The following is a 56,338-nucleotide window of genomic DNA, read 5'->3' as shown; positions in this document are numbered from 1 at the left end:
TGCACTTCGCCGCGGAGTCGCACGTGGACCGGTCGCTGGGGGACGCGGCCGCCTTCTTCCGCAGCAACGTCGTGGGCACCCAGACCGTGCTGGAGGCGGCCCTGGTGTCCGGGGTGAGCCGGGTGGTGCACGTCTCCACCGACGAGGTGTACGGCTCCATCGAGCGGGGGGCCTGGACGGAGGAGTGGCCGCTGGCGCCCAACTCGCCCTACGCGGCGTCCAAGGCGGGTTCGGACCTGGCGGCCCGTTCGTACTGGCGGACGCACGGGCTCGATGTGCGCATCACCCGCTGTTCGAACAACTTCGGCCCCTACCAGCACGTGGAGAAGCTGATCCCGTTGTTCACCACCCGGCTGCTCGCGGGCCTGCCCGTGCCGCTGTACGGGGACGGCTCGAACGTACGGGAGTGGCTGCACGTCGACGATCACTGCAGGGCGATCCAGCTCGTCCTGGAGCGCGGGCGCGCGGGCGAGATCTACAACATCGGCAGCGGCGACGCCCACACCAACCTGGAGCTGGCCGAGCGCCTGGCCGAGCTGTGCGGCGCCGATGTCTCGCTGATCCGGCGGGTGGCCGACCGCAAGGGCCATGACCTGCGGTACGCGCTGGACGACAGCAAGATCCGGCGGGAGCTGGGGTACGCCCCGCGGGTGTCGTTCGAGCGCGGTCTGGCCGACACCGTCGACTGGTACCGGCGGCACACCGAGCGGTGGCCGCACGCCGCGCCCGTCCGGGCCGCGCTCGACTGAGCCGGCCCAGCCCGGCTCAAGCGCCGTTCGAGGTGGGGTTGGCAGGCTGTGTCCGGTGACCGGTTCGCCGGACCCTGTGCGCGCACGACGCGCGGCATCCCCATCCACAGCACGTCACATCCGATCTACCCGGCAGGGAAGCGAGGGATTCACGGTGGTGGACATCACGCCATGGGGCACGGTGGACCAGCTGGTCGTGGCGGCCGGCGACCGGTACGACCGACTGCGGCAGGCGATCGTCGAGGCGGGCCCGGACCGCGTGGCGGACCTGCTGGCCGCCGAGATCCGGATCAGGGCCGCGGCCCCCGACGACGTCACCGACGTACATCTCAATCTCACCATGGAGTTCCGCGGCGAGCTGTTCCGCTACCTGGTCTCCTTCAAGGAGGGCCGGATGTCCGTGGAGCCCGGCAGCTCCGACGGCATCCTGGCCGACATCCGCTACGAACTCTCCGATCTCGTCCAGCTGTTGTACGCGCCGCGCGAGGGCATCCTGTCGCACAGCCGCGACGTGCACGTGGTCACCTGGCCCTGGACGGGGCAGAACAACCAGTTCAGCCCCCTGTGGCCGGACAAGGTCGTCGACCGTGCCGCCCTCTCCCAGGAGCAGCGGGCGGCGCTCGGCATGTCGCGGATGACCATCCTGTTCCGGGCGGTGCAGGCGGTGATCGCGGCCACGTCCAGCGCGCCGGTGAGCCTCGACGAACTGGCGGCGCGCTACGGCTCGGACAAGTGGGGCGCCCTGCACTTCTACACCCCTCACTACGCGAACCACTTCGGCCCGCTGCGCCACGAGGCGGTCCGCATCCTGGAGATCGGCATCGGCGGATACGACTCGGAGACGCTGGGCGGCGAGTCGCTCTACATGTGGCAGCGGTACTTCCCGCGGGGACTGGTCTACGGTCTCGACATCTTCGCCAAGCCCGGTGTGACGGGTCCCCGTGTCCGGACCGTGGTCGGCGACCAGAACGACCCGGCGTTCCTGCGCGAACTCGCCGAGCAGGAGGGTCCGTTCGATATCGTGGTGGACGACGGCAGCCACGTGAACGAACACGTGCGAACCAGCTACGAGACCTTGTTCCCCTATGTGCGGCCCGGCGGCTTCTACGTCATCGAGGACCTGCACACGGCGTACTGGCCGGAGTTCGGTGGCGAGCTGCCGCCGGGCTCGTCGGCCACCACGACCGGTCTGCTCAAGGATCTGATCGACGACCTGCACCGCTGCGAGCTGGCCGAGGACGACGAACTGCCCGCCGGAAACCACCCGTCCGACATCTCGATCTACCACAATCTGGCAGTCCTCAGAAAGGGGATCGCCCACGAGCGCGGCATTCCCGCCTGGGTCCAGCAGCGCGCGGACCAATGGATTCACCCCGGCCGGAAGTGATCGGTCGAACCACCAGGAAGCGTGGCAACCGTGGTACACCGCACCGATGTTGACGCCCCCCTTCCCTGACATGAAAGACGCACGTGCAGATGAGTGAGCCCAAACGAGTGAGCTTCGGCCTCAAGACCACCCCCATGCATGTCGACTACGACGACATTCTGCGGGTGTGGCTCGAGGCGGACGAGATTTCCGAGATCGAGCACGCCTGGCTGTGGGACCACATGCTTCCCCTGGCCGGCCCGAAGGACGGGAAGATCTACGAGGGCTGGACGCTCCTGGCCGCGCTGGCCGCGCAGACGCGGCGCCTGCGGCTCGGACTTCTGGTCACCAGCAACCGCATCCGTCAGCCGGCGGTGCTCGGCAAGATCGCCACCACTGTCGACGTGGTGTCCCGGGGCCGCCTGGTGATGGGCCTCGGCGTCGGTGGCACGCACCAGCCCGCGGGTGCCGGCGGCATCGCCGGTGACAACCCGGCCATCGCCGAGTACGAGGCGTACGGGCTCACCCTGGTGCCGCCGCGCGAGGGCATCGAGCGGCTGGAGGAGACCGTCACGATCCTCAAGCGGATGTGGACCGAGAAGGAGTTCGACTTCGAGGGCCGCTACTACACACTGAAGGGCAACCGCAACGAGCCCAAGCCCGTCCAGCCCTCGGGTCCGCCGCTGCTCATCGGCGGCTGGGGCAACAAGACGCTGCGGCTGGTGGCGGAGCACGCCGACATCTGGAACATCCCCGGCCCTCCGCACAACCAGATCGACTACATCACCGATCGCTCCCGCGTCCTGGACCAACACTGCGCGGCCATCGGGCGGGACCCGTCCCAGATCAGCAGGTCCGTCCAGGTCGTCATCTCCTACGACGACGTCGAGGCCTCCCGCCGGCAGGTGCTCGAACTCGTCCACGCCGGTCTCGACCACATCGTCCTGAGCCTGCCACGCGGCTACCCGCAGGGCGTGGCCCAGTGGCTGACGGACGAGATCATCAAGCCGGTGCGGGCGGAACTCCCGGACGCATAGCGCCACTTCGTCACTCCGGGCCCGGTCTGCCGAAACGCAGGCCGGGCCCTTCTTCCGTAACGGACCGTGTGAAGGGCCAGGCAACCATGACGCGCGTACTGTTCACGACCGCCGCGATGGCCGCCCATGTCCGGCCGACCGTGCCCCTGGTGAAGGAACTGGTGAGCGGGGGCCACGAAGTGGTTTGGTACACCGAGCCGGAATTCGAGGACATGGTCAAGGCCACCGGCGCCCGCTTCGTCCCGGCCCGGGCCGGAGTGGACACCAAGGACCTGCTGCGGCGCACGGGGGGACGGGGCCGCGGTTTCTCCGGGCTCAACAGGCTGGTGCTGGAGCTGTTCCTGAAGCCCATTCCGGCCCATGTGAAGGACCTCGCGCCCGTCTTCGACACCTTCCGCCCCGACGTGGTGGTCTCGGACCACAGCTTCCGCGCCGGGCTGCTGGTGGCAGAGCAGCGGGGCATCCCCCGGGTGGCGTTCTCGGCGGGCCCGCTGAACCTGTCGAGCGTGGACACCGCCCCCTTCGGGCTCGGCCGGCAGCCGTCGTCGTCCGCTGCGGGCCGGCTGCGCAACCGTTTCCTGGCCTGGCTGATGTACGGCGTCGCCTACCGGGAGCGCCAGCGGGTGCTGGGACGGGTGCGGGCCGACATGGGCCTGCCGTCCCTCAGCGGGTACAGCATCGACTGGGTCGCGCGCTCCTGCGACCGCTACCTCCAGACGGGTGTTCCCGAGTTCGAGTACCCGCGCAGCGACCTGCCGGCCTCGGTCGAGTTCATCGGCCCGACGCAGCCCGAGGAGGACGGCGCCGCCCCGCGTCCGGACTGGTGGCCGCAGGTCCTGCGGGCCCGGGCGGCGGGCCGGCCGGTGGTCTTCGTCACCCAGGGCACGATCGCGACCGGCCTGTCCCGGCTCGTGCTGCCCACCATCGAGGCGCTGGCCGACGAGGACGTCCTGGTGGTGGCCACGACCAGCGGCCAGGATCCCGACACGGTGCTGTCCGCGGAGCGACGGCCCGCCCATGTGCTCCTCGCGCCCTTCGTCCCGTACGGCGCCATGCTGCCGCTGACCGACGTCCTGGTCACCAACGGCGGCTACGGGGGTGTCCAGCACGCCCTGACGCACGGTGTGCCGCTCGTCGTGTCCGGGACGAGCGAGGACCGTATGGAGACCAACGCCCGCGTGGTGTGGGCCGGGGTGGGCATCTCCCTCAGGACGGACACCCCGTCGTCGGCGCGGCTGCGGCGCGCGGTGCGCACGGTGCTGCGCGACCCGTCGTACCGGTCCCGGGCCCGGGCCCTGCGGAGCGCCTACGCGTCGATGACCGGGACCGGCCGGGCGGCGGCCGCCATCCTGGAGGCGGCCGCCGCGCGCACCGTCACCGGTGGCGCCTGACGGCGGGGGGACCGAGCGGCGGAGGCCGGCACCGGACGACCCGGTGCCGGCCTCCGCCCGAGCCGGGGGTGCGGGGCGTACGTCAGGAAGCGGAACACAGACCGCTGGGCGACGACGTGCCGCACGCGTTGTACGTGAAGGTGATGCCGCTGCCGGCGCCGTCCCACACGAGGTCGGCCGGTCCGTTGCCGTGCAGCACGTTCGACGTGACGCTGATGTCCCCTTCCTCGGTGGGGTCGGCCGGGTCGAAGGTGTGGCTGGTGACGACGACGATGCCGCCGGACATCGGGTCGGGGCCGATGTTGCCCGAGACGGCGTTCTGCTGGACGGTGGCGTGGGTCGCGCCGACCAGGATGACGCCGGATCCCTGCACGGCCTGCGGGAAGCCGTACTGGCCGGGGCAGTTGGCGTTGTTGGAGGTGAACGCGTTGTTCGCGACGTTGAGCAGTTCGCCGCCGGGGACGCGATAGCTGTCGGAGAAGGAGAAGAAGCCCGAGCAGCTTCCGCTCACCGCGTTGCGGGTCACGTCGACACCGGAGCTGTCGTAGGAGGAGATGCCGTAGGCGGAGCGGATCACCTTGTTGCCGGTGACGACGGTGTGCGAGGCCGGGATGTTGTAGTTGCCGACGTAGATGGCCGCGCGCGCCGCGTCGCTGATCACGTTCGCGCCGATCGTGCTGTTCTTCGAGACGGTGTCCGTCACGCCGTACGAACCGCTGTTGAGGACGGTGTTGCCGTCGGCCCTGGTGCCATCGGTCGCGGAGAGCGAGATGCCGACCCGGAAGCCGTCGATCCGCACGCCGGTCACCCGGCCGCCGGTGACGAAGCTCGTGGCGTGCGAGGTGGGCCCGTCGGTGCCGTCCACGGTGCCGCGGAAGCAGATGCCGGCCTGGTGCGAGCCGCAGTGGTTGTCGGGGAAGGCGGCCGGGGGCGTCAGTACCGTGCCGTCGGTGCCCGAACCGGCGCCCTTGATCGTGATGTTGTCCTTCACGACCTGCACGCTCTCCTGGTAGGTGCCGGCGGCCAGCTGGATCGTGTCGCCCGGCTGGGCGGCGTCCACGGCCGCCTGGATGCTCTGTCCGGGGCTGACGGTCCATACGGTCGCCGCGTGCGCCGTGCCCGCGGTCGCCACCGTCGTGGCGGCGACCGCCATGGCCGCGGCCACGGACAACAACGTCTTTTTCATGGATGCTCCTCGGAGAAGATGACGTCGACTCGGCGCACTCGCCTCCGGGCGGGAGGGGGCTCGGTCGGATCCAGCCACCACGGGTGGCGGTCGGCCACCGACGATACGGCGACCGACGCCGGACAACATCAGCACAAAGGCGTACCCGAACTCCTTCTGACCGCCCGGCAGTTCGATCCGCGCGCACTCCAACGCGGGTCCACCCCCGCGCGAGCGCGTACCCCTTGAATCCGTGCTGCTCCGGGCGCCCGAGGCCCGGCCGTGCGAACAGAATGGGGTGAGGATGTGCGAGTCGTGGTGATCGGCGCCGGCGGACTGCTCGGCACCGCGTTCCGCCGGGTCGCGGGCGAACTCCCGGACGTCGAGGTCCTGTTGCCCGGCAGACGGGAACTCGACGTGACCGACCCGCTCTCGGTCGAGAAGTACCTGATCAGCAATGGCCCGGACGGCGTCGTGAACGCCGCGGCGCTGCTGCCGGCGGACCTGTGCGAGACCCATCCGCGCGCCGCCTACGAGATCCACGCGCTCGGCGCCCGCTGGGTGAGCCGGGCCTGCGACCGGATCGGGGCGGTCTCGGCCTACATCAGCACGGACTTCGTCTTCGACGGGACGAGCGGGGACGGCTACGCGCCCGACTCCCCGACCCGCCCGCTGCTGACGTACGGCGTCACGAAGCGGGCGGGCGAGGCGGAGGCCTGTCTGGGCACCCCACGCCATCTCGTGCTGCGTACGGCGGGCCTGTTCGGGCCGCCGCCGTCCGGCTCCCGGGCCCGCCCGTGCTTCGTGGACCGGATCCTCGCCAGGGCCGTCGCGGGCGAGCCGGTGGGGGTCGTCGACTCGGTGGTGATGTCCCCCACCTACACCGTCGACCTGGCCCGCATGACGTTCGCGATGCTGCTCGACGAGGCCGCGCCGGGCATCTACCACGCCGTCAACCGGGGTGCCGCCTCCTGGTACGAGGTGGCGGCGACGGCGGTGCGGCTGTCGGGCCGGCAGGCCACCGTGACGCGTCAGCGGGAGCAGACGCACGTGACGGCCGGCCGCCCGGCCCGCACCCCGCTGACCGGGACCCTCCCGGGCCGGGCCGCCGCACACCAGCGCCCGTGGCAGGAGGCCCTCGCCGAGTATCTGCGGGAGCGGTGGCCCGCACCCGGTGGCCGGCCACCGCACCCCGCCGCGTTGCCGTCGGCGAGCCTGCCCCACGCGCGGACGTAGGGCCTGGCCGGCGCGAGGGCAGCCGTACGGTCCGCTCGTCCTCGAGGCGGGGCCGAGCGCGTTCTCAACGGTGCACCAGTGGCGTTCGAGACACGTTCGAGGGGAGGGGCGAAGACTCCAGTGGTTTCCCGAATCCGAGCGAAGGGGACTGGAGTGGCCGACTACCGTAGCTTCGCCGAACTCATGTGGGAGCGCGTCGACCTGCTCGGCGACCGGACCGCCTACCTCAATCTGCCGGTGGACGGCGGCACGGCGGATCCGGAGCCGGTGACCTATCGGATGCTCGACCGCGCCGCCCGCTCTGTCGCGGCCACCCTGCAGGGCCTGCCGGGACGCCCCGCCCGCGTCCTTGTGGCACAGAGCCGTGCCCGGCACGTCGCCGAGAGCCTCCTGGCGTGCTGGTACGCCGGGGCGGTGGCGATCCCGGTGCCGCCCGGCGGTGGGCGGCACCACGCGGAACGGCTGCGGAAGATCCTCAAGGACGCCCGCGTCGAGGCCGTCCTGTCCGACCGGTCCGGGGCCTCGGAGCTCTCGCGGCACCTGGCCTGGGCGGGCCAGGAGCGTGTCCCGTGCCTGGCGGTGGACGGCGCCGCGCCGGCGGACCCGGACGACTGGCGGCGCCCCGCCCCGGCCGCCGAGGCGGCGCTGATCGAGTACACCTCGGGCACCTCGGGGGAGCCGAAGGGAGTGCTGGTCTCCCACCGGAACCTGCTGGCCAACCAGCGGGCGATCAGAGAGGCGTTCGGCACCCACGAGGGGACGGTGGTCGGCGGCTGGCTTCCCCTCCACCACGACATGGGGCTCATCGGGCAGTTGCTGCATCCGCTGTGGCTCGGCGCACGCGGTGTCGTGATGGCGCCCTGGGTCTTCGCCCAGGAGCCGTTGCGCTGGCTGCGCATGATCGGCGAGCACGGGGTGACGGCCACCGCCGCACCGGGGTTCGCCTACGAGTCGTGTGTACGGCGGGTGCCGCCGGAGCGGATCGGCGAGCTGGACCTCTCCGGCCTGGAGACGGCCGTCGTCGGCGCCGAACCGGTACGGGCCGGGACCCTGCGGGCCTTCACCGAGCGGTTCGCACCGGCTGGCCTGCGCCGCGGCACCCTGCGCCCCGCCTACGGGCTCGCAGAGGCGACCTTGCTGGTCACCGCGGCCGGTCGCGCGCCCGAGGTCCGGGAGCGCGTCGTGGACGCCGCGGCGATCGAGGAGGGGCGGCTCGAACCCGCGGACCACGGCGGACGGCAGCGCACCCTGGTGAGCTGCGGACGTCCGGTCGGCGCGGAGCTGCGGATCGTGGACCCGGAGAGCCGCGCCGTCCTGCCGGAGGGGCGGATCGGCGAGATCTGGGTCCGCGGCGACGGCGTGGCCACCGGCTACTGGGGGCGGCCGCTGGACACCCGAGGTGCCTTCGACGCGCGAACCGCCGACGGCGGGACCGGCTTCCTGCGGACCGGGGATCTCGGCCTGCTGGACGGGGGCGAACTCTTCGTCACCGGGCGGCTCAAGGACGTGATGTTCCTGGAGGGGCGGCACCTGCACCCGCACGACCTCGAACAGTCCGCGCAGAGCGCGAGCCCCCTGTGCGGCGCCGCCACGGTGTTCAGCGTGGCGGCGGACCACGAGCACATCGTCGTGATCCAGGAGGTGGCCCTGGGACACGGCGCCGACCAGGACCTCGGCCGGCTCGGCGAGGCCCTGCGGGACCGGCTCGCCGGCGACTTCTCGGTGACGTCCTCCAGCATCGTGCTGGTACGAGCGGGCACCATCCGCCGGACCACCAGCGGCAAGGTGCGGCGCTCGCGGATGCGGCAGCTGTTCCTGAACGGCGCACTGGATCCCCTGCACACGGACCTGGCCCCGGAGGTACGGGAGCTGCTCTGCGTCTCCCGCCCCTGAGCTGCGCGGACGGTACATGTTGAACACGTGAATATCTCACTGTCCGGTTCGATCACCCGCTGCGAGACTGTGCGCGTCGCTTCGCACCTGCCAAGCACATATCGTCGAGGGAGACGCCACCGTGGACATGGAGATCGGTTTGCTCGGTCCGATGTCGGCCACCGTTGACGGACGATCCATGGTGCCCACCGCCAGCAAGCCACGTCAGGTCCTCGCCCTGCTGTCCCTGCACCCGCGCCGCGTGGTGCAGACGGAGGCCCTGATCGAGGAGCTGTGGGGAGCCGCGCCCCCGCGCAGCGTGCTGACGACGCTCCAGACCTATGTGCTGCAGCTGCGCCGCAAACTGTCGGAGGTCCTGCCGCTGGACGGCCCGCCGGCCAAGGACGTGCTGGTGACCTCGCGCGGCGGATACCTGCTGACGGTCGACCGGGCGGACACGGAAGTGGGCCGGTTCGACGACTTCTTCGCCCGTGGCCAGCGGGCCTTCCGGGCGGGCGACCTCGCCGCCGCGTCCCGGCTGCTGCGCCAGGCACTGGACCTGTGGCGCGGTCCCGTCGTGGCCGACGCCCGGCACGGCCGCACCCTCGAGATCGAGTCGGCGCGCCTCGAAGCGGACCGCCTCAGCGCCCGGGAACTGCGGATCTCCGCCGAGTTGCGGCTCGGCGGCCACCTCGCGTTGCTGGGCGAGCTGACGGCGCTGGCCGGGACCTATCCCCTGCACGAACGCCTGCACGGTCAGCTGATGCTGGCGCTGCACCGCGCGGGCCGTAACGCGGACGCCCTGGAGACGTTCCACCGGCTGCGCCGCACCCTCATCGAGGAGCTGGGCCTGGAGCCGACCCGGCCCATCCGGCAGCTGCACCAGGCGCTGCTCTCCCCGGACCCGGCGCCCATCGCCCAGGGCGGGGTGCTGGAGGAGGCCGTGCTCATCGGCTGACGGGCGGCGTCCGCACCGGACCCCGTGGGCTCCAGCAGCCGTCGAGTCCCCGTCCAGCCCCTGCGGTGACCGTTTGACCCCACGCCCGATCCGTACCGGACACACGGACGGAGCGGGCACCGGATCATCGGATTCTCGGCCGGGGGCCTGCCATGATTCCCACTGTCCTCGCCCCATCCCCTCCCGCTTCCCCGGTCCGCGTACTGTGCTTCCACCACGCGGGCGGCGGGGCTTCCGCCTTCGCCTCCTGGCCGCGGGCCCTGGGCCCTCGCTGGGAGCCGCTGGGTGTACGGCTGCCGGGCCGGGAGACCCGGCTGCACGAGGCCCGCGTCACCCGGCACGAGGTGCTGCTGGACCAGTTGGACGACGACCTCGGGCCGCTGCTCGACGCGCCGTACCTGCTTTACGGGCACAGCCTCGGCGGACTGGTGGCGTACGCGTTCGCGGGGCGGCAGACCCGGCTGGGGCGCCCCCCGCTGGCCCTGCTCGTCGGCGCCTGTCCTCCCCCGCACGTGGCGCCGGCGCTCACGCTGACCGGGGACACGGACGACACCCGGCTGCTGGCCGCCCTGAGCCGGCTGGGCGGCATCCCCGCGGAGGTGCTGAGCCGCGCCGGGCTGCTGCGCCGGACGCTGGACCTGATCCGCGACGACCTGCGGCTGGCCAAGAGCCTGCGCACGGCGTGCCACGGCCGGCTGGCCGTACCCCTGTACACCTTCGCCGGTGACCGGGACCCCGTGGCCGACCCACGCACCATGCTCGGCTGGTCCCGGTACACCACCGGCCCGTTCCACGGCCACGAGGTGCCGGCGGGTCACTTCTTCCACTCCGACCCGGACTTCCTCGCTCTCCTCCGCACTCACCTCGCGCGGCTGCTCACCGGCACCCCGCGCGCGTTCCCGGAACCATCCACGGACCACACGGAGGCGCAATGCCCGACATCAGTGTGCTCGGATCGCTGACAGTCACCCACGCGGGCCGCTCGATCGTGCCCACGGCGGCCAAGCCCCGCAAAGTGCTCGCTCTCCTCGCACTCCGCCCGGACCAGACGGTGTCGGTGTCGGCGTTTCTCGAGGAACTGTGGGAGCAGCGCCCGCCCCGCAGCGCCCTGACGACCCTGCAGACGTACATCCTGCGGCTGCGGCACCTCATCGACGAGGCGGAGCAGCACCGGCCGGGCGCCGGCGCCACCTCGCGTCCGCCGTCCAGAGAGGTACTGGCCACCTGGGGCAACGGCTACCTCCTGGGCACACACGGTGGCCGTATCGACATCCACGAGTTCGAGCAGTTCGCGTCGGCCGGGCACCGGTCGATGGCCGCGGCCGACTACCGGGCGGCCAGCGGCCACTTCCGGCGTGCCCTGCAGCTGTGGCGGGACGAGGCGCTGGTGGACGTGCAGGCGGGCCCGCTGCTCAGCACGGCGGTACGTCACCTGGAGGAGCAGCGGCTGAGTGTGCTGAGCCGGCGGGTCGAGGCGGATCTCAAACTGGGCCGGCATCACGAGTTGCTGAGCGACCTGGCGAGCCTGTGCGCCCAGTACCCGCTGCACGAGGGGTTCCAGGCCCAGTACATGCTGGCCCTGTGCCGGGCGGGCCGCCGCAGCGACGCCCTGCAGACCTTCCAGCGGCTGCGCAGCCGTATCCGCGAGGAGCTCGCGATGGATCCGTCGCCGGCCCTGCACCGGCTGCAGCAGGCGATTCTCAACGGCGACGCCGGGCTCGACCTCCCCGAACACCCCGTGCGGGAGTCCGCCCTGCGCATCGCGGGCTGACCGGCCCGGTCAGTCGGTATTCGAGCACCCGTCGAGACCCGGTTGTCACCTTCGGTCCGCAAGGACGCGCCGTACCGGAGACCGGACGACGCAGGCGCTGGCAGAGAGAGCTGACACAGAGAGAGAAGGTCATGGCAGAAATGAGGCGGCGGGTCGTCGTCACGGGCATCGGAGTGGTCGCGCCCGGCGGAGTCGGAACCAAGAACTTCTGGTCGCTGATCACCGAGGGCCGTACCGCCACGCGCACGGTGACCCTGTTCGACGCATCGGCCTTCCGATCCCGGGTGGCCGCCGAGGTGGACTTCGACCCGGTCGTGCACGGCCTGACCCCGCAGGAAGTCAGGCGCCTGGACCGGGCCGCGCAGTTCGCTCTCGTCAGCGCCCGTGAGGCGGTCGCCGACAGCGGGCTCGCCGGCGCCCTCGACCCCACCCGCACCGGCGTCTCCATCGGCAGTGCCGTCGGCTGCACGATGAGTCTGGACGCGGAGTACGGCGTGGTCAGCGACGGCGGCCGGGACTGGCTGGTCGACCACACCTACGCGGTCCCGCACTTGTACGAGTACCTGGTGCCCAGCTCGCTCGCGGCCGAGGTCGCCAAGGACTTCGGGACCCGGGGCCCGGCCGCGGTCATCTCCACCGGCTGCACCTCGGGGCTGGACTCGCTGGGGCACGCCGTGGAGCTGATCCGGGAGGGCGCGGCGGACGTGATGATCGCGGGCGCGGCGGAGGCCCCCATCTCCCCGATCACGCTGGCGTGCTTCGACGCGATCAAGGCGACGACCCCACGCAACGACGACCCCGAGCACGCGTCACGGCCGTTCGACCGCACGCGCAACGGCTTCGTCCTGGGCGAGGGCGCCGCGGTCCTCGTCCTGGAGGAGCTGGAGCACGCCAGGCGCCGCGGTGCCACGGCGTACGCGGAGATCTCCGGGTACGCCTCCCGCTGCAACGCGTACCACATGACGGGGTTGCGCCCCGACGGCAAGGAGATGGCCGAGGCGATCCGGGTGGCCCTGGACGAGGCGCGGCTTCCGGGCAGGGCGGTGGACTACATCAACGCGCACGGCTCGGGCACCAAGCAGAACGACCGGCACGAGACGGCGGCCTTCAAGCGCAGTCTCGGCGACCACGCCCGCCGGACCCCGATCAGTTCGATCAAGTCGATGATCGGTCACTCCCTCGGCGCCATCGGCTCCCTGGAGGTGGCCGCCAGCGCGCTGGCCGTGGCCGGCGACGTCATCCCGCCCACCGCCAACCTCCACGAGCCGGACCCGGAGTGCGACCTGGACTACACGCCGCTGACGGCGCGGGAGGGGCGGTACGACACCGTGCTCAGCGTCGGCAGCGGCTTCGGCGGGTTCCAGAGCGCCATGGTGCTCACCCGTCCGCAGCTCAAGGCGGCCGCCTGATGCGGACGTCCGGTCATTGCCCCGAGGGTTTCCCGGAGAGAGGCGGAGCGACATGACGAGGCCGACCAGTACGGCGGAGCGGGAGCCCGCCGCCCCGGTCCCCACGGGCGCCGCCGTGGTCACCGGAATCGGTGTGGCCGCGCCGAACGGGTTCGGGCGCGAGACCTGGTGGGCGGCCACGCTCCGGGGCAGCAACGGCATCGCGCGCCTCACCCGCTTCGACCCGTCCCGGTATCCCGTGCAACTGGCGGGCGAGGTGCCGGAGTTCGAAGCCGGGGAGCACATTCCCAGCCGGCTGCTGCCCCAGACCGACCACATGACACGGCTCGCCCTGGCCGCCGCCGCGGAGGCGGCCGACGAGTCCGGTCTCGACCCCGGGACACTGCCCGAGTACGCGGTCGGGGTGGTCACGGCCGCCTCCGCCGGGGGATTCGAGTTCGGGCAGCGGGAACTGCAGGCCCTGTGGAGCAAGGGGGGTGCGCACGTCAGCGCGTACCAGTCCTTCGCCTGGTTCTACGCGGTGAACACCGGCCAGATCTCGATCCGCCATGGGCTGCGGGGGCCCAGCGGCGTGGTCGTCACCGACCAGGCCGGTGGGCTGGACGCCGTCGCCCAGGCCCGCCGGCACCTGCGCAAGGGTGTCCAGGCGGTCGTCACCGGCGGCGTGGACGGCTCGCTGTGTCCGTGGGGCTGGGCCGCCCATCTGGCAGGTGGCCGCATGAGCCCGGTGGCGGACCCGGAGCGGGCCTACCGGCCGTTCCACCCCGACGCGAGCGGCGAGATCGTCGGTGAGGGGGGCGCCATTCTCGTGCTCGAGGACGAGGCGTCGGCCCGCGCCCGGGGCGCCCGCGTCTACGGTGAAGTGGCGGGCTGCGCGGCCACGTTCGATCCGGACGCCGGTGGGCCGGGGCTGTTCCGCGCGGCTCGGACGGCCCTGCGGCAGGCGGGCCTCGAGCCCTCCGACGTGGACGTCGTATTCGCCGACGCCGCTGGAGTGCCCGACGCCGACCGCGCGGAGACGGAGGCCATCATCGAGCTGTTCGGGCCGCGCGGGGTGGCCGTGACCGCGCCGAAGACCATGACCGGCCGGCTGCAGGCCGGCGGTGCGGCGCTCGATCTCGCCGCCGCCCTGATGTCCCTGCGGCACTCCGTCGTCCCGCCCACCGTCCATGTGGGCGCCGGGTCCCACGATCCGCGGCTCGACCTCGTCTGTGACACGCCCCGACCCGGCCGGATCCGTGCCGCGCTGGTCCTCGCCCGGGGTCACGGCGGGTTCAACGCGGCCACGGTCGTCCGCGCACGGCACTGACCCGCACCCACCTCACCGACCGCACACCCTTCTGATCCGTCAGCCGAAGAAAGGAAACCGTATGTCCGCCTCGTCCTCCTTCTCCCGTTCCGACCTCACCCGGCTCCTGCGCGAGAGCGCAGGGGAGGAAGAGCCGGGGCTTCTGGACGGCGACGTCCTCGACGTCTCCTTCTCCGACCTCGGTTACGACTCGGTCGCCGTGCTCCAGCTGATCGGTCTGATCGAGCGTGAGCGCGGCATCCAGCTCGCCGACGAGACGGTCTCCGAGGCACAGACGCCCCGCGCGCTCCTGGAAGTCGTCAACACGGTGCGGGGGCAGGCCGCTGCCTGACCCGACCGTGCCGAAGGCCCACCCTCCGTCGGGAGGGTGGGCCTTCGGCCGTGTCCGGCGGGCGTCGTCAGACGAGGTCGTCCCGCGTGACCCCGCGATGGTGGACCAGCCAGCCCTGCGGCCCCCGCTCGAGCTCGTCCTCGCACAGCGTGCTCAGGCGCAGGACCGCCTGGCCGCCCTTCGGGATCTCGAAGACCAGCGCGTAGCAGCGCGCCCGTACCTTCGTACCGTCCTGGCTGTCCACCGCGACCATGCCGAGCCAGTGGCGGCGCCGGACGCCGGCGGCGGCGAGCTGCTCGTGCGCCGCGCGGGCGGCCGCCGCGATGGCCTCGCGGCCCTTGGTGGGCTCGGGGTGCGCGTTGGCGGCGAAGACCCCCTGGGGAGCGAAGGTGGCGGCCCACTCGTCGACCCGGCCGTCGTCGAGCAGTTGCATCTGCCGGGCGTAGAACTGCTGGATCTCGTGGTAGGTGTCGGCGCCGACACGGGTCGCGGGCTGTTCCGTCACTGTCATGGGGCATCCCTTCGCTCGGATCCACGGAGCCGCGGTCGGCACGGCACCGCCCGCCACGCTCGGCGACCCGGCTCGCGACGGTGTCCAGGGACGGTGGGGCAGCGCGCCCGGGATCGATCCCCTCTCCAGGTGTTTGCGAGCCGGTTCGGTGAACCTCCCCGACGACGCTCAACCGCGCCCGGGACCCCGGGCGTCATCCGGACCGACAAGCGGAGGACAGCGTGAGCGAGCAGCGAAAAGTGGCTCTGGTGACCGGCGGCACCAGGGGGATCGGACTCGCCGTGGCCCGGCACCTCGGCGGGGCCGGCTACCGGGTGTTCCTGTGTGCGCGCAGCGCCGACGACGTGGCACGCACCGTCAAGACACTGACCGACGAGGGCCTCGAGGTGGACGGCACCACCGCCGACGTGCGCCGCCCGGACGAGGTGCGGGCCCTGGTGTCGGCCGCCACCGCCCGCTTCGGTCCGGTGGACGTCCTCGTCAACAACGCCGGACGCAGTGGCGGCGGCGTCACCGCGGACATCAGCGACGAACTCTGGTACGACGTGATCGACACCAATCTCCACAGCGTCTTCCTGATGACGCGGGAGACGCTGCGGCAGGGCGACCTCACCGGGCGCGGGTGGGGACGGATCGTCAACATCGCCTCCACCGGGGGCAAGCAGGGCGTCGTGCTGGGTGCCCCCTACTCGGCCTCCAAGCACGCCGTGGTCGGCTTCACCAAGGCGCTCGGCCTGGAGCTGGCGAAGACGGGCGTCACCGTGAACGCGGTCTGCCCCGGCTACGTCGAGACGCCGATGGCCCAGCGGGTGCGGGAGGGCTACGCGGCCGCCTACGACACCACGACGGACGAGATCCTCGAGCGCTTCCAGGCCAAGATCCCGCTCGGCCGCTACTCCACTCCGGAGGAGGTGGCCGGCATGGTCCGCTACCTGGTCTCCGACTGCGCGGCCTCGATCACCGCGCAGGCCATCAACGTCTGCGGCGGCCTGGGCAACTACTGATCCCGCGTCCCACGCACCCGTACCGCACCGCACCGACCTTCCGGAGGACCCAGATGGCCCAGACCGACCAGCGGCAGCTCGCGGCCACGGCCGAGCCCGCCGTCCACCACACCTCGCACACCGTCGATGTGCAGGCACCGCCCGAGGCGGTCTACGCGATCATCTCGGACGTCGCGCAGTGGCCGCTGCGCTTCGCCCCCAACGTGCATGTCGAGCACCTGGAGCGGACCGCCACGACCGAGCGCATCCAGATCTGGGCCACCGCCAACGGCGAGGTCCGCACCTGGATCTCACGCCGGGAACTCGACCCAGGCCGAAAGCGAGTGACGTTTCGTCAGGAGGTGTCCTCGCCTCCGGTCGCCTTCATGGGGGGCGAGTGGATCATCACGTCGGCCGCGGACGGCACCTCGCACCTGGAGCTGACCCATGACTTCGAAGCCGTGGACGACGACCCCGCCGGCGTCGAGTGGATCACCCAGGCCACCGACCGCAACAGCGCCGCCGAGCTGGACGCCGTCCGCGCGCTGGCCGAGCAGTACGCCCGGCTCGGCGAGCTGGAGCTGACGTTCGAGGACGCGGTGCGCGTCGACGGCTCGGCCGACGACGTCTTCGACTTCCTCTACCAGGCGCGGGAATGGCCCTCCCGCCTGCCGCACGTGGACCGTCTGGAACTCCAGGAGGACATCCCCGGCATCCAGGTGATGAGCATGGACACCCGGACCGCGGACGGCTCGGTGCACACCACGCGCTCCATCCGCGTCGCGCTCGGCCGGGAGCGGATCCTGTACAAGCAGACGGAGACCCCCGCCCTGATGACCGCCCACACCGGCGAGTGGTCGCTGGCGGCAGCCGGCGACGGAGTCCTGGTGACCTCGCGGCACAGCGTGACGATCAGGGCCGAGGCCGTCGCCGGGGTCCTCGGTGAGAGCGCGACAGTGGCGGATGCCCGGGCGTTCGTGCAGAAGGCCCTGAGCACGAACAGCACGACCACGCTGCGCCATGCCAAGGCCTACGCCGAGGCACGCCGTGGCTGAGCCTTCTCCGGAGCTGCCCGGAACCGCCGGGTTCGTGCCCCTGGACACCTCCCGGCTCCCGGGAACCCTGGACCGTCTGCTGACCCGGGCCGCCGCCGCGCGGCCCGGGCACCCGGCCGTCATCGCCCCGGACCGGGTCGCGACCTTCGCCGAGCTGGACGAGTCGGCGAGCGCGCTCGCCGGGGTGCTGCGCACGGTGCTCTCCGGGCACGGCCAGGTGGTGGCGGTCTCGGCCCTCCTCGACCCGGACTTCACCGTGGCGTACTTCGGGGTGGCGCGCAGCGGGCATGTGGCCGCCGTGGTCAACCCGCTGCTGCGCGAGGATGACCTGGTCCATGTACTCGGCCTCTCGGGGGCGCGGGCGGCCTTCGTCGACAGCGGCCTGTACCCATGCCTGGCCGCGGTCCGGGACCGTCTCCCCGGACTGGAGCACGTCTTCCTGCTCGGACCGGCCGGAGACCCCGCCCCGGCCCGGCATCTGACGGAGCTCCTCGCCACGGCGCCGGCGGCTCCGGCAGCGCCGCCGGCCGCCCCGAGCCCCGACGACGTGGTCTGCCTCCACTTCACCAGCGGTACGACCGGACGCCCGAAGGCGGTCCGGCTGACCCACCGAAACCTCTTGGTGAACGCCCATCAGATCGCGGTCGCGCACGCGCTGGACGGCGACTCGGTGGCAGTCAACCACCTGCCCACCTACCACCCCATGCACCAGAACTCGGCCCTCCACGCGCTGGCGACCCAGGTGTTGTGCACCGAGCCCGACCCTGCGGCGCCGGTGCGCACCGCCAACCGGCACCGCGCCACGCACCTGTACAGCCTGCCGTTCCGGCTGGCCCTCCTGGCACAGCACGAGCGGCTGCCGGATCTGAAGCTCGACACGGTCGCCCACATCGCGTCCGGCGGCTCCGCGCTGCCCCCGGCCGCCGCGTCCCGGTTGTCCGCGCACTTCGGTGTCCCGGTCTTCCAGGGGTACGGGCTGGCCGAGACGTCCCCGCTCACCCACTCCGACGATCCGCACAGCCCGGTGCCCGGCTCCGTCGGCCGCCCCGTCCACGGGACGGAGTGCCGGGTGGTGGACGTCGAGACCCGGCAGGTCCTGCCGGGCGGCGAGTCCGGTGAGGTCCAGGTGCGGGGACCGCAGGTGATGCGCGGCTATCTCGGCGCCCCGGCGGCGAGCGGGGTCGAGCCGGACGGCTGGTTCTCCACCGGGGACGTGGGCCGGATCGGGCCAGACGGCCGGCTGTTCCTCGTCGACCGGCTCAAGGACGTGTTCAAGTACCACAACTGGCTCGTCTCGCCGTCGGAGACGGAACGCGCGCTGCGCCGGCACGCACTGGTCGCCGACTGTGTCGTCTTCGACCATCCGGAGGGTGCCGCCGGCGCGGTGGCGCACGCCCTGGTGGTGCTCCGTACCGGTGAGGGCACGGACGAGTCGGGCGCGCTGGCCGAGGTGTGCCGGCTGGCGAACTCCGGGCTCCCGTACTTCCAGCAGGTGCGGTATGCCGAGGCGGTGCCGTCGATTCCCCGCTCGCCGGGCGGCAAGGTGCGGCGGCGGGAGCTGCGCGACCGGCACCTCGCCGCGCCGGGCGCGGTTCTGGTTGTTGCGGAGCGCGGCGTCCCGGAGTGAGCCGTCCTGACACGACTGTGGGCTTCGGCCTCCCGGAGTGGGAGGCCGAAGCCCACAGTCGTGTCGGGGACGGGAGGAGGCTCCTGGACGATGTCCTGTCAGTCGGGCAGCAACGCGACCGCCCGCGCCCAGCCCGCGCCCGCGCCCTTGATCTTCACCGGCAGGGCGCTGACCGTGAAGCCGTACGGCCGCGGCAGCGCCCCCAGGCCGGACAGCCGCTCTATCTGGCAGAACTCCCTACGGCGGCCCGCCATGTGGGCGGGCCAGAGCACATCGCGGTCGCCGGTGCCGCGGTAGGCGTCGACGATGTGCGTGAAGGGGGCGTCCAGGCTGAAGGCGTCCGTACCGATCACGCGCACGCCGAGGTCGAGCAGATAGTCGGTGGCCGATCCGTCCAGGCCCACGAAGTCGGTGAAGTACTCCATCGTGCCGGCCCATCGGTCGGCTCCGGTGTGCAGCAGGACGATGTCCAGCGGCCGCGGCCGGTAGTCGATCCGCGCGAGTTCCCTGGCGATGACGTCGGCGTCCACGGTGCCCGCCGGGCGGCCGGTGAGGTCCAGTACGACGCCCGGCCGGTGGAACCAGTCCAGGGGCAGTTCGTCGATGTTCCGGGGGCGGCCGCTGCCGTAGGTCGTGCGGGAGCCGTAGTGCGAGGGGGCGTCGACGTGGGTGCCCGTGTGGGCGGACAGTTCGAGGAAGTCGTTGTTGAGGAACTCGCCGTCGGGGAAGTCGTCCTGGGAGATCCGCATGCCGAAGTGTTCGTGCATCTCCGATGCGCAGTGCCGGGCCCCTTCGGCGGGCGACATCACACGGTGCCGGACGGTGTCGGGCTCCCAGCCCGACGCGTCGACCGGGGACGAGAGATCGACGATCCTCACGCTGCCTGGCTCCCTGTCTGCTCGGTGAAGAGGTCCGCGCGCACCCGCACGGGGGTGCGCCCGAAGGCGATCTGTTGAAGGACTTTCCGGTAGACCGGCGTGTGGGCGAGGAGCCGGGCCACGAGCGGCCGGACGCGGTCGCTCAGCCCGCCGTGCGTGAGCATCGCCGCGCTCTGCCTGGCCTGAAGAGAGAACACCGCGTCGATGTCGGGGCGGCGGGCCGTCTCGTACGGCAGGAGGCGCTCCCGCCCTGCGTCCTTGGCGTGCCACGAGGCGACGAGCACGGGGTGCAGCACGGCCGCGTCCTGCAGGGCGAGGTTGATGCCCTGGGCGCCGATCGGACCGTGGGTGTGGGCGGCGTCCCCGATCAGCACGAGCCCGTCGGTCACCCAGCTGTCGGCGCTGCCGGCGAACACGTCCAGCAGGCTCAGGTCGCCGGGGCCGGTGAGGGTGGCCCGGATCCGGTCGGCGTAGATCGGCACAGCCTCCTCGATCCTGCGGACCAGGGCGGGGAACCCCGCGGCCGACAGTTCCTTGTAGCCGCCGTGCGGCAGGGTCCAGCCGATCTGGATGCTGTCGGGGTAGGAGTCGTAGATGAGGACGGGGTTGCCCGCGGACCGGTAGACCCTGATGTCGTGGGTGGTGCGGCCGTCGGACGGAATCTTGAACCACAGGACGTCGTGTTTGAACGCGTCGACCCGGGTGTAGCCGAGTCCGGCGAGCTTGCGCACCTTCGAGTAGCGTCCGTCGGCGCCCACGGTGACGTGGGCCTCGATCCTCAGGCGCTGCTCGCCGCGTCCCAGGACGGCCCCGGTGACCCGGCCGCCCTCGTGGTGCAGGTCGGTGACGGACCGGCCCTCGACGTAGGTGAAGCCCGGGCGCTCCCGGCAGGCGGTGAGCAGTTCCTCGAGCAGGTGCCGCTGGGGCACGCTCAGCAGGAAGTCGTGCGGTGCGGGCAGCTGGTGGTAGTCGATGTCCATCAACACCCGTTCGTGTTCGACCAGTTGGAAGCGGCGCAGCGGATATCCGCCGCGCCGTCTCGCCCGGTCGAGCACCCCGAGCTGGTCCAGGAGCAGCATTCCGCCGGGCTGGAGGATCTCGCCGCGGAACTCCCGCTCGAAGGACCGGGCCCGTTCGACGACGGTGACCCGGGCTCCCGAGCGCAGCAGCAGCAGGGCCAGAGCCAGCCCCGCGGGGCCGCCGCCCACGACACAGAAGTCGGTTTCCATGTGTTCCATCGGTGCTCCTAGCGGGACTTGCGGGCCAAGAGGGGCAAGAGGGCAAGAGGGAGGAGCGGGAGGCGGTGCGGGAGGCGCTCAGGCCAGCAGGCCGAGCCCGCCGTCCACCGTGATCACCTGTCCGTGCAGCCAGGCCGCCTGGTCGGTGGCCAGGAGCGTGATGAACTCGGCCACGTCCCGCGGGGCGGTCAGCCGCCCGGCCGGGGTGCGCCGGCCGAGGAAGTCGGCGATGCTCCGGTTCGCGGTGAGTTCGCCCTTGTCCAGGAGAGCGGTGGCGACCGCGTTCACGGCGATGCCCTGCCCCGCCAGTTCGACGGCGAGGTAGCGCACCAGATTCTCCAGGGCGGCCTTGGCGACACCGACGTTCAGATAGCCGGGGATCACCGATCGCGCGCCGTTGCTGGAGACGACGAGGATGCGTCCCGGCCTGCCGGCCATCAGCTCCGCGAGCCGGGGACCGCCCGTCAGCAGGGGGTTCAGCGCGAGGTCCAGCTCGGAGCGGAAGGCGTCCAGGTCCGGGCCGACGGCCGTGTTGTGCCGGAAGGTGGCGGCGTTGTGCACGAAGACGTCCAGGCCGCCCCGGTCCGCCGCCACCCGGTCGAGCAGGCCCTGGAACTCGGCTCCGTCGCGGACGTCGGCGCGGACCGCCACTGCCGTGCCCTTCAGCCCGGCCAGTTCCTCGACGGTGCGCCTGGCGCTCTCCTCGTCGCGGTGGTAGTTCACGTACACGTCGCAGCCGGCCGCACACAGCTCGCGGGCCGTGGCCCGGCCCAGACCGCGGGCGGCCCCGGTGACCAGGGCCACCCGGCCGTCGAGGCCGAGGCGGGCCGGTTCGCCGCGGACCGTGTCGTCGTAGGTGGTCATGGCTTCGCCTCCATGAGTCATGGCTTCGCCCCCATGAGGGGGGACGGGTGCAGCGCCGGGTCCCGCGGGCCGGTCTCCCCCGTGACGACGGCGGGCTCGCCGCGCAGTTCCGCGTCGGCGCCGGTGAGCCGGAGCACGGCGTCGGCCACGCGTTCGGGGGTGGTCGGGGGGATCGGCGAGGGCGGATGTCCGGCGCCGGGCCGGGCGATTGGGCCGGGCGCGACACAGCGCACGCCGATGCCCTCGGCGGCGAGTTCGGCCGACAGCCCCAGGGCCAGGCCGTTCACTCCCGCCTTGGCCGCGCACAGGTGGGCCGCCATCGGCCGCCCGCGCAGTCCGGCCACCGAGGAGACCAGCACGACGCGCCCGGCCGGCGCCGCCCGCAGCAGCGCCAGCCAGGCCCGGACGAGCAGGAAGCTCCCGGTGACGTCGGTCTCCAGGACCCGGCGGAACTCCTCGGGCGACAGGTCGTCGACGGGCACGGGACGCCCCTGGTATCCGGTGACGAGGTTGACCACGGCATCCAGCCGGTCCAGCCCCGCCGCCCCGGCACGGCGGACAGCGGAGTCCAGGGATGCCGGGTCGGTGACATCGGCCTGCAGGGACAGGACGGGAACGCCGTGGTCGGCCTCGAGCCGGGCCGCCAGCGGGTTCAGCCGGCCGGCGGAGCGGCCCAGCAGGACGAGGCCCGTCCCCCGGGCCGCTGCGGCCTCCGCCAGAACAGTCCCTACGAGACCGGTCGCACCGGCGATGAGCAGCCGGCGGCTCACCGGGCGGGGACGCCTTCGAGCACTACGGCGTACAGGTCGGGGTCGGGAACCGAGAGGGCCGCGAGTTCCTTGATGTGCTCACCGAACTCACGGCTCGCCAGGACGCGCTGGTGGTCCGCCTGCGACTCCCACAACGCCACGTTGACGTAGATGTCGGGCCGGCTCAGCGAACGGTGCAGCTTGAAGCCGATGAAGCCCTTCTGGGAGCGCATGAACTCCGCGCTCTGTGCCCAGATCCGCTCGAAGGCGTCGAAGTCTCCCTTGACGGTGAACTTGTTGATCAGGGTGACCATGGTCGTTCCTCTCGACGTGGTGTCCGGTCGGGATGGGGGGTGGTCCGGTCCCGCCGCGGGACCGGGTCGGTCGCTCACGCCGCGACCGGGCTCAGGGCGGCCAGCCACTGGAGGCGGTCGCGGACGTCCGCCGCCAGGCAGGAGCGCACCCGGTCCTCCACGCGGTCGTGTCCCGGCTGTCCCTGCCGTGCCGCGGAGAGCAGCGCCCTGCGGTGGACACCGACCTGGAGCCCGTCGGCCGGGCCGGTGCCGGAGTTCACCCTCCACTCGTCAGTGAGCGCGAACAGCGCGGCGGGCGGCCTGAGCCGCTTGGTGACGACGCGGCCGCCGGGCAGGCCGAGGCAGACCGTCAGCCGGACACCACGCCGGCCCGGCTCGGCGGCCAGGAAGGCGTCGGAGGCCAGCGGAATGCGCAGCGTGTCCGCGGGCGCCGGCAGTGTGGTGAGGCTCGCGAGGACGTCGAGGGGCCTGGTGGTTGCGCCGAGGACGTCCACGGCACCGCTGAGGTCGGCCACGGAGCAGCGCGGCAGACGGGCCGCGGCCCTCAGCCCCGCGAGCTGGGATTTCGTGGCGCCTTCGACCATGGGAACGATCCAGAGGTGCCGGTCCGTGCCGCCGTCGGCCTCCACCTCGTGGGTCAGCGTCACCTCGCAGGTGTTCGTGCCCGGCACCGCGCGGAACTCCCAGGTGCCGCCCATGGACAGCAGCGGCGGCTGCGGCGCCTCCTGCCGGAAGGCGATCGTGGGTGTGCCGGTCCGCCCGAACGTGCGACGCGCCGTCCAACTGCGCAGGATTCCGGACGTGGCCACGGTGTCGCGGCCGGGCGAGGCGACCGCGTCGAAGGCCGCATCGACGTCGACGGCCCACAGCCGCAACCGGTCGGCGTCGTCGGACTGCTCCAGCACCTCGACATGGACCATGTTCTCGAAGAGCAGCGGCCACCACCGTACATCCGCCACCAGTTCCCGTACCTGAGCGGCGGGCGCTCGGACGACGGTGGTGTCTGTGACCTTCATGGCAGCATTCCTTTCGGGCCTTGGGGAGCGGGCTCGAGGGCCGTCCGCACAGGAGGCGGACGGCCTCGGCACGCCAGGAACGGGAAGGGACGGAGCGGCGTCAGACGTCGATCGTCCTGAGCAGCGGTGCCGGGTAACGCTCGCCTCGGGCAGCGGGGACCGCCTCGGTGAGCCCCTGAATCTCGTCCGGGGTCAGCTCGACGTCCACGGCAGCCGCGTTCTGCTCCAGATAGGTGCGGCGTTTGGTGCCCGGGATCGGGATGACGTCCTCGCCCTGGGCGAGAAGCCAGGCGAGAGCGAGCTGCGCCGGGGTGACGCCCTTGTTCTCGGCCAGTTCGTACAGGACCGGCAGCAGCATCATGTTCGTGTAGAGGTTGTCCCCCTGCAGCCGGGGGTCGTTGCGCCGGAAGTCCGCCATGGCCAGCCGGTCCATGGTCAGGTCACCGCTCAGGAATCCGCTGCCCAGCGGCCGGTAGGCGACCAGGGACACGCCCAACTCCCGGAGCGTGGGCAGGATCTCCCGCTCGACGTGGCGCTCCCAGAGTGAGTACTCGGTCTGCACCGCGGCGATCGGATGCACGGCGTGGGCCCTGCGCACCGTGGCGGCGGAGACCTCGCACAGGCCGATGTGCCCGACCTTGCCCGCGGCGACCAGTTCGCCCAGCGCGCCGATCGACTCCTCCACGGGGACGTCCGGGTCCACTCGGGCCAGGTAGTAGAGGTCGATGCGGTCGGTGCCGAGCCTCGTCAGCGACGCGTCGATCCGCGTCTTGATGAACTCCGGCCGTCCGTTGACGCGCGGGGGGCCGCCCGGTGCGGCCACCATTCCCGTTTTCGAGGCGATGACCGCCTCGTCCCGCCGGCCGGCAAGTCCCTTGCCCACGGTCTGTTCGCTGGCACCGTCGGGACCGTAGAAGTCCGCGGTGTCGATGAGGGTCACGCCCAGGTCGAGGCCGCGCCGTACCGTGACCGCTGCTTCGGCCTCGTCGGCCGGCCCGTACGAACCGCCCATGCCCATGGTGCCCAGTCCGAGGGCGGATGCCTTCAGTCCGCCGCTGCCCAGTTGCCGGTTGTCCATAAGGCCCTCTCTCCAGGTTGCTGCTCGTGCTGGACCAGTAGGGGCAGTCAGGCCGGTTCCTGGTCGTAGCGGTCGAAGATTTCCTTGAGTACCTCGGGGGTGGCCTGCCCGGGCGGGATGGCGTCGATCTCCCGGAAGTGGTTCTCGTATCCGGCCGGGTTGATGACGCTGAGGAGCGTGCCCGGTGCGTCGCCGACGTTCCTGAAGGCGTGCGGTACACCCCGCGGTGCGTAGCAGAACGCGCCGGGGCCGGCTTCGATCAGTTCGTCGCCGGTCAGCACCTCGAAGTGCCCGCTCACCACGTAGAACGCCTCGGTGTGGGTGCGATGCAGGTGGGGAGGGGCATTGCCGCCCGGCGGGAAGACGGCCTCGATCATGGCGAGGGAGCCGTCCGTGTCGTCGCCGCTCAGCTTCATCGAGAAGCTGTTGCCGAAGATGTTCATCTGCTCGCCGACACCCGGCGGCAGAAGGACGTACTTCCGGCTGGTCGCGGAGTGGAAGCCGGTCACTTGATCCGACCCGGGAACAGCGCCTGCGCGTTGCCGTGGTTGATGCCGTCCCGCTGCTGGGGCGTCATGTCATGGGTGTCGAGGAAGCCGTTGTAGTAGGGGATCTCCTCCTCTGCGAACGGCCAGTCGCTTCCGTACAGGACATGTCCGGGCTTGGCGAAGGCAAGCAGACTGGGCAGGCTGGAGGGACTGGCCGTGAGGGCGGTGTCGAAGTAGAAGGAGCGCATCTGCTCCACGACGTCCGCCGTGCTGAGGTCGCCCCAGGTGGCAGGCGCGGTGGCCATGCGGTGGGCCGCGAACGGCACGAAGCCGCCGCCGTGCGACAGGATGATGCGCACGTTCGGGTACTTCACCGTGCGTCCCGTGCGCACCAGGTCGATCGCCGTGCGTACCGTGTCGAGGAGGTAGTCCGCGACGTACGACGGGATGCCCGGCGCGGGGGTCCCGCCGACACCCGTGGGGTGGGTGAACAGGACGGCGTTACGCCGGTTGAGCTCTTCGAAGACAGGTTCGAACTCGGGGTCGCCGAGGTAGCGTCCGTGCACGTTGGTCGGCAGCAGGACACCGTCGGCCCCGAACTCGTCGTAGGCGACGCGGATCTCCTCGAGCGCGGCGTCCACATCGGGCAGCGGCAGGGTCGCGAAGAATCCGAACCGGTCCGGGTAGTCCTTCGCCATCTCGGCCGTGAACTCATTGACCTCGCGCGCCTTGGGAGCGATGTCCTCCGCGTCCAGCCGGAGCCCGATCGGGGCTGTCGAGACGATCGCCGTCCGAATGCCGTGATCGTCCAGCATGCGGATCGTGCGCTGCACGCTCCACGGCACGGGCCGTGCTTTGTACAGGCCCTTGTCGATCAACCAGTTCCGGTAGGCGGGCGGCAGCACGTGGTGGTGGGTGTCGACGCGGCCTTCAGGCATCAGCTCTACCTCGCTTCGGTGACGTGGACGGTGACTCGCCGGGCCCGCGGTGGCGAGCCGAAGGGAGGTTGGCAACGAGGACTAGCGGCAGCCTGGAGGATGGGTGGGACGGCCAGGGCCCCGCACGAGGCAACTCACGGAGGTCCCGGCGAGGCGAGCTCCCGGGTTCCCCCCGTCGTGAGCCGCTCGGGAAGCGCGCGCTGCAGCTCGTCCACGGCGGGCCGCCGATGCACGAGTCTCACCCACCACCGCGCCCCTCACCGCTGAGCGGGGCTCGCGAGGCGCACGACGCCCCGGCGGAGCGTCCGCGCTGCCGGGGAGCGCGGGGGGAGGATCGAGCGCACGCGCCCGTGAAAGGCACCGAAAGACGTGTCGCAGCGGGTCCGCGAGCGCCGCATCACCGCGGGTCAGCTCTCCTGGCTGGACGACTCCGCGCAGCACACCGGCCAGGGTGAGCCGGCCCTCACCCGGCCAGCGGGTTGGGCAGGGGCAGGTAGCGGGCGTCGGCGCCGTCCGCGCCGGTCCAGCGCAGCAGCAGGTTCGTCTTGCCGGGCAGGGTGGGGGCGGTGAGCAGGGCGCGTACCTCGGGCAGGTCGTGCCGGGCCAGCTCGCGGCGGGCGGCCGGCCAGGGTTCGAAGCCGGGGTGCCGCTCGGCGAGGGCGGCGGCGATCTCGGTGAGGTGGTTGACGACCAGGCAGTACACCAGCCGCTCCCAGCCCGCGGCCCGCTCCACGTCCGGCAGCAGTTTCACGCCCTCGGCGTCCCGGAACACCGCCTGTACCGGCATGCCGTCGGCATCGACGGCGACCAGCGTGTTCTGCAGGTGCGCTTCGAGTACGACGCCGTGGTCGGCGAAGGCGGCGAGAGCCGGGGGCACGACGGCCGCGAGGTACGCCTCCCACCAGGCCGCCGGATCCGCGGCGGCGTGCAGCGGGCTGCCTTCGAAGCCCTCCACCAGGCCCGCGGCGAGCAGCGGGGTCGCGCCGGGCACGACATGGCCGCCCAGGCCGTCACGGACCATGACGGCCAGTTCCTCGAAGGCGAAGTCGGCGGTGCGGTAGCCCAGGTCGCTCAGCCAGGCGGCCGGGCCGTCGACCGCCTCGACGGCCTTGGTCGCCGCCGCGTCGGTCCGGCGCAGTTTCCGCAGGTCGTGGCGCCACAGCCGGCGGACGTCGTTGGTGATGCGTACATCGAGGCTGAACTTCAGGAACAGGTCACGCCCGGGCGCGTACAGGGTGCGTACGGCGGCCGTCGGCCAGACCTCGAAGGTGGTCGTGCCGAGCCGCAGGAGACGGCCGTCGGTGAACGCCGGGGCCAGTTCGCGGCCCGCCAGGTCGAGCTGCCAGGGGTGGGCGGGCAGCAGCCGGTAGCCCGGCGGGGCCTCGCCGAGCGCGTCCAGCGCGGAGGTGTCGCCCTCCTCGACGACGGTGTCCTCGCGCACGGCCAGCAGGGTCAGCGGGAACCGGGCGTACGCCTCGGGGGCGTACGGCAGCCAGCCCGCGACCGGGCCGCCGCCGCGTGCCTTGGGGGCGGGGTGGTGGGGGTGGCCGGTGACCAGGGACTGCTCGGAGCGCAGGTAGAGGCCGGTGGGCGGGGTCGCACGCGCGCGTGCCGCGAGCAGCGCGGCGACCGCGTCCCGGCTGTCGATCATCTCGGCGGGGAGTTCGTGGTTGGACAGGCCGGTGTGGCGGCGCAGCTCCTCCGCGACCAGTTTGACCAGCTCGGTGTGGCCGAGCGGGCGCCAGGCGCCGGCCGACCGCACCTCGGGCTCGGCGGGCCGCCGGGTGCCCCGCACCCGCAGCAGCCGGCCGGTCCCCGGCAGCCGGTACAGCGCCCGGCCGTCCGCCGCCGGGGACTCGGGCAGCGGCTCGGCCACCTCCCGCAGGAGACAGTTGAGCAGGGGCGCGACCGCGCAGGCGTCGGCCACGGCGTCTGCCACGGCTGCGTCGGCGGGCGCCACGGCCTCGGCGGGCGGGGGGATGAGGTCCACGCGTTCCACTCGTTCCCTACGGTTCTTCTGGGCGGAGACGATCAGTATCGCTGTCGTCGCGGCCCCTCCGTGACTTCGTACCCGCACCCCGAGGAGCCGACCCTTGCACCGTCCCCCCACCGCCGAGGCCGAGGTGGCGGCCGAACTGGCCGCGCTGCGCCCGGCCCTCGGCCCCCGGTTCGCGGCCGCCCTGCCCGGCGCCCGGGCCGCCGTGCTGACCCGCCTGTGGCGGGCCCTCGCCCACGAGCCGCTGCCCTGGATCGTCCGTGGAGGGGCCGGCCGGCAGCCCGGCGGGTCGTCCAGTGGGAAGTCCGGTGGGGAAGGCCTCACCCTGCGTCTGCGGGACGGCCGGCGCCTGCACGGCCCGTGGTCCGACCCGTACGCGACCGCCGCGTACGTGACCGAGGTACGGCTGGACGGGGTGGCGTACGACGATCCCGCCCGGCTGATGACCGAGCTGGCGGTGCCGCACGGCGGGGGCCTCGCCGCCGAACTCGGTCACAGCGCCGCGTCGTTGGCGCTGTCGCGGGCCGCCCAGGAGCCTTCCTCGCCGGGGTGGCCGGCACACGACTGGGAGTGGGAGCAGCGGGTCGTCGACGGGCACCCGTATCACCCCAACTGCCGTTCCCGGCCCGGCTTCTCGGTGGCCGAGCAGCTGGCGTACGGCCCTGAGCACCGGCCGGCGGTGCGGCTGGGGCTGCTGCCGGTGCCGGCCGGGGAGTGCCTGGTGTCGGGCCGGTGGCCCGAGGACCTGCGGGACGGGGACCGGCTGCTGATCCCGGTGCATCCCTGGCAGGCGGCGCATGTGCTCAAGCGGTCCTGCGAGCGGGGGACGACGGCGCATCCGCTGATGTCGCTGCGCACGCTCGCGCTGCCCGGCGGGCCGCATGTGAAGACCGCGCTGAGCGCCCGTCTGACGTCCTCGGTGCGGGACATCTCCGTCGCGTCCGTCGCCGCCTCGGCCGCCCTGTCGCGCTTCGGGGAGACCGTCGCCGCGCGCACGGACGGCCTGCTGCACGTGACCCGCACCCTGGGCGCGGCCACCCCCGACTCCCCCGACCTGGCGGCGGTGTTGCGGGAGTCGCCCGCGGTGTACGCGCGTCCGGGCGAGCACGTGGTCCCGGTGGCCGCGCTCGCCACCACCGACCTGCCCGGCTCTCCTGCCTGGACGGCCGAGTTCGCACGGCTCGCCCTCACCGTCGGACTGCGCCTGCTGGAGCTGGGGGTGGCCCTGGAGGCGCACGGCCAGAACCTCCTCGTCGTCCTGTCGGCGTCGGGCGCCCCGCTGCGGCTGGTCTACCGCGACCTCGCCGACATCCGCGTCGGCCCCGCCCGCCTGGCCCGGCACGGCGTCCCGCTGCCGGACGACCTGCCCGCGCGCATCCTCACGGACGACGTGACGGCTTTGCGGCGCAAGCTGTTCGGCTCGCTGGTGGCGGGTGCGCTGGCCGCGACGGCGGGCAGCGGTACGGCGCTGCGGGCGGCGCTGGAGACGGCCGTACGGGATCTGCCGCGCACCCCCGATCTGGTGGCGCTGTGCGAGGAGCCGCTGCCGGCGAAGGCGCTGACGCTGATGCGGCTGTCGCCCGGGGCGGCCGGGGACCAGTGGGCCGCGCTGCCCAACCCCGTTGCCGGGGCGATCGGCTGACGCTGTCCCGGTTCCCGTCCGCCCTCTGCCGTCGACCCCGTTTTGTGGCGGGACCCCCCTGATCAATAGGATCCGCCGATGATCAGAACACAACGGCTGGCGGCGGGCGTCTGCGCCCTGCTCGCCGCGCTCACGGCCGGGCTCGCGTTCCCGGCCGGGGCGGTCGCCGACGAGACCACCGCCCTCGCACCCAAGGTCGACCTGGTCCTCGACGTCAGCGGTTCGATGCGGACGAAGGACATCGACGGCGGGACGCGCATGGCCGCGGCCAAGCAGGCGTTCAACGAGGTGCTGGACGCGACCCCGGAGAACGTGCTGCTCGGCATCCGCACCCTGGGCGCCGACTACCCGGGCGACGACCAGAAGACGGGCTGCAAGGACACCGCCCAGCTCTACCCGGTCGGCCCGCTGGACCGCACCGAGGCCAAGACGGCGGTGGCCACCCTGTCCCCCACCGGCTGGACGCCGATCGGCCCCGCCCTGCTGAAGGCGGCGGACGACCTCGACGGCGGCAGCGGCTCGAAGCGGATCGTGCTGATCAGCGACGGCGAGGACACCTGCGCTCCGCTCGACCCGTGCGAGGTGGCCCGCGAGATCGCGGCCAAGGGCATCGGCCTGACCATCGACACCCTCGGCCTGGTGCCCAACACGAAGATGCGCCGGCAGCTCAGCTGCATCGCGGAGGCCACCGGCGGGACGTACACCTCGGTGGAGCACACCGAGGAACTCACCGACAAGGTCAACCAGTTGGTCGACCGCGCCGCCGATCCGGTGGTCACCCCGGTCGCCACCGAGGGCGCGGACTCCTGCTCCAAGGCACCCGCCCTCAAGTCGGGCCTCTACACCGACCGTGAGGAGTTCGGCCAGGAGCGCTGGTACCGGGTGGACGTGAACCCCGGCCAGGAACTGCGGGCCTCGGTGAGCGTCGCGGCGGACCGGGCCATGAACCCCGACTACGGCGTGCTGCTGCGCGCGGTCACGGTGCACGGCCGGGAGATCGTGCGCGGTGAGGCGGCGGGCATCGGACGCACCGACGTCGTCTCCACCGGTCTGCGCTACCCGAAGGCGGAGAGCGACGACGACGAGGCGCCGGCCGAGACGGTCTGCCTGCAGGTGACGAACTCCTACTCGCCGGCCTCCGGGGTGAAGACCACGCCCGGTATGCCGGTGGAGCTGACCGTGGACGTGGTCGCCAGTCCCTCGCCGGCGAGCGACGTGGCCTCCTTCGGCCTCGGCCGCGGCTGGTGGCTGCTCGGCGTCCTGGTGCTGGCCGGCTTCCTCGCGGGTCTGATCTGGGGCTGGCTGTCGCGCTGGCGTGTCGCGGTCTGGAGGACCAACTGATGCGAATCACACGAGTGTTGAGCGGCGCCCTGCTGGCGCTGGGGCTGGCGGCCGGACCGGCCGCCGCCGACTCCACCCCTTCCGCGAGCCCGTCCGGCGACAGCTCCGCGCCCACCTCGGCCGGCACGTCGTTCCGTACGGCGGTGGAGGTCGAGCAGGGACAGACGGCCACCGCGAGCGCCTCCACGGGTGACTACCTGTACTGGTCGTTCCCGGCCGACACCGGCCAGCGGCCCACCGTCAAGGCGACCGTGAAGCTGCCCGACGCGCACGCGGCGCAGACCTGGCAGATCGACGTGTACGACGGACTGCGGCGCCGCCAGGCCTGCCAGTACGGCGCCCAGACCCGCATCGCCGCCCAGGGCACCGGTTCCGTGGAGCCGGCCTGCGTCCTGCGCACGGTCCGCGCCTGGTCGGAGCCGTGGGCCGACGACCCGCTGCCGGGTACGTACTACGTCCGGCTCACGGTCACCGGCCTGAAGGCGGCCGATCTGGGCCTGCCGGTCAGCGCCGAACTGCGGGTGGACTCCAAGGACATCGGCGGCGCGGCGGCCGTGGACGGCTCGCTGGCGAAGCCGCTCGTCCCCGGGGTCGCGGTCGAGTCCAAGGAGGACGACGACGACTCGTCGGCGTCCGCCGTGCTGTCGAGCATCGAACCGGACGACGGCTGGGCGTCGGGCTGGTGGTCCGACCGCTGGGTGTGGACGGGCGTCGGCGCGGTGCTGGCCGCGCTCGCCGGCATCGGCGGCTACACCCTGACCCGGGGGTCGGGCCGGCCGCGGCAGGTGCCTCCGGGCGCCTGAGCATTCCTGACGCGGCGCCAGAAGGCCCACCGCGACGCCGCGGTGGGCCTTTCGCGCATCACGCCTCCCGAAGGGCCTTGGCGAGCGTCCCGCCCCCGCCGACCTCCATCCGCCCGGTGCGTACCGCGTCCACCACGCTCAACTCCCCCTGGGCAAGGGCCACACAGGTGCCGGTGTCCAGCGTGAGGCGCGCGTCGGGCTCCCCGGGGGCGGGCCCGTCGCCGTAGACCGGCCCGTCCTCGGCACCGACGTACAGATGGAAGTCCCCCTCCTCCAGCCGGACTTCGACGACTCCCTCGCCCTCCAGCGCGCGCAGCAGCGGCAGCGCGAACCAGTGCGCGCGGACGGCGTCGGTGGGCCGGCGTTCGCCGAGTTCGCCCTCGCCCCACTTGCCCAGGGCCTGGAGGACCGGCAGCAACTCCCGGCCTCGCGCCGTGAGTTCGTAGACGTATGCCGCGCCCGGCGGAGGCAGCCGCCGCCGGGTGGTCAGCCCGTCCCGCTCCATGTCCCGCAGCCGACCGGCGAGTACGTCCGTGCTGACGCCCGGCAGATCGGCGTGCAGGTCGGTGTAGCGGCGCGGGCCGGCGAGCAGCTCCCGGACGATCAGCAGGGTCCAGCGGTCGCCGACGGTGTCGAGCGCGCGGGCGGCGGAACAGTACTGGTCGTAGCTTCGGCGACGTGACATGGCACGCAGTCTAGACATGTCGTTGGACTTTCCAAGCTGGAACTTGGTAAAACCAAGCAACACAACGAACCGGAGGGCGAGCGCGCATGGAGTTCCGGCAGTCGAACAAGCTCAGCGAGGTCTGTTACGAGATCCGCGGCCCGGTGGTCGAGCACGCCAACGCGCTCGAGGAGGCGGGCCACAGCGTGCTGCGCCTGAACACCGGCAACCCGGCGCTCTTCGGCTTCGAGGCGCCGGAGGAGATCCTCCAGGACATGATCCGGATGCTGCCGCAGGCGCACGGGTACACCGACTCGCGCGGCGTCCTCTCCGCCCGCCGTGCCGTGGCCCAGCGTTACCAGACCCTGGGCCTGGAGGTCGGCGTCGACGACGTCTTCCTCGGCAACGGCATCTCCGAGCTGATCTCCATGGCCGTGCAGGCCCTGGTGGAGGACGGCGACGAGATCCTGATCCCGGCGCCGGACTTCCCGTTGTGGACGGCCGTCACCACGCTGGCCGGCGGCAAGGCGGTCCACTACCTCTGCGACGAGCAGGCCGACTGGTACCCGGACCTGGAGGACATGGCCTCCAGGATCACGGGCCGTACCAAGGCCGTGGTCATCATCAACCCGAACAACCCCACCGGCGCGGTCTACCCCAAGGAGATCATCGAGGGCATCCTCGACCTAGCCCGCAGGCACGGCCTGATGGTCTTCGCCGACGAGATCTACGACCAGATCCTGTACGACGACGCCGTGCACCACTCGGCCGCCGCGCTCGCCCCCGACCTGGTGGTCCTCACCTTCTGCGGCCTGTCGAAGACGTACCGCGTGGCGGGCTTCCGCTCCGGCTGGCTCGTCGTGACCGGCCCCAGGCAGCACGCGAAGGACTACCTGGAGGGGCTCACGATGCTGGCCTCCATGCGGCTGTGCGCCAACGCGCCCGCCCAGTACGCCATCCAGGCCGCGCTCGGCGGCCGGCAGTCCATCCGCGACCTCACCACGCCCGGCGGCAGGCTCCACGAGCAGCGGAACGTGGCCTGGGAGAAGCTCAACGAGATCCCGGGCGTGTCGTGCGTGAAGCCGAAGGGCGCGCTGTACGCGTTCCCGCGCATCGACCCCAAGGTGCACCCCATCCACGACGACGAGAAGTTCGTCCTGGACCTGCTCCTGCGGGAGAAGATCCAGGTCGTCCAGGGCACCGGCTTCAACTGGCCCACGCCCGACCACTTCCGCATCCTCACCCTCCCCCACGCGGACGACCTGGAGGCGGCGATCGGACGGATCGGCCGCTTCCTCAGCGGGTACCGGCAGTAGTCCTGCCGATCCGGTGCGCCGTTCCGGTTCGCCACGGGCACCCCGCGCCGACCGGGCACCGGGCACGGGCGCCGGATGATCGCCGGCTGGAATGTCGGACCCTGGCCGTAGCCTTCCGAGTGGGCCCACCCTCGGAAGGAGCACGCCGTGACCCGACCCCCGACCGCCGCGCAGCGGCGTGTGATCGATGCCGCCGAGCCCGTCACCGGGCGGCTCAGGGGTACCGAGGCGCAGCTCGCGGCGCTGGTGAGGCGGGGGCTCGCGTTCCGGCACCCGCGGCCGCCGCACGACCACTTTCTGACAGCGGCGGGCCATCGGATACGGGAGGCGGGGGCCGAGACCGTGGTCCCGCCCGCTCCCGTGCCTGCCGGGGAGAAGGCCGACACCGGTGTGTTCACCGCGCGGGTCGGCGGCGAGGAGGACGCCGGCGGGGGCGGCCCGGCCCGCCTGCGGGAGGCGCACAGCGCCTGGCAGGGGCTGCTGGAGCTGCGCCGGATGACCAACCCCGACGGCGCTGTGGACCGGCCGTGCGGCTGGGAGCGCACCCACCTGGTGCGGGCCGCCGCGCTCGCCCTGGAGGCGGCCGGACACCGCCCGGCCGGACCGGACCCCGCGGGCACCGGGACGGACGGCGGTGGCTACCGGGTGCGGGCGACTCCGCAGCCGGAGGCGGTCGCCGTGCGCGGACCGGACGACGCGACGCTGCGGGCCTGTGCGGCGACACTGGAGAAGGCGGGCTGGCAGGTCGGCGCGCACACCGACCCCCGGACCAGGGCGCGCTATCTGCTGGCTTCCCCACGCCGGGTGTGAGGGACATGCCAAGATCGGTGCCCGGGGCATCGATCCCCCGTCCACGAGAAGGGGAAGCAGTGAGCGAGCCGTTTTCCGTCCGGATCACCGTCCGCGGGTACGAGACGGACGTTCAGGGGCACGTCAACCAGAGCGTGTACATCAACTACGCGGAACACGCCCGCTGGTCCCTGCTGCAGGCCGCGGGCATCAGCCAGGCCGGCCTGACCGGGAGAGGCGTGGGGCCGGTCGCCCTGGAGACGACCATCCGCTACAAGCGGGAGCTCGTCGCCGGTGACGAGGTCGAGGTGACCTGTGTCTTCGAGTGGGGCGACGGCAAGACGTTCCGGATCGAGCAGACCATTCGCAAGACGGACGGCACGGTCGCGGCCGAGCTGACGGCGGTCGGCGGTCTGCTGGACCTCAGGGAGCGGCGGATGGTGGCGAACCCGCAGGGCTGGTTCAAGGAACTGGCCTCGGATCCGGGCCTGTTCGGGCTCTAAGGCCGCGGTGGCACCACCTCTGGGCGCGGGCGCCACGGGTCCCACCAGGGACCATGGCTCCGGCGAGGGCCGTCCCCTCGGCCGGAGTCCTCGACTCGTCAGGCCCGGCCTGCGATCCGGGCCAGGCGCTGTGCCTGCGCTCGTGTCGAGCGGGCGATCGCGTCCTCGTCGGCAGTCAGCAGGTGGCCGTCCTCGACGATCTGACGGCCGTTCACGAAGGAGGCGGTGACGGGGGCGGCCGCACCGAGGACCAGTGCGGTGACCGGGTCGGCGATGGAGGCGTGGGCGAGGGTGTCCAGCCGCCACAGCACCAGGTCGGCGAGCTTGCCCGGCTCCAGCGAGCCGATCTCCCGCGCCCGGCCCAGGACCTGGGCGCCACCGAAGGTGCCGAGGCGCAGGGCCTGACGGGCGTTCAGGGCGGCCTCACGGTGGGCGCCGAGGCGGTTGATGAGCAGCGCGTTGCGCAGCTCGGTGTGGAGTTCGCCGGACTCGTTGGACGCCGTGCCGTCGACGCCGAGACCGACCGGGACGCCGGCCGCCAGCATGTCGGGGACCCGGGCGATGCCGGCGGCCAGGCGGGCGTTGGACGAGGGGCAGTGGGCGACACCCGTCCTCGTACGGGCGAAGGCGTCGATGTCGGAGTCGTTCATGTGGACGCAGTGCGCCATCCACACGTCCTCGCCGAGCCAGCCGGTGGACTCGAAGTAGTCGGTCGGGCCCATGCCGAACAGTTCGTGGCAGAACTTCTCCTCCTCCACCGTCTCCGAGCCGTGGGTGTGCAGCCGCACCCCGAGCCGGCGGGCCGCAGCGGCGCCCTCACGGAGGAGTTCGGTGGAGACGGAGAACGGGGAGCAGGGGGCGACGGCGACCTGCGTCATCGCGTCGAAGGAGGCGTCGTGGTGCCGCTTGACGGTCTCCTCGGTGGCGGCGAGGGCCCCTTCGAGGGTCTCGACGGCGAAGTCCGGGGGCAGACCGCCGTCCTTCTGGCTGCGGTCCATGGAGCCACGGGCCAGGGTGAAGCGGACGCCCATCTCGCGGGCGGCGCCGATGATGGCGCCGGAGAGGTCGCCGGAGCCCTCGGGGAAGACGTAGTGGTGGTCCATCGCGGTGGTCACGCCGCCCCGGGCCATCATCGCCAGCGAGCCCTCGGCGGCCGCGCGGACCATCGGCTCGTCGATCCGCGCCCAGGTCGGGTACAGCGCGACGAGCCAGTCGAAGAGGTTGTGGTCGGCGGCCAGTCCCCGGGTGATCCACTGGTAGAAGTGGTGGTGGGTGTTGACCAGGCCGGGAGTGATCAGGTGCCCGGTGGCGTCGATGCGCCGGACGACGTTCTCCAGTCCCTCCGGCGCCGGGCCCGCGCCGACCGTCTCGATGCGGTTGCCGGCGACGACGACATGCCCGGAGGCGTACTCGGTGTCCTGCGCGTCCACGGTCGCGATCGCGGCGTTCTCGATGACGATGCGCTGGGTCATGGGTGAGTCCTTCGTTTTCGTGTCCGCGTCAGAGGTTGGTGACGTCCACCGGGATGCGCGCCTCGCAGCCGTCCCGCAGGACGGTGGCCTCGATCAGGCCGTAGGGGCGGTCGGCGGCGAAGTACACCTCGTTCTCGTTCTTGAGCCCGAACGGCTCCAGATCCACCAGGAAGTGGTGCTTGTTGGGGAGTGAGAAGCGGACCTCGTCGATCTCGCCGCGGTGGTCGATGATCCGCGAACCCATCTGGTAGAGGGTCTGCTGGAGCGAGAGCGAGTACGTCTCGGCGAAGGCCTGGAGCATGTGCTGCTTCGTCCGCGCGTAGGACTCCTCCCAGTCGGGCATCTCCTGCGCGTCGTCGGACCAGTTGAAGCGCCAGCGGCCGGAGACCTGCGTGGCCAGGATGCGGTCGTACGCCTCGGGGAGCGTCGTGTACTTGTCCCTGACGTAGCCCCAGAACTCGGAGTCGGTCGAGTTCATCACGACCAGGTCCTTGAGGCCGGAGACGACCTCCCATGACGTACCGTCGAAGGTGATCTGCGTCAGGCGGGTTTCCCGGCCCGTGCGGACGAACGAGTGCGCGCCCTTCCCGGAGTGCTCGATCCGCTCCCAGGCGTACTCCTCGATCCGGATACGCGCCCGGTGGATCGGCTGCTGCGAGGTCACGAAGTGACGGGCGAGGTGGATGCCGAACTGTTCGGCGGACGCGATGCCGTACTCCTTGGCGAACGCGTACACCGTGTTCTTGGTGGTGTCGGTCGGCAGGACACTGGCGTTGGAGCCGGAGTAGTGGACCTCGTCCATGTCGCCGCTCAGCGACACCGACACGTTGAGGTCCTTGACGTGGTGGGTGGCGCCGTCCCGCGTGATCTTCACGACTCGGTTCTCGGCCTTGCCGTACTGGTTCTGTCCCAGGATGGGCATGGAGCTAGCTCCCTCGGTATACGGAGTAGCCGAACGGGTTGAGCAGCAGCGGTACGTGGTAGTGCTCGCCCGGCCTGACGGCGAAGGTGATCGCCACCTCCGGAAAGAACGCTCCTGTCGCACCGCTGTCCCGATTCGCGGGGGCGTCCTGCTGCGCATCGGCTTGCTTCTTCGCGGATGTCTCGAGGTACGGCTCCACCGCGAAGTCGAGCCGTACATGGGTGGTCCCCTCCGGCAGCGCCGGGAGGTCCCTGCACCGCCCGTCCGCGTCCGTCGCGGAGCCGCCGAGCGCCTGCCAGTCCGCGTCACGGCCGCTGCGGGCCGCGAGCCGGACGGCGACACCCGGGGCGGGGCGGCCGACGCTGGTGTCCAGGACGTGCGTGGACACGGAGGCGGTGGTGCTGGTGCTCATGGTGCGTCAGTCCTCTGCGACGAGTCGGGCGAGCCGGATACGGTTGATCTTTCCCAGCTCGGTCCGGACGATCTCCCGCTCCCGCTCCGGAGCGTTGCCGATGCGCTCCTTGACGGCGTCGCGCATCTGCTCGCCGGTGCGGCCGGTGGCGCAGATCAGGAAGACATGGCCGAACTTCTCCTGGTAGGCCAGGTTGAGTTCGAGCATCTCCGCCCTGAGCTCCTCGGAGGCACCCGACATGCCTCGCTGCTCGCGGGCCGAGGTCGGGTCGCCGGGCCTGGGCCGGCCGATCGGCGGGTGCCCGGCCATCGCCTCCTCCAGGTCGGCCGCGGTCAGCCCGGCCATGGCGGCGTCGCTCGCGGCGTACAGGTCGTCGGCGGTGACGTAGGGGCGGGCCGCGAGCAACCGCCGAGCCCACGCCGTGGAGGCGCACGCCTCGAGGAGGACGGCGAGGGCCGCGGACTCCTCGAGGTCGTTGAACCGGGCCAGGCCCGGGGGCGTGGAAGTCGAAGTCACGGGAGCCTCCGTGGCCGCGGAGACGGCCGTCGTGCCGAACGGACTGCGCCCAGCTAACGCCTCCCCGCGAAGCCGCGTCAACACTTTGTTGAAAATTCCGGGTAACGAACCCCGCCCGACCCACCGGGTCCCGACGGACGGATCAGACCTCTTTGTCCCGGTTGAGGTAGTTGTACACCGTGAAGCGGCTCACCCCGAGCGCGCTCGCGACGGTCTCCACGCCGTGCCGGACGGAGAAGGCGCCACGCGCCTCCAGTATCCGGACGACCTCCTGCTTGGCCTTGCGGTCCAGGTCGGCGAGGGGCTTGCCCTTCTTGCGCTCCATGGCGGCCAGGATGTGGTCGAGGGAGTCGGCGAGCTGGGGCAGTCGTACGGCGACGACGTCGGCGCCCTGCCAGGCGAGGGTCACATCGTCGGGGCCGGCCTCGTCGGGCGGGACCAACTCGCCGCCCATCGCGTCGACCAGCGGCTTCACGGCCGCGATGAAGTGCTCGTCACCGGCGCCGGTCACGCACCCTCCCCGCTGCCGTCCCCGCCGAGGACGTTGACCTGGAGCGAGATCCGGGTGGCGCCCGCGCCGAGCGACTTGCGCAACAGGGCGTCCACGGCGGCGAGGACCACGTCGGCACCGCCCTCCGCGGTGTTGCCGAACGGCCCGACGTCGACCGCGTCGAGGTCGGCGGCCTCGATCACCTCACGGGCGACCAGCGCGTGCGCGGGTGCCTCGTCGAGGTCGAAGGGCTCGGTCGTGAACTCCACTCTCAATCGCACGCGCACAACCTAACGCGCGGTGCCGTTTTCCGCCGACCTCTCTCGACATGCCCGGACTGCCGACGGCAATCTCCCAAGGCACAGAAGACAAATTCCGCAATACGGATTGCACCCAAAGGGAAGGGTCGCCGCGACCGATGGGATGCGCAGACCAGCGCTTCGACGTCAGCCGAGCTGGTCGAGTCCGCGGGCGCGGACGGCAAGGGCCGCGCGTGCCCCCTCGGCATGCGGGCCGGGCCTGCCGGCAGGACGCTGAAGGCATGGCACATCCAACGGAGCATCCGCACGTCGTGGTGCATCCACCGGCCCTGGACGGATCGCGGCGGGTCACCGAGGGCGACGAGACCCTGGGCATCGCCACGCACGCGGACGACGTCAGCGAGATCCTGCGGCTGGCCGACCTGTACGTGACCGACGTCGCGGAGAGCGACCTCATCGAATGGCAGGGCGGCGGACCGGAGGACTGGCCGGGGCTGTCGGAGCGACACGGACAGCGGGAGGCGTAGGCGGGGTACGACAACCTCAAATCAACCTCTGAACCTGGTTCGAGGGGCTTCGACCGGGCCCGGGTGAGGGCACATTGTGGTCGTGCGGGGCCCGTCGGCACGGGGGCGGCGGGCCCCGTCACGGGGCCGGCCCGGCAGACTGCGGACCTCGGAAGCGTCCTCCGAGGCTGCCGGGCAGACCCGGCCTCCCCGTCCGCCCGGCCGTCGCGCGGTGGGACCCGCTCAGGCCTTCGGCGTCCTGATCGAGGTAGGCGCGTGGCCCGGCTCGGCGGCGGGCCTCCGGGGTCGACGCCCTGCACGCCCGGCTCGGGCGCGTTGGGCAAAGGCGCTCACGAAGGTCGTCAAGAGACGGACAAGCGGGGGGCCGGAGGAGGACGATGGGCCCATGTCCGAGAGCGTGCCGGTGCGCTGCCCGGCCTGCCGGCGCGAGCGCCTCTACACCGCGCCGTCCTACCCGTGCGCGTGCGGGGCCCCCGTCACACCGGTACTCGACCCGCGAGCGGCGCCGGCGGTCGTCGTACACCGCGCGTGGGACGAGCAGTGGGTCACCCAGCGGTGCGGGGCATGCGGCCGACAAGGTCAGTGGCCGCACCCGGAGCTGGGCTGCCCGTGCGGAACGGTGCTACGGCTCCCGGTGACCGAGCCGCCGGACCCCGGACGGGAGCCGGAAACACCGGCACCGGCACCGGCACCGGCACCGACGGTGCCGCCCGCCCCGGCGGACGGTCGCCGCGCCTTCCCGTCCGTGGCCATCCGCACCGCTCTCGACGCGGTCACCGCCACCGCGCTCTACCTGCGCCGGCTCGGCTACGGCGAGGTCCGGCGGGCCGATCAGCGGCCGACCGCCGGCATCGGACTCGCCGCCCGCGGGCTGTTGGCGCAGGTGGACCCGAGTGTGCGCCCGGCCGCGCTGCGGGACGTGGAGTGTCTGTGGCTGACGGCGATGACGCAGTCAGCGGACTGCGTGTACTTCTCCCTCGCCGGCTACGCCGACGAGGCCCGCGCCGGCGCCGACCGGTTGCGCGTCCCGCTGTTCCTGCTGGACCTCACGGGCATCCCGCGGCCGGTGAACGCGGCGGCCGCCGCCCTCGACGCCGGAGGCGCCTGAGGCGACGGCCACCGCCGTGCCACAGGGGTCCTACCCGCCGTAGTTGTTCCGCAGCTCGATCTTGCGCACCTTGCCGGAGACCGTCATCGGGAACGCCTCCAGTACCTGGAGCCTGCTGGGGATCTTGTAGTGCGCGAGCCGGCCCTCGCAGTGGGCGCGCAGTTCCTCCAGCGTCGGCGGGTCGGCCGCGTCGCGCGGGATCACACAGGCGAGGACCTCCTCGCCGTACCTCTCGTGCGGGACGCCGACGACCTGGACGTCCTGGATCTTCGGGTGGCCGTAGAGGAACTCCTCGATCTCGCGCGGGTAGATGTTCTCCCCGCCCCGGATGATCATGTCCTTGATCCGGCCGACGATCTCCAGGTAGCCGTCCTCGCGCATCACCGCCAGGTCCCCGGTGTGCATCCAGCGGCCCGTGTCGATCGCCTCGGCGGTCTTCTCGGGTTCGTTCCAGTAGCCGAGCATCACGCTGTAGCCGCGGGTGCACAACTCGCCGGCGCTCCCTCGGGGCCGGGTCACCCCCGTCGCCGGGTCGACGACCTTGACCTCGATGTGGGGCAGGACGCGGCCGACCGTTCCCGTGCGGTGCTCCAGGTCGTCGTCGCGGCGGGTCTGGGTGGAGACGGGCGAGGTCTCGGTCATGCCGTAACAGATCGACACCTGCGCCATGTTCATCTCGGCGACCACCCGCTTCATCACCTCCACCGGGCAGGGCGACCCCGCCATGATGCCGGTGCGCAGGGAGGAGAGGTCGTACGTCGCGAAGTCGGGGAGGTTCAGCTCCGCGATGAACATGGTCGGGACGCCGTACAGGGACGTGCACCGCTCCTGCTGGACCGCCGCCAGGGTGGCCCCGGGGTCGAAGGACGGGGCCGGGATCACCATGCAGGCGCCGTGCGAGGTGGCCGCCAGGTTGCCCATCACCATGCCGAAGCAGTGGTAGAAGGGCACGGGGATGCAGATCCGGTCCTGCTCGCTGTAGGCGATCATCTCGCCGACGAAGTAACCGTTGTTGAGGATGTTGTGGTGGGAGAGGGTCGCCCCCTTGGGGAAGCCCGTCGTGCCCGAGGTGTACTGGATGTTGATCGGGTCGTCGCAGGACAGGTCCTCGGGGCGGGCGTCCGGGGTCGCCCCGGCCAGCAGCGCCTCCCAGCTCGGGTCGCCGATGTACACCACCTCGCGCAACGCGGGGCACCGGGGCCGCACCTGCTCGACCATCGCGCGGTAGTCGCTGCTCTTGTGGCCGAGGGAGGCGAAGAGCAGCAGGACTCCGGCCTGGTTGAGGACGTACTCGACCTCGTGGGTGCGGTAGGCCGGGTTGATGTTGACCATGATCGCCCCGATGCGGGCGGTGGCGTACTGGACGAGCACCCACTCCGCGCAGTTGACCGCCCAGATCCCCACCCGGTCGCCCTTGGCGACCCCGGCGCCCAGCAGGGCCGAGGCCAGCTTCTCGACGTCCGCGCCGAATTCGGCGTACGTCCAGCGCCGCCCCGAGGGCACGTCGACCAGGGCGTCGCGGTCCGGCCAGGTGGCCACGGCCCGGTCCAGGTCGGCGCCGATGGTGTCGCCGAGGAGAGGGGTCTCGCTGGTGCCGTGTGCGTACGAGTTCACCGGAAGTCCTCCTCGCGGTACTCGTTCCCCGAGCCCGCCTCCGTCGCCTCGCGCAGCTCCACGCGGCGGATCTTGCCGCTGACGGTCTTGGGCAGCGGGGCGAACTCCAGACGGCGGATCCGCTTGTAGGGGGCGAGGACCTCACGGGAGTGCTCGAACAGCACCTTCGCGGTGTCGGGACCCGGCTCCCAGCCCTCGGCGAGGACCACATACGCCTTGGGTACGGCGAGGCGCAAGGCGTCGGGCGCGGGCACGACGGCCGCCTCGGCCACCGCCGCGTGCTCCAGCAGCGCGCTCTCCAGCTCGAACGGGCTGATCTTGTAGTCGGAGGCCTTGAAGACGTCGTCGGCCCGTCCGACGTAGGTGAGGTAACCGTCGTCGTCGCGCGCGCCGATGTCCCCGGTGCGGTAGTAGCCCCCGGCCATCGCCTCGGCCGTACGGTCGGCGTCCCCGTGGTAGCCGGTCATCACGCCCACCGGCCGCACCGACAGATCGAGCGCGATCTCCCCTTCCCGCGCGCCGGGGGCGCCCGAGACCGGGTCGAGCAGCTCCACCCGGTAGCCGGGGCTGGGCCGGCCCATGGAACCGGTCTTCAGCTCCTGCCCGGGGCTGTTGGCGACCTGCACGGCCGTCTCGGTCTGCCCGAAACCGTCCCGGACGGTCACCCCCCAGGCCCGCCGGACCTGCTCGATCACCTCGGGGTTCAGCGGCTCACCGGCCGCGACGACCTCCCTCGGCGGGGTGCTCAGCTGGGTGAGGTCGGCCTGGATGAGCATCCGCCACACGGTCGGCGGCGCGCAGAAGGAGGTGACACCCGCGCGGTCCATCTCCGCCATCAGCCGGCCCGCGTCGAAGCGCGTGTAGTTGTGGATGAAGACGGTCGCCTCCGCGTTCCAGGGTGCGAAGAGATTCGACCAGGCGTGCTTGGCCCAGCCGGGCGAGGAGATGTTCAGGTGCACGTCCCCCGGCTTCAGCCCGATCCAGTACATCGTCGCCAGGTGGCCGATCGGGTACGAGATGTGGGTGTGCTCCACCAGCTTGGGGCGGGCCGTGGTGCCCGAGGTGAAGTACAGCATCAGCGGGTCGTCGGCGAGTGTGGGGCCGTCCGGGAGGAACTCGGCGGGGGCCGTGTACGCGTCCTCGTACGGCTCCCAGCCCTCCTGGGGCAGACCGCCGACGCAGATGCGCGTGTAGGCGCCGGGGACGTCGTCGAACTTGGCGGTGTCACCGGCGCGTACGATCACCTGCCCGACCCGGCCGCGGTCGACTCGGTCGCGCAGGTCGGCGGGCCCGAGCAGCGGGGTGGCCGGGATGACGACCGCGCGCAGCTTCATCGCGGCCAGGGCGGTCTCCCACAGCTCGGCCTGGTTGCCGAGCATGACGAGGATCCGGTCGCCGGCGCTCACCCCTCGCGCGCGCAGCCAGTTCGCGACCCGGTCGGAGCGCTCGGACAGCTCGGCGAAGGTCAGCCGAGTCTCGGAGCCGTCCTCCTCCACGATGTGCAGGGCCGTGCGGTCGTTGCCGTCGGCGATGACGTCGAACCAGTCGAGGGCCCAGTTGAAGTGTTCCGGGCGGGGCCACTCGAAGCCCTCGTAGGCGGCCGCGTAGTCCTCGCGGTGTTCCAGCAGGAAGTCCCGTGCGCTGCGGAACAGCTCCGTCGCCGTCGTCATGTGCAGTCCTCCTCGGCCCCGGACCATTGCCGGGCGGCTCTCCGACATCGTGTAATCCGTGATGGAGGTCTCACTACCCCCGAAAGGGGGTGTGCGGCGCCCAGGGGGCGTGTGGCGTTCCCCAACCACCGGAAAGGGCGAAGACGTGGCAGCAGACCCGGCCGGAACGGCGGAGATTCGCGGCGCGCTGGCGCGGCTGCGGCGGACGACCGGGCTGCCGGTCGCCTTCGGCGGCCTGGTGGAGCCGGGGCGGGCCCGGATGCGCATCAGCGAGGTCAGCGGCGCGGCCACGCTCGCGCTCAGCGGACTCGCGGTGACCTCCGGGAACGGCCTCGGCGGCAAGGCGGTCGCGCTGGCCCGCCCGTGCGCGGTGGCCGACTACTCGCTCTCCCGGCAGATCAGCCACGAGTACGACGCGGCCGTCGCCGAGGAGGGGCTGCGCTCGGTGCTGGCGGTGCCGGTGGTGGTACGGCGCCGGGTGCGCGGTGTGCTGTACGGCGCCCTGCGCACCGCCCGGCCGCTGGGCGACCGCACGCTGAACGCGGCCGTGGACGTGGCACGGGACGTGGAGCAGGCGCTGGTCGTCGAGGACGAGGCGCGCGGCCTGCTGTCGGCGGCCCGGCCGCGGCCCGCCCCCGATCCCGGCGCCGGCCCCGGCTGGGAGCAGGTGCGCGAGGCGCACGCGGCGCTGCGCGCGCTGGCCCCGAGGATCGGCGACCCGGCCCTGCGGGCGGAACTGCTGGACGCCTGCGGCATGCTGACCCCGAGCCCCGTCGAACAGCAGGTCACGCTCGCGCCGCGGGAGCTGGACGTGCTGGCGTGCGTGGCGGCGGGCACGACGAACGCGGCGGCGGCCGAGCGGCTGGGGCTGCGCCCGGAGACCGTCAAGGGGTACCTGCGGTCGGCGATGCGCAGACTGGGCGCGCACACGCGCGGGGAGGCGGTGGTGGCGGCCCGGCGGGCGGGGTTGCTGCCCTAAGAGCTGCGCGGGACGGTTCCTGTCGGTAACACGGCCATGGAAGAGTGCTCCCACACCGGTCGCAAACACCCATCGCGACCGGCGGACGGACCGCTCGGATCAAGCCAGGAAGGAGCTCCCACGGCAACCAGCCATTCACTCGTCGGTGAACTGAATTTCCTTATGCGTCCCGTTGTAATGTCCCTCACCACGCCGTCCCTCCGAATTTCAAAGAGACGTTGCCTAGAATTTGGCCCGGACACGACACTCGGAGGGGAGCGGTGACCGTGCGACGGGACTTCAAGGAGCCTGCCAGATGCCGCCCCGACCTGGTCATCGGCAGGGAGGAGCTGTTCGCCTCCGCCCGTGACCAGCTGGTCCGCGGCGGCAGTGTGCTGCTCCACGGGCCCGCCGGAATAGGAAAGTCGACCGTGCTGCGGGCATTGGCCGCGGATTACGGCGACGCGGCGCGCACCGTGTTGCGCTGCTCGGCGACCGAGTCCGAATCCCACCTCCCCTTCCTGGCCCTCGCCGACCTCTTCGGCCTGGTCCTGGACGAGATCTCCGACAAGCTGCCGACGGCGCAGCGCACGGCCCTGGAGTCGGCGCTGACCGGCCGCGGCGAGTCGACCCTGCAGCGCGACGGCCTCGCCCTGCGCCTGGCCGTCCTCTCCGCCCTGCGCGCCCTCGCCGCCTCCGGACCGGTCCTCCTCGTCGCCGACGACCTCCAGTGGTTGGATTCGGCCAGCGCCGAACTCCTCGGCTTCGCCGCCCGCCGCCTCGGCGACACCCCCGTCCAGCTGCTCTGCGCGGTGCGCACGGAGGGGCAGGAGTACGACCGTCATCTACGCGCGTCCCCGCCCGACACCCTCGCCGTCCGGCTGAACCCGCTCTCCCGCGCCCAGGTCTCCGCGCTGCTCGACCACCGCGGCTACACCGATCTGCCGCGCTCCACGGTCCGGGAGATCCACCGCACCAGCGGCGGCAACCCGCTGTTCGCCCTGGAGCTCGGCCGCGCCCTCGGCGAGAACCCGACCCCGCCCCGCCCCGGTGAGCCGCTGCCGGTGCCGACCTCGCTGCGCGCCCTAGTGCTCAGCCGCCTCGACATGCTCTCCGGCGAGGCCCGGCGCACCCTGCTGGTGGCCAGCGCGGGCGCCCGGCCCACGCTCGCCCTGCTGCACGCGGCCGGCCGGGAGAACGCCGAGGCCGAGACCGCCCAGGCCGCCGAGCTCGGGCTGCTGGCGACCGAGCCCGAGGGCCCCGCCATGCGCTTCGCGCATCCGCTGATCTCGGCCGCGCTGTACGCGGAGGCTCCCGCGCAGGAGCGCCGGGCCGCGCACGCCGCGCTGTCCACCGCGGCCTCCGATCCCATCGAGCGGGCCCGCAACCTCGCCCTGGCGACCACCGGCACCGACCCGGAGGTGGCCGCCCGGCTCGCCGAGGCCGCCGCCCTGGCCCGCGACCGGGGCGCCCCGTCGGTCGCCGCCTCGCTCGGGCTGCTCGCCGCCCGGCACACCCCGCCGGACGTCACCCCCGCCCCGGACGAGCACCGTCTCCAGGCCGCCGAGGACGCGATCACGGCCGGTGAGGTGGACCTCGCCCGGGACATCGCGCGTGAGGTGCTGACCCGGGCGACCGTACCCGCCGACCGGATCCGCGCCTGGGAGGTGGTCATCGAGGCCGCCGGACAGGCCCTCGGCGACGTCGACGCCGTCTTCCCGCAGGCCCTCGCCGACGCCGGCGACGACCCCCGGCTGCTCGCCCTGGTCCACTACCACCTCGCCTGGCGCAAGCTGATCGTCGAGGGCGACTTCTCCGAGGCCCGGCAGGAGGCCGCGCACGCGGCGGAGCTGGCCGCGCGCGGCGGCGACCGGCGCACCGAGCTGATGGCGCTGTCCTTCCAGGCCTCCACCGAGACCCTCATGGGCCACCCGGACGCGCCCACCACCATCAAGCGCGCCCTGAAGGAGCCCCAGGACCCGTATGTGGCGTGCCATCACAACGGCGTCGGCGCGGCCCGGTTCCGCTGGCTGCTGATGAGCGACCAGCTGCCCGAGGCCCGGGCCACCATCACCGCGCTGCTGCGCGAGGTGCGCCGGCGCGGCATGGTCGAGAGCGAGGTGCACTTCCAGCGCTTCCTCGCCGAGACCGAACTGCGCTCCGGGCACTGCGGGCGCGCCCTCGACCTGTCCCGCGAGAGCCTGCGGCTGGCCCGCGACTCCGGCATCGGCCTGGGCGCCTCCGCGATGCTCGCCTCGCTCGCCGAGGCCTCCGGCGGGGACGTCGACCGGGCGCTGGCCCTGGCCCGGGAGGCGGCCGAGCGCGCCGAGGAGGACGGCGACCAGATGTACCTCTCACGGGCGCTGGCCGCGCTGGGCCACGCCCAGTTGGTGGCCGGGGACGCGGCGGGCGCGGTCGGCTCGCTGCGCCGGGTGCGGGAGCTGGAGGCGGGACTGCGCATCACCGATCCGGCGCGCGGCCGCTGGCACGGCGACCTCGCCGAGGCACTGGTCCGGGTGGGCGAACCGGGTGAGGCGCAGGACGTCATCGACGTCGCCCGCGAGCACGCGCTGCGGCTCGGCCGGGAGAGCGTCCTCGCCGTACTGGACCGGGCCGAGGCCCTCGTCCGGGCTGCGCACGGCGACCACGAGGGGGCGCTGTCCCGGCTGACGTCCGTTCAGGACCGGCTCGCCAAGCTGGGATACGGCCTGGAGGAGGCGCGGGCCGCGTTCGCGCTGGCCCGGCTGCGCACCGGACGGCCGGGGCCGACGTCGTACGACGAGGCGGCCCGGCTGTTCCGGCGGTGCCGGGCGCTGCCCTGGCTGCGACAGGTGGAGGCGGCGGCCTCCGAGGGTGCCGCCGAGCCGGTCCCGGTTCGCCCGCAGGTTCCCGCGTCCGACGCCCTCGAAGGACTGGCGTCGATGGAGCGTCAGGTCGCCGCTCTGGTCATGGAGGGCGCGACCAACCGGGAGATCGCCGCGCGCCTGTTCATCAGCGTCAAGACGGTGGAGGCGACCCTGACCCGCGTCTACCGCAAGCTGGGGATCCGCTCCCGGGTGGACATCGTCCGTCTGGCGGCGGGGCGCCATGCGAAGTGAGGCGCGCGGGGGTTAACTGCCGTACGCGGGTTGACGGAGAGCCCCCCGCGGGTTGACCGAGGGTTTTCCCTGCCCCAACGCCCCTAGGGGGTTCCCTCATTGGGAGGAGGGTGTGCCGGCACCTAGCGTTCGGGATGTGCCGCTCGCCCGGGCACACGGGGGTCGGTCCCGCGACCCCCGTGCTCCACCCCCCACACCCGCGCGACCCCCACCGGCAAATCCCCCACGAGGAGACGCATGTTCGGGCTCACACGTGCCAAGAAGGCCGCAGCCGTCGTCGCGGCCACCGCCGCCGCCGTGGCCACCGCTCTGCTCAGCGCCCCCACCGCTGTCGCAGCGCCGCAGCCGATCGTCGGCGGCACGACGACCACCACGACCTCCTACCCGTTCATGATGCAGATCACGGACGCCTCCCAGAACCAGTTCTGCGGCGGCACCCTCGTCTCGGCGACCAAGGTGGTCACGGCGGCTCACTGCATGGTCGGCGAGACCACCAGCAGCGTGAGAGTCGTCGGCGGCCGCACCTACCTGAACGGCACCAACGGCACGGTCAGCCGGGTGAGCAAGATCTGGATCAACCCGGCCTACACGGACGCCACCAACGGTGACGACGTGGCCGTCCTGACCCTTTCGACCTCGATGCCGTACACCACGGCGTCGTACGTCTCCTCGTCCCAGACCAGTGTGTACGCGGCCGGCACCACGGCCCGCATCCTCGGCTGGGGCACCACCTCGGAGAACGGCAGCTCCTCCAACCAGCTGCGGACCGCGACCGTCCCGATCGTGTCCGACTCCAGCTGCAAGAGCTCCTACGGTTCGGATTTCGTCCAGACCGACATGGTTTGCGCCGGATACACATCCGGTGGCGTAGACACCTGCCAGGGCGACAGCGGCGGTCCCCTGCTCATCGGGGGCGTCCTGGCAGGGATCACTTCTTGGGGCGAGGGCTGCGCGGAGGCCGGTTACCCGGGTGTGTACACCCGGCTGACCACCTTCTCCAGCCTCGTCACCGCGCAGGTCAACTCGTAGTGACCGCGTGACCAGGAATTCCTGAGCACCCCTCAGGTGAACGACCAGGGGGCGCTGCGAGCCTCCACGAGCGGCCCGCAGCGCCCCCTTTCCATGCCCGCGGGAAGGCGGGCTACGGCCGTACGACGGTCCCGAACCGGATGTCGCAGGCCGTCCCGGGGTGCATGACCGCGAGCATCCGCCGGGCCTCTTCGGTGACGTCCTCCCGCTGGGCCCGGGTCAGCCGGCCGAAGGGCTCGACGACGAGAGCGTCCTCCTCGAGCTTCCACACGCCCGCGAGGAAACCGTCGACGAGGAGCGTGCGGTGGGCCTGGTTGCCCTGCCAGCTGCGGCCGTGGTGCTCCGGCGGGACCACCCGGGTGCGGTCGGCGTGGGAGAGGAGGAGATTGTCGAACTCGGGGAGGAGGCGGGGCAGGGCCGGGGTGTCGGGGTCGGGACGCGGGGCGTCCGGGAGGTCGAACAGTTCGACGCCGTGCTCGTCCTGGAAGGTGAGGAGCCGGGGGCGCAGTCGTTCGAAGGCCGGGCGCAGCCGGGTGAGTCCGGCCCAGGTCTGCATGTCCCTGACGGAGGCCGGGCCGAAGGCGGCGAGGTAGCGCAGGACGACGGCGTCCGGGGCCGGGGCCGGTTCGGCGGGCCGTCCGAGCCAGTGCTCGGCGGTGGTGAGGGCGACCTGTCCGCTCCTCCCCCACAGTCCGCGCGGGGTCACCTGGACGAGGGGCAGTTTGCAGCGGGCGGCGACGGCCAGGGACTGCGGGTCGGCGTCGGGCCACTCGGCGGAGAGGGCCTCGCGCAGCTGCTTCATGGTGCGCGGCTCGGCCTCGACGAGGTCGCGGGCGAGGGCGGCGAGGCGGTCGAGGTCGACGCCGGCGAGGCCGGTGCGGAAGTGCGTCAGTTCACGGTCGCGGGCGGGCTGGACGAGGGGCCGCAGAGTGAGGCAGTCGTCGGCGGTGTGGGTGTGGATGGTGGACCGCATGCTGACGATCCGGACGACCTCGCGCTCCGCCATGAGCGTCGACAGCTCCTCGGGGACGAAGCCGTCCAGGCGGGCGGCGAGCGCGTAGTACGGCGGCCTGACGTTCTGCGCCTGGAGTCCGAGAAGGTGCTCCACCGCCGCCCGCGCCGAGAGCCCGGCGGGCCGCAGGAGCAGCTGCCGGTCGAGGGTCGCGCGGTTGAGGGCGCGGGCGGAGAGCACGGGGGCGGCCGCGGTCGTCGTCTTCGTCATGTACGGCAAGCTAGTACCGCGGCACTGGCTTGCCGTACGGGATCCGACCGGCAGGGGGACGGGGATCCGGCCGCCGTGGCCGGGAGGATGCCTGTCGGGGACGGCCGCGCTTGGGGGGGACGCCGTTGTTTGCGCCCCGTATATCCTGCCCCGTGATCACGCGGACGTAGGCTCGACCGACACCGACGCGACCGAGAGGCAGCCGCGATGCCCGATCGCCCCCGTTCCCGGAAGTCCGTCTGGCGCCGCTCGCCACCCCCGCCGGAGCCGCCCCGCTCGCACCCGCGGACTCCGGCGCCCCAGGAGCCGCCGCCCGAGACGGGCGAGGTGGCCAGTGTCGTCCAGGCGGTCCTGTACCGGGACGGCGTTCGCGTCCACGCCCCCGCCACGCTCGCGGAGACCTACCGGGCACTGCGCGAGCAGCCCGCCGGCATGGCCTGGATCGGGCTTGCCCGCCCCACCGAGGCCGAACTCCACTCCCTCGCCGCCGAGTTCGACCTCCATCCGCTCGCCGTCGAGGACGCGAAGGAGGCCCACCAGCGCCCCAAGCTGGAACGCTACGGCGACACCCTCTTCGTCGTCCTGCGGGCCGCTCGCTATCTCGACGCACCCGAGGAGATCGACTTCGGCGAACTGCACGTGTTCGTCGGCCCCGACTTCGTCATCACGGTCCGCCACGGCGCGGCGCCGGACCTGTCGGCGGTGCGGCGCCGCATGGAGGAGAGCCCGGACCTGCTGAAGCTCGGCCCCGAGGCGGTCCTCTACGCCATCCTCGACGCGGTCGTCGACGGCTACGTGCCGGTCGTCTCGGGCGTCCAGAACGACATCGACGAGATCGAGACGGAGGTCTTCCGGGGCGACCCCGCGGTCTCCCGGCGCATCTACGAACTCTCCCGCGAGATGGTCGAGTTCCAGCGCGCCACCCGCCCCCTCGTCGGCATGCTGCACGGTCTGATGGCCGGCTTCTCCAAGTACGGCACCGACGAGGAACTCCAGCGCTACCTGCGCGACGTCGCCGACCACGTCACCCACACCAGCGAACGCGTCGACGGCTTCCGCCAGGCCCTCACCGAGATCCTGACCGTGAACGCGACCCTGGTCACCCAGCAGCAGAACGCGGAGATGCGGGCGCTGGCGGAGGCGGGGTTCGAGCAGAACGAGGAGATCAAGAAGATCTCCTCTTGGGCGGCGATTCTGTTTGCTCCCACGTTGGTCGGAACCATCTACGGCATGAACTTCGAGCACATGCCCGAGTTGAACTGGACCTTCGGATACCCCTTCGCCATCGGCCTGATGGGGGTTGTTTGCGTCAGTTTGTACCTGATTTTCAAGCGGCGGGACTGGCTCTGATTCCCTCTTGCCAAGCTCGGCTCCTCTGCGGTCTTCGCGAGTTTCCCACTGCCTGACAACGCCGACGGACCGGGCACTGGTGGTGATCGCGGGACCGGGTCGGGCGCGGTCACACCTCGTGGACATCCCATGCCGAAACGACGGGCAGGTGCTCGAACGGTCGTCTATCGCACCAGGCAGGGGCGCTTGCTGTCGAACTCCCAGCCAGGGGTGAGGTATTGCATGGTGACGGCATCGTCGCGTGCCCCCAGCGCCTTCTCCCGGTAGAGGTCGTGGGCCATGAGGAGCCGGTCCATGTCGAGGCGGACGCCCAGCCCCGGGCCGTCCGGGACGGCGATTTCACCACCGGCGATGCGCGGTGGGGCGGTGGTGAGCCGTTCCAGCCCTTCCTGCCAGATCCAGTGGGTGTCCAGGGCGTTGTACTCGCCCGGGGCCGCGGCACCGCAGTGGGTCACCATGGCCAGGGAGATGTCGAAGTGGTTGTTGGAGTGGCAGCCCCAGGTCAGGCCCATGGCGTTGCAGAGCTGCGCCACGCGCACGGAGCCTTGCATGGTCCAGAAGTGGGGGTCGGCCAGCGGGATGGAGACCGACTGGAGGGCCAGGGCGTGGGTCATCTGGCGCCAGTCGGTGGCGATCATGTTGGTTGCGGTGGGAAGGCCGGTGGCGCGACGGAACTCGGCGAGGATCTCCCGTCCGGAGTAGCCGCCTTCGGCTCCGCAGGGGTCCTCGGCGTAGGCGAGCGTGCCGGCCAGGGGCCGGCACAGCTCGATCGCCTCACGAAGTGACCAGGCGCCGTTCGGGTCGAGGGTGATCCGGGCCTCGGGGAAGCGGTCCTTGAGGGCGCGTACGGCCGCTACCTCCTCGGCACCCTCCAGGACGCCCCCCTTGAGCTTGAAGTCCCGGAACCCGTAGAGGCCGTAGGCCGCCTCGGCCTGGCGGACGATCGCCTCCGGAGACAGGGCCTCCTCGTGCCGGAGCCGGTACCACTCCACGGGCGAGTCCGGTTCACGGACGTACTCCAGGTCGGTCCGGTCCGGGTCACCGACGTAGAAGAGATAGCCCAACACCCTCACGGAATCGCGCTGTTGGCCATCGCCCAGCAGCGCGGCGACGGGCACGTCAAGGTGCTGCCCGAGGAGGTCGAGCAGCGCCGACTCGACGGCGGTGACCGTGTGGACGGTGGTCCGCAGGTCGAAGGTCTGGGCGCCCCGTCCGCCTGCGTCGCGGTCGGCGAACCGGTCGCCGATCTCGCGCAGGACGCGCTTGTAGTCGCCCACCTTCGCCCCGACGACGAGGGATTCGGCGTCGCGCAGGGTCTGGGTGATCTTCTCGCCGCCGGGCACCTCCCCCAGCCCGGTACGTCCCTCGGAGTCGGTGAGGACGACGACGTTGCGGGTGAAGTACGGGCCGTGGGCGCCGGAGAGATTCAGCTCCATGCTGTCCCGGCCGGCGACCGGATAGACGGAGAACGCCGTGACGGTCGGCTGTCCGATGCTCATCGGGTGCCCTTCTGCGGTGAGGCGGTGCGGGGGATCGGGAGTTTCCGGCACCGTGAGGTTCCTGAGGTGGGGAGGACTCCGAGGTAGGGAGGACTCTGAGGTCGGGAAGGTCCCCTGCTCGGAAGGTTTCCGGGTTCAGAGGCCGAGGACGTCGATGGCCCACTCGGCCACCAGAACGCCCCCCAGGCCGAGGACGGCGAGCACCGTCGTATACGTGGTGCGAACCTTGATCGCTTCGATGACGGAGAGGTTGAAGTACTCCTTGAACAGCCAGAATCCCGGGTCGTTGACATGCGAGCAGGCGATGGAACCGCAGGCGACGGCGAGCACCATCATCTCCGGGTGGACCCCGCTGCCCGCCAGGAGCGGCAGCACCACGCCGGAGGCCGTGACGACCGCGACCGTCGCCGAGCCGAGCGCTATGCGGAGGATGACGGCGACCAGCCAGGCGAGGATGATCGGCGAGATGGACCAGCCGTCCGTGGCGTCCTTGATGTAGTCGGAGATCCCGCCTTCGACGAGGACGTTCTTGAAGGCCCCGCCGGCGCCGATCACCAGGAGGATCATCGCCATCGCCTTGGCCGCCGAGGTGCAGGAGGCGCCGACTTCCTCCAGGCTTCGGCCGATCCGGGGTCCGAACGCCCAGATCGCCAGGCACAGGGTCAGCAGCAGCGCGATCGGTGCCGAGCCGATGAAGGCGACGACGTGGAGTAGCGGACTCTCGGTGGAGGTGGCCATGTCGGTCACGGCGGCCGCCACGATCAGCGCCACGGGGAAGAGCGCCACGAACAGCGACCAGCCCAGTGAGGGCATCTCCTCGTCGGTGAACTCGCGCTCGCTGACCAGGCCGTTGGGGATGGTGGGGTTCATCGCCTTGATGAACGGAAGGCGAGGCCAGGTCAGGGCGACGAGCGCGCCGGCCGGAACGGCGATGAACAGACCGTAGAAGAGCGTCAGCCCGACGGAGGCGTGGAAGGTCGCGGCGACGGCGGTCGGGCCGGGGTGCGGCGGCAGGAAACTGTGCATGGTGGACAGGGCGATGGACATCGGCAGGCCGACCCACAGCAACTTCGTACCGGTGACCCTGACCAGGGTGAACGCGATCGGGACGATGATGATGAAAGCCACCTCGTAGAACATGGTCACGCCGATCAGCATCGCCGTGACCACCATGGCCACCTGGACCCAACGCGGACCGAAGGCGTCGAGGAGCTTGCCCGCTATCCGCTGTGCGGCGCCGGAGTCTCCCATGACACGGCCGACCATGGCGCCGAGTCCGATGGTGAGCATGGTGTCACCGATCTGGTCCCCGATGCCTTCGGAGAGGACGTCCGGGATGGTGGCCACCGGGATTCCCCGGACCAGTGCGACGCCGACCGCCACGAGCAGGAGGGCCGCGAAGCCGTTGAGCCTCAGCCTGGTCATGAGCACAAGCAGGATCACAACGCTGATCCCGACTACGAGGAGAGGCATGGCAGTTCCCCTTTGAACTGTTGAGTGAGCAGTCGGAGCGCCGCCGACTGCGGGCGGCCCGGTCGGCGTACGGCGTGATCGGGCCGCACGCCCTGGAGGAGCGGTAGGGCGCTGTCGCGTGGCTGCGCGGGAGGAGTGTGGTGCGGGCGGCGCGGAACGGCGACGCCTGTGGCCGTGGGCGAGGAGAGACACCGGGGTGGCGGCCCGGGGGCTCCCTGAGGGCCGCGGACTTCTCGGATCCGGTCCGGTCCGCGACACGGGTCATCCTGCGGGCACGACGCGCACCCGCTTCGGGCGGGCACGAGGGGTGCCTTGGTACGTCAAGCGGGTCGTCGTACGGCGCCGACCAGGCTCAGGCCGTGGTCCAGCACCTTCTCCAGGTCGGCGAGGTCGGTCGGCCCGGGGTCGGTGAGCGGCGCGCGCACCGGGCCGACCGGGAAGCCGCGCAGCCGGGCGGCGGCCTTGACCAGGGAGACGGCGTAGCCCGGCACCCGGTCGCGTAGTTCGACCAGCGGGACGTAGAACTCACGCAGCAGCTTGGTCACGCCCGCGTCGTCCCCGTCCCGCAGGGCGGTGAAGAAGGCGTTCGCGATCTCGGGGGCGAAGGCGTGGACGGCGGAGGAGTAGGCGGGGACGCCGACGGTGGCGTAGGCGCGCGCCTGGATCTCGGCGGTGGCGGCGCCGTTGAAGAAGAGGAAGCCGTCGGGCGCGGCGAGCGTGAGGCGCTGGAGCCGGTCGAGGTCGCTGTGGCCGTCCTTCAGGCCGACGACGGTGGGGATGCGCGCGATCCGGCGCAGGCCGTCGGCGGTGAAGGCGACCTGGCCGCGCTGGTAGGCGATGAGTGGCAGCCGGGTGCCTTCGGCGATCCGGCGCAGCTGCTCCACCAGACCGTCCTGCGGGGCGCCCACCAGGTAGTGGGGCAGTACCAGTGCGGCGTCCGCGCCGGCTTGCTCCGCGATACGGGCGAAGCGCAGCGCCTGCGCCCAGCCGTAGCCGATGCCCGCCACCACCGGCAACCGTCCGTCGGCGACCTCGACCGTGGTCCGCACGACGGCCCGGTACTCGTCCTCGTCCAGTGAGAAGAACTCTCCAGTCCCGCAGCACGGGAACACCGCGCCGGGGGCGGTGGCCAACCGGTCGGCCAGGTACGCCCGGTAGGCGTCCAGGTCGAGGCCGCCGTCGGCCCGGAAGCTCGTAAGGGGGAAGGACAGCACCCCGCTCGCCATTCCGTCGCGGAGTCGCTGAGTGACCCCTGCGACCTCCGCGCTGATCCCTGTCATGTCTCATCCCTGTATGCAGATGGCGTCTACGTATGCAGATGGAGGTTAGAT

At 72.1% G+C, this 56,338-nt stretch carries 52 protein-coding genes (1 of these 52 running past the window's edge); 27 read left to right on the top strand and 25 right to left on the bottom strand.

Annotated features, from left to right (window positions below; translation table 11 throughout):
- From rfbB to ACIBVL_RS15475, 4 genes are all read left to right on the top strand, one after another.
- Positions 1 to 749, top strand: the 3' portion of a protein-coding gene (rfbB, locus tag ACIBVL_RS15490; RefSeq protein WP_399097653.1) for a dTDP-glucose 4,6-dehydratase. It extends 235 nt beyond the left edge of the window; 749 of the gene's 984 nt are visible here — the last part of the coding sequence; the start codon falls outside the window, past its left edge; the stop codon is at positions 747 to 749.
- 157 nt (positions 750 to 906) lie between these two features.
- On the top strand, positions 907 to 2,136 hold the full coding sequence (locus tag ACIBVL_RS15485) for a class I SAM-dependent methyltransferase (protein WP_399097652.1): 1,230 nt from the start codon (positions 907 to 909) through the stop codon (positions 2,134 to 2,136).
- Between the two features lie 89 nt (positions 2,137 to 2,225).
- Positions 2,226 to 3,152, top strand: a complete 927-nt coding sequence (locus ACIBVL_RS15480) for an LLM class flavin-dependent oxidoreductase (protein ID WP_399097651.1) — start codon at positions 2,226 to 2,228, stop codon at positions 3,150 to 3,152.
- Between the two features lie 86 nt (positions 3,153 to 3,238).
- A complete protein-coding gene (locus ACIBVL_RS15475) occupies positions 3,239 to 4,543 on the top strand; it encodes a glycosyltransferase (RefSeq protein ID WP_399097650.1) in 1,305 nt (434 codons plus the stop codon).
- A gap of 82 nt (positions 4,544 to 4,625) precedes the next feature.
- On the opposite strand, the gene ACIBVL_RS15470 is transcribed toward ACIBVL_RS15475, so the two are convergent.
- Positions 4,626 to 5,729 carry a nitrous oxide reductase family maturation protein NosD gene (locus ACIBVL_RS15470; RefSeq protein ID WP_399097649.1) on the bottom strand — a complete coding sequence of 368 codons (1,104 nt, stop codon included), beginning with the start codon at positions 5,727 to 5,729 and terminating at the stop codon, positions 4,626 to 4,628.
- Positions 5,730 to 6,023: 294 nt separating this feature from the next.
- Between ACIBVL_RS15470 and ACIBVL_RS15465 the strand changes: the two genes are divergently transcribed.
- The 8 genes from ACIBVL_RS15465 (at position 6,024) to ACIBVL_RS15430 (ending at position 14,594) form a co-directional block, all read left to right on the top strand.
- Positions 6,024 to 6,944: an SDR family oxidoreductase gene (locus tag ACIBVL_RS15465; RefSeq protein WP_399097648.1), complete on the top strand. Its 921-nt coding sequence runs from the start codon at positions 6,024 to 6,026 to the stop codon at positions 6,942 to 6,944.
- Positions 6,945 to 7,097: 153 nt separating this feature from the next.
- The gene (locus ACIBVL_RS15460; protein WP_399097647.1) at positions 7,098 to 8,837 is read left to right on the top strand and encodes a fatty acyl-AMP ligase; all 1,740 of its coding nucleotides are present in this window, start codon (positions 7,098 to 7,100) and stop codon (positions 8,835 to 8,837) included.
- Between the two features lie 127 nt (positions 8,838 to 8,964).
- Positions 8,965 to 9,774: a BTAD domain-containing putative transcriptional regulator gene (locus tag ACIBVL_RS15455; RefSeq protein ID WP_399097927.1), complete on the top strand. Its 810-nt coding sequence runs from the start codon at positions 8,965 to 8,967 to the stop codon at positions 9,772 to 9,774.
- A gap of 152 nt (positions 9,775 to 9,926) precedes the next feature.
- Positions 9,927 to 10,736, top strand: a complete 810-nt coding sequence (locus ACIBVL_RS15450) for a thioesterase II family protein (protein WP_399097646.1) — start codon at positions 9,927 to 9,929, stop codon at positions 10,734 to 10,736.
- Positions 10,706 to 11,545, top strand: a complete 840-nt coding sequence (locus ACIBVL_RS15445; protein ID WP_399097645.1) for a BTAD domain-containing putative transcriptional regulator — start codon at positions 10,706 to 10,708, stop codon at positions 11,543 to 11,545. Before ACIBVL_RS15450 ends, ACIBVL_RS15445 begins: the two co-directional genes overlap by 31 nt.
- Positions 11,546 to 11,685: 140 nt before the next feature.
- Positions 11,686 to 12,954 (top strand): beta-ketoacyl-[acyl-carrier-protein] synthase family protein, encoded by a 1,269-nt coding sequence (locus ACIBVL_RS15440; protein WP_399097926.1) that lies wholly within the window; start codon positions 11,686 to 11,688, stop codon positions 12,952 to 12,954.
- 52 nt (positions 12,955 to 13,006) lie between these two features.
- The gene (locus tag ACIBVL_RS15435; RefSeq protein WP_399097644.1) at positions 13,007 to 14,263 is read left to right on the top strand and encodes a ketosynthase chain-length factor; all 1,257 of its coding nucleotides are present in this window, start codon (positions 13,007 to 13,009) and stop codon (positions 14,261 to 14,263) included.
- Positions 14,264 to 14,324: 61 nt separating this feature from the next.
- Entirely contained in the window at positions 14,325 to 14,594 is a 270-nt protein-coding gene (locus tag ACIBVL_RS15430; protein ID WP_399097643.1) for an acyl carrier protein, read from the top strand.
- A gap of 67 nt (positions 14,595 to 14,661) precedes the next feature.
- On the opposite strand, the gene ACIBVL_RS15425 is transcribed toward ACIBVL_RS15430, so the two are convergent.
- Positions 14,662 to 15,105 (bottom strand): nuclear transport factor 2 family protein, encoded by a 444-nt coding sequence (locus ACIBVL_RS15425; RefSeq protein WP_399097642.1) that lies wholly within the window; start codon positions 15,103 to 15,105, stop codon positions 14,662 to 14,664.
- A 221-nt stretch (positions 15,106 to 15,326) separates the two neighbouring features.
- On the opposite strand from ACIBVL_RS15425, the gene ACIBVL_RS15420 reads away from it, so the two are divergent.
- The 3 genes from ACIBVL_RS15420 to ACIBVL_RS15410 are packed head-to-tail and all read left to right on the top strand — an operon-like array spanning position 15,327 to position 18,770.
- Positions 15,327 to 16,109 carry an SDR family NAD(P)-dependent oxidoreductase gene (locus ACIBVL_RS15420; RefSeq protein WP_399097641.1) on the top strand — a complete coding sequence of 261 codons (783 nt, stop codon included), beginning with the start codon at positions 15,327 to 15,329 and terminating at the stop codon, positions 16,107 to 16,109.
- Positions 16,110 to 16,162: 53 nt separating this feature from the next.
- The gene (locus tag ACIBVL_RS15415) at positions 16,163 to 17,143 is read left to right on the top strand and encodes an aromatase/cyclase (protein WP_399097640.1); all 981 of its coding nucleotides are present in this window, start codon (positions 16,163 to 16,165) and stop codon (positions 17,141 to 17,143) included.
- Complete coding sequence (locus ACIBVL_RS15410; protein ID WP_399097639.1) at positions 17,136 to 18,770, top strand: class I adenylate-forming enzyme family protein; 1,635 nt, start codon at positions 17,136 to 17,138, stop codon at positions 18,768 to 18,770. The genes ACIBVL_RS15415 and ACIBVL_RS15410 overlap by 8 nt, the downstream gene beginning before the upstream one ends.
- 98 nt (positions 18,771 to 18,868) lie before the next feature.
- Here ACIBVL_RS15410 and ACIBVL_RS15405 read toward each other — a convergent pair whose 3' ends face one another.
- The 10 genes from ACIBVL_RS15405 to ACIBVL_RS15360 form a co-directional block, all read right to left on the bottom strand.
- On the bottom strand, positions 18,869 to 19,648 hold the full coding sequence (locus tag ACIBVL_RS15405) for a cyclase family protein (protein WP_399097638.1): 780 nt from the start codon (positions 19,646 to 19,648) through the stop codon (positions 18,869 to 18,871).
- Positions 19,645 to 20,886: an FAD-dependent monooxygenase gene (locus ACIBVL_RS15400; protein ID WP_399097637.1), complete on the bottom strand. Its 1,242-nt coding sequence runs from the start codon at positions 20,884 to 20,886 to the stop codon at positions 19,645 to 19,647. Before ACIBVL_RS15400 ends, ACIBVL_RS15405 begins: the two co-directional genes overlap by 4 nt.
- 78 nt (positions 20,887 to 20,964) lie before the next feature.
- Positions 20,965 to 21,750 (bottom strand): SDR family oxidoreductase, encoded by a 786-nt coding sequence (locus tag ACIBVL_RS15395; protein ID WP_399097636.1) that lies wholly within the window; start codon positions 21,748 to 21,750, stop codon positions 20,965 to 20,967.
- 17 nt (positions 21,751 to 21,767) lie between these two features.
- Complete coding sequence (locus tag ACIBVL_RS15390) at positions 21,768 to 22,520, bottom strand: SDR family NAD(P)-dependent oxidoreductase (RefSeq protein WP_399097635.1); 753 nt, start codon at positions 22,518 to 22,520, stop codon at positions 21,768 to 21,770.
- Positions 22,517 to 22,813, bottom strand: a complete 297-nt coding sequence (locus ACIBVL_RS15385; protein ID WP_399097634.1) for an antibiotic biosynthesis monooxygenase family protein — start codon at positions 22,811 to 22,813, stop codon at positions 22,517 to 22,519. Before ACIBVL_RS15385 ends, ACIBVL_RS15390 begins: the two co-directional genes overlap by 4 nt.
- A 74-nt stretch (positions 22,814 to 22,887) precedes the next feature.
- Positions 22,888 to 23,829: an SRPBCC family protein gene (locus ACIBVL_RS15380; protein WP_399097633.1), complete on the bottom strand. Its 942-nt coding sequence runs from the start codon at positions 23,827 to 23,829 to the stop codon at positions 22,888 to 22,890.
- A 100-nt stretch (positions 23,830 to 23,929) separates the two neighbouring features.
- Positions 23,930 to 24,907, bottom strand: coding sequence for an aldo/keto reductase (locus ACIBVL_RS15375; RefSeq protein WP_399097632.1), 978 nt, complete (start codon positions 24,905 to 24,907; stop codon positions 23,930 to 23,932).
- A gap of 47 nt (positions 24,908 to 24,954) precedes the next feature.
- Positions 24,955 to 25,416, bottom strand: a complete 462-nt coding sequence (locus ACIBVL_RS15370; RefSeq protein WP_399097631.1) for a cupin domain-containing protein — start codon at positions 25,414 to 25,416, stop codon at positions 24,955 to 24,957.
- Positions 25,413 to 26,333, bottom strand: coding sequence for an amidohydrolase family protein (locus ACIBVL_RS15365; RefSeq protein WP_399097630.1), 921 nt, complete (start codon positions 26,331 to 26,333; stop codon positions 25,413 to 25,415). The genes ACIBVL_RS15370 and ACIBVL_RS15365 overlap by 4 nt, the downstream gene beginning before the upstream one ends.
- A gap of 463 nt (positions 26,334 to 26,796) precedes the next feature.
- Entirely contained in the window at positions 26,797 to 28,332 is a 1,536-nt protein-coding gene (locus tag ACIBVL_RS15360; RefSeq protein WP_399097629.1) for an IucA/IucC family protein, read from the bottom strand.
- A gap of 94 nt (positions 28,333 to 28,426) precedes the next feature.
- Between ACIBVL_RS15360 and ACIBVL_RS15355 the strand changes: the two genes are divergently transcribed.
- From ACIBVL_RS15355 to ACIBVL_RS15345, 3 genes are all read left to right on the top strand, one after another.
- Positions 28,427 to 29,971 (top strand): IucA/IucC family protein, encoded by a 1,545-nt coding sequence (locus ACIBVL_RS15355; protein WP_399097628.1) that lies wholly within the window; start codon positions 28,427 to 28,429, stop codon positions 29,969 to 29,971.
- A gap of 78 nt (positions 29,972 to 30,049) precedes the next feature.
- Positions 30,050 to 31,312, top strand: a complete 1,263-nt coding sequence (locus tag ACIBVL_RS15350; protein WP_399097627.1) for a VWA domain-containing protein — start codon at positions 30,050 to 30,052, stop codon at positions 31,310 to 31,312.
- Positions 31,312 to 32,115: a hypothetical protein gene (locus ACIBVL_RS15345; protein ID WP_399097626.1), complete on the top strand. Its 804-nt coding sequence runs from the start codon at positions 31,312 to 31,314 to the stop codon at positions 32,113 to 32,115. The genes ACIBVL_RS15350 and ACIBVL_RS15345 overlap by 1 nt, the downstream gene beginning before the upstream one ends.
- Before the next feature lie 58 nt (positions 32,116 to 32,173).
- Here ACIBVL_RS15345 and ACIBVL_RS15340 read toward each other — a convergent pair whose 3' ends face one another.
- Positions 32,174 to 32,800, bottom strand: a complete 627-nt coding sequence (locus ACIBVL_RS15340; RefSeq protein ID WP_399097625.1) for a winged helix-turn-helix transcriptional regulator — start codon at positions 32,798 to 32,800, stop codon at positions 32,174 to 32,176.
- Between the two features lie 86 nt (positions 32,801 to 32,886).
- Between ACIBVL_RS15340 and ACIBVL_RS15335 the strand changes: the two genes are divergently transcribed.
- The 3 genes from ACIBVL_RS15335 (at position 32,887) to ACIBVL_RS15325 (ending at position 35,387) form a co-directional block, all read left to right on the top strand.
- Positions 32,887 to 34,095: a pyridoxal phosphate-dependent aminotransferase gene (locus ACIBVL_RS15335; protein ID WP_399097624.1), complete on the top strand. Its 1,209-nt coding sequence runs from the start codon at positions 32,887 to 32,889 to the stop codon at positions 34,093 to 34,095.
- A gap of 147 nt (positions 34,096 to 34,242) precedes the next feature.
- On the top strand, positions 34,243 to 34,905 hold the full coding sequence (locus ACIBVL_RS15330; RefSeq protein WP_399097623.1) for a hypothetical protein: 663 nt from the start codon (positions 34,243 to 34,245) through the stop codon (positions 34,903 to 34,905).
- A gap of 59 nt (positions 34,906 to 34,964) precedes the next feature.
- A complete protein-coding gene (locus tag ACIBVL_RS15325) occupies positions 34,965 to 35,387 on the top strand; it encodes an acyl-CoA thioesterase (RefSeq protein ID WP_399097622.1) in 423 nt (140 codons plus the stop codon).
- A 98-nt stretch (positions 35,388 to 35,485) separates the two neighbouring features.
- Here ACIBVL_RS15325 and ACIBVL_RS15320 read toward each other — a convergent pair whose 3' ends face one another.
- The 6 genes from ACIBVL_RS15320 to ACIBVL_RS15295 all read right to left on the bottom strand — a co-directional run bounded on the left by ACIBVL_RS15320 (position 35,486) and on the right by ACIBVL_RS15295 (position 39,480).
- Positions 35,486 to 36,859, bottom strand: a complete 1,374-nt coding sequence (locus tag ACIBVL_RS15320) for an 8-oxoguanine deaminase (protein ID WP_399097621.1) — start codon at positions 36,857 to 36,859, stop codon at positions 35,486 to 35,488.
- A 28-nt stretch (positions 36,860 to 36,887) separates the two neighbouring features.
- Entirely contained in the window at positions 36,888 to 37,781 is an 894-nt protein-coding gene (gene pucL / locus ACIBVL_RS15315) for a factor-independent urate hydroxylase (protein WP_399097620.1), read from the bottom strand.
- A 4-nt stretch (positions 37,782 to 37,785) separates the two neighbouring features.
- Positions 37,786 to 38,193 (bottom strand): hydroxyisourate hydrolase, encoded by a 408-nt coding sequence (gene uraH / locus ACIBVL_RS15310; RefSeq protein ID WP_399097619.1) that lies wholly within the window; start codon positions 38,191 to 38,193, stop codon positions 37,786 to 37,788.
- Positions 38,194 to 38,199: 6 nt separating this feature from the next.
- On the bottom strand, positions 38,200 to 38,709 hold the full coding sequence (uraD, locus tag ACIBVL_RS15305) for a 2-oxo-4-hydroxy-4-carboxy-5-ureidoimidazoline decarboxylase (protein WP_399097618.1): 510 nt from the start codon (positions 38,707 to 38,709) through the stop codon (positions 38,200 to 38,202).
- A gap of 142 nt (positions 38,710 to 38,851) precedes the next feature.
- The gene (locus tag ACIBVL_RS15300; protein ID WP_399097617.1) at positions 38,852 to 39,220 is read right to left on the bottom strand and encodes a helix-turn-helix domain-containing protein; all 369 of its coding nucleotides are present in this window, start codon (positions 39,218 to 39,220) and stop codon (positions 38,852 to 38,854) included.
- Entirely contained in the window at positions 39,217 to 39,480 is a 264-nt protein-coding gene (locus tag ACIBVL_RS15295) for a hypothetical protein (RefSeq protein WP_399097616.1), read from the bottom strand. Before ACIBVL_RS15295 ends, ACIBVL_RS15300 begins: the two co-directional genes overlap by 4 nt.
- Before the next feature lie 260 nt (positions 39,481 to 39,740).
- Here ACIBVL_RS15295 and ACIBVL_RS15290 point away from each other — a divergent pair, with 260 nt between their 5' ends.
- Positions 39,741 to 39,986, top strand: a complete 246-nt coding sequence (locus ACIBVL_RS15290; RefSeq protein WP_399097615.1) for a hypothetical protein — start codon at positions 39,741 to 39,743, stop codon at positions 39,984 to 39,986.
- A gap of 385 nt (positions 39,987 to 40,371) precedes the next feature.
- Entirely contained in the window at positions 40,372 to 41,094 is a 723-nt protein-coding gene (locus ACIBVL_RS15285) for a hypothetical protein (protein WP_399097614.1), read from the top strand.
- Positions 41,095 to 41,124: 30 nt separating this feature from the next.
- Here ACIBVL_RS15285 and ACIBVL_RS15280 read toward each other — a convergent pair whose 3' ends face one another.
- Positions 41,125 to 42,708, bottom strand: a complete 1,584-nt coding sequence (locus ACIBVL_RS15280) for an AMP-binding protein (protein WP_399097613.1) — start codon at positions 42,706 to 42,708, stop codon at positions 41,125 to 41,127.
- Positions 42,705 to 44,378, bottom strand: coding sequence for an AMP-binding protein (locus tag ACIBVL_RS15275; protein ID WP_399097612.1), 1,674 nt, complete (start codon positions 44,376 to 44,378; stop codon positions 42,705 to 42,707). Before ACIBVL_RS15275 ends, ACIBVL_RS15280 begins: the two co-directional genes overlap by 4 nt.
- Positions 44,379 to 44,523: 145 nt before the next feature.
- On the opposite strand from ACIBVL_RS15275, the gene ACIBVL_RS15270 reads away from it, so the two are divergent.
- The 3 genes from ACIBVL_RS15270 (at position 44,524) to ACIBVL_RS15260 (ending at position 49,463) form a co-directional block, all read left to right on the top strand.
- Complete coding sequence (locus ACIBVL_RS15270; protein WP_399097611.1) at positions 44,524 to 45,357, top strand: response regulator transcription factor; 834 nt, start codon at positions 44,524 to 44,526, stop codon at positions 45,355 to 45,357.
- Positions 45,358 to 45,617: 260 nt separating this feature from the next.
- Positions 45,618 to 48,434 (top strand): ATP-binding protein, encoded by a 2,817-nt coding sequence (locus ACIBVL_RS15265; protein WP_399097610.1) that lies wholly within the window; start codon positions 45,618 to 45,620, stop codon positions 48,432 to 48,434.
- A 237-nt stretch (positions 48,435 to 48,671) separates the two neighbouring features.
- On the top strand, positions 48,672 to 49,463 hold the full coding sequence (locus ACIBVL_RS15260; protein WP_399097609.1) for a S1 family peptidase: 792 nt from the start codon (positions 48,672 to 48,674) through the stop codon (positions 49,461 to 49,463).
- 112 nt (positions 49,464 to 49,575) lie between these two features.
- Here the strand turns inward: ACIBVL_RS15260 and ACIBVL_RS15255 are convergent, their stop codons facing one another.
- Positions 49,576 to 50,685 carry a winged helix DNA-binding domain-containing protein gene (locus tag ACIBVL_RS15255; RefSeq protein WP_399097608.1) on the bottom strand — a complete coding sequence of 370 codons (1,110 nt, stop codon included), beginning with the start codon at positions 50,683 to 50,685 and terminating at the stop codon, positions 49,576 to 49,578.
- Between the two features lie 207 nt (positions 50,686 to 50,892).
- Here ACIBVL_RS15255 and ACIBVL_RS15250 point away from each other — a divergent pair, with 207 nt between their 5' ends.
- Positions 50,893 to 52,035 (top strand): magnesium and cobalt transport protein CorA, encoded by a 1,143-nt coding sequence (locus ACIBVL_RS15250; protein ID WP_399097607.1) that lies wholly within the window; start codon positions 50,893 to 50,895, stop codon positions 52,033 to 52,035.
- 164 nt (positions 52,036 to 52,199) lie between these two features.
- On the opposite strand, the gene ACIBVL_RS15245 is transcribed toward ACIBVL_RS15250, so the two are convergent.
- From ACIBVL_RS15245 to ACIBVL_RS15235, 3 genes are all read right to left on the bottom strand, one after another.
- Positions 52,200 to 53,528, bottom strand: coding sequence for an enolase C-terminal domain-like protein (locus ACIBVL_RS15245; protein WP_399097925.1), 1,329 nt, complete (start codon positions 53,526 to 53,528; stop codon positions 52,200 to 52,202).
- A 141-nt stretch (positions 53,529 to 53,669) separates the two neighbouring features.
- Entirely contained in the window at positions 53,670 to 55,007 is a 1,338-nt protein-coding gene (locus ACIBVL_RS15240) for a gluconate:H+ symporter (protein ID WP_399097606.1), read from the bottom strand.
- Between the two features lie 320 nt (positions 55,008 to 55,327).
- The gene (locus tag ACIBVL_RS15235) at positions 55,328 to 56,287 is read right to left on the bottom strand and encodes a 5-dehydro-4-deoxyglucarate dehydratase (protein ID WP_399097605.1); all 960 of its coding nucleotides are present in this window, start codon (positions 56,285 to 56,287) and stop codon (positions 55,328 to 55,330) included.
- Between the last annotated feature and the right edge of the window lie 51 nt (positions 56,288 to 56,338).

It is taken from the genome of Streptomyces sp. NPDC049687, from assembly GCF_044465285.1.
Classification (GTDB): domain Bacteria; phylum Actinomycetota; class Actinomycetes; order Streptomycetales; family Streptomycetaceae; genus Streptomyces.
Note: the sequence above shows the minus strand (reverse complement) of the source record. Positions and strands in the feature narration are given on the sequence as shown.

Bases quoted from the DNA above. Each gene is read 5' to 3' on its own strand.
- ACIBVL_RS15480 (WP_399097651.1), top strand. From the start codon at position 2,226: ATGAGTGAGCCCAAACGAGTGAGCTTCGGCCTCAAGACCACCCCCATG.
- ACIBVL_RS15475 (WP_399097650.1), top strand. From the start codon at position 3,239: ATGACGCGCGTACTGTTCACGACCGCCGCGATGGCCGCCCATGTCCGG.
- ACIBVL_RS15470 (WP_399097649.1), bottom strand. From the start codon at position 5,729: ATGAAAAAGACGTTGTTGTCCGTGGCCGCGGCCATGGCGGTCGCCGCC.
- ACIBVL_RS15455 (WP_399097927.1), top strand. From the start codon at position 8,965: ATGGAGATCGGTTTGCTCGGTCCGATGTCGGCCACCGTTGACGGACGA.
- ACIBVL_RS15450 (WP_399097646.1), top strand. From the start codon at position 9,927: ATGATTCCCACTGTCCTCGCCCCATCCCCTCCCGCTTCCCCGGTCCGC.
- ACIBVL_RS15445 (WP_399097645.1), top strand. From the start codon at position 10,706: ATGCCCGACATCAGTGTGCTCGGATCGCTGACAGTCACCCACGCGGGC.
- ACIBVL_RS15440 (WP_399097926.1), top strand. From the start codon at position 11,686: ATGAGGCGGCGGGTCGTCGTCACGGGCATCGGAGTGGTCGCGCCCGGC.
- ACIBVL_RS15435 (WP_399097644.1), top strand. From the start codon at position 13,007: ATGACGAGGCCGACCAGTACGGCGGAGCGGGAGCCCGCCGCCCCGGTC.
- ACIBVL_RS15430 (WP_399097643.1), top strand. From the start codon at position 14,325: ATGTCCGCCTCGTCCTCCTTCTCCCGTTCCGACCTCACCCGGCTCCTG.
- ACIBVL_RS15425 (WP_399097642.1), bottom strand. From the start codon at position 15,105: ATGACAGTGACGGAACAGCCCGCGACCCGTGTCGGCGCCGACACCTAC.
- ACIBVL_RS15415 (WP_399097640.1), top strand. From the start codon at position 16,163: ATGGCCCAGACCGACCAGCGGCAGCTCGCGGCCACGGCCGAGCCCGCC.
- ACIBVL_RS15400 (WP_399097637.1), bottom strand. From the start codon at position 20,886: ATGGAACACATGGAAACCGACTTCTGTGTCGTGGGCGGCGGCCCCGCG.
- ACIBVL_RS15395 (WP_399097636.1), bottom strand. From the start codon at position 21,750: ATGACCACCTACGACGACACGGTCCGCGGCGAACCGGCCCGCCTCGGC.
- ACIBVL_RS15385 (WP_399097634.1), bottom strand. From the start codon at position 22,813: ATGGTCACCCTGATCAACAAGTTCACCGTCAAGGGAGACTTCGACGCC.
- ACIBVL_RS15380 (WP_399097633.1), bottom strand. From the start codon at position 23,829: ATGAAGGTCACAGACACCACCGTCGTCCGAGCGCCCGCCGCTCAGGTA.
- ACIBVL_RS15375 (WP_399097632.1), bottom strand. From the start codon at position 24,907: ATGGACAACCGGCAACTGGGCAGCGGCGGACTGAAGGCATCCGCCCTC.
- ACIBVL_RS15365 (WP_399097630.1), bottom strand. From the start codon at position 26,333: ATGCCTGAAGGCCGCGTCGACACCCACCACCACGTGCTGCCGCCCGCC.
- ACIBVL_RS15350 (WP_399097627.1), top strand. From the start codon at position 30,050: ATGATCAGAACACAACGGCTGGCGGCGGGCGTCTGCGCCCTGCTCGCC.
- ACIBVL_RS15345 (WP_399097626.1), top strand. From the start codon at position 31,312: ATGCGAATCACACGAGTGTTGAGCGGCGCCCTGCTGGCGCTGGGGCTG.
- ACIBVL_RS15340 (WP_399097625.1), bottom strand. From the start codon at position 32,800: ATGTCACGTCGCCGAAGCTACGACCAGTACTGTTCCGCCGCCCGCGCG.
- ACIBVL_RS15335 (WP_399097624.1), top strand. From the start codon at position 32,887: ATGGAGTTCCGGCAGTCGAACAAGCTCAGCGAGGTCTGTTACGAGATC.
- ACIBVL_RS15320 (WP_399097621.1), bottom strand. From the start codon at position 36,859: ATGACCCAGCGCATCGTCATCGAGAACGCCGCGATCGCGACCGTGGAC.
- pucL (WP_399097620.1), bottom strand. From the start codon at position 37,781: ATGCCCATCCTGGGACAGAACCAGTACGGCAAGGCCGAGAACCGAGTC.
- uraH (WP_399097619.1), bottom strand. From the start codon at position 38,193: ATGAGCACCAGCACCACCGCCTCCGTGTCCACGCACGTCCTGGACACC.
- ACIBVL_RS15290 (WP_399097615.1), top strand. From the start codon at position 39,741: ATGGCACATCCAACGGAGCATCCGCACGTCGTGGTGCATCCACCGGCC.
- ACIBVL_RS15285 (WP_399097614.1), top strand. From the start codon at position 40,372: ATGTCCGAGAGCGTGCCGGTGCGCTGCCCGGCCTGCCGGCGCGAGCGC.
- ACIBVL_RS15275 (WP_399097612.1), bottom strand. From the start codon at position 44,378: ATGACGACGGCGACGGAGCTGTTCCGCAGCGCACGGGACTTCCTGCTG.
- ACIBVL_RS15260 (WP_399097609.1), top strand. From the start codon at position 48,672: ATGTTCGGGCTCACACGTGCCAAGAAGGCCGCAGCCGTCGTCGCGGCC.
- ACIBVL_RS15255 (WP_399097608.1), bottom strand. From the start codon at position 50,685: ATGACGAAGACGACGACCGCGGCCGCCCCCGTGCTCTCCGCCCGCGCC.
- ACIBVL_RS15250 (WP_399097607.1), top strand. From the start codon at position 50,893: ATGCCCGATCGCCCCCGTTCCCGGAAGTCCGTCTGGCGCCGCTCGCCA.
- ACIBVL_RS15240 (WP_399097606.1), bottom strand. From the start codon at position 55,007: ATGCCTCTCCTCGTAGTCGGGATCAGCGTTGTGATCCTGCTTGTGCTC.
- ACIBVL_RS15235 (WP_399097605.1), bottom strand. From the start codon at position 56,287: ATGACAGGGATCAGCGCGGAGGTCGCAGGGGTCACTCAGCGACTCCGC.